This window comes from Streptomyces sp. 3-6, from assembly GCF_056323165.1.
On record NZ_JBWHZP010000012.1, the window covers coordinates 1 to 57,671 of the forward strand.

45 protein-coding genes and 3 pseudogenes (1 of these 48 running past the window's edge) are annotated in these 57,671 nt (G+C 72.9%); 16 read left to right on the top strand and 32 right to left on the bottom strand.

What is annotated here, in order from left to right:
- Positions 1 to 237: 237 nt before the first annotated feature.
- A complete protein-coding gene (locus tag AC02VZ_RS16910; protein WP_476475759.1) occupies positions 238 to 1,572 on the bottom strand; it encodes an Nramp family divalent metal transporter in 1,335 nt (444 codons plus the stop codon).
- A gap of 214 nt (positions 1,573 to 1,786) precedes the next feature.
- Between AC02VZ_RS16910 and AC02VZ_RS16915 the strand changes: the two genes are divergently transcribed.
- Entirely contained in the window at positions 1,787 to 3,130 is a 1,344-nt protein-coding gene (locus AC02VZ_RS16915) for a M14 family metallopeptidase (RefSeq protein WP_476475760.1), read from the top strand.
- 399 nt (positions 3,131 to 3,529) lie between these two features.
- The gene (locus AC02VZ_RS16920) at positions 3,530 to 5,797 is read left to right on the top strand and encodes a heavy metal translocating P-type ATPase (RefSeq protein ID WP_476475761.1); all 2,268 of its coding nucleotides are present in this window, start codon (positions 3,530 to 3,532) and stop codon (positions 5,795 to 5,797) included.
- A gap of 196 nt (positions 5,798 to 5,993) precedes the next feature.
- Here the strand turns inward: AC02VZ_RS16920 and AC02VZ_RS16925 are convergent.
- The 5 genes and pseudogenes from AC02VZ_RS16925 to AC02VZ_RS16945 all read right to left on the bottom strand — a co-directional run.
- Positions 5,994 to 6,671: pseudogene (locus AC02VZ_RS16925) on the bottom strand (hypothetical protein); the annotation flags it as partial.
- A gap of 234 nt (positions 6,672 to 6,905) precedes the next feature.
- Positions 6,906 to 7,414, bottom strand: a pseudogene (locus AC02VZ_RS16930) (GntT/GntP/DsdX family permease); the annotation flags it as partial.
- Positions 7,415 to 7,573: 159 nt separating this feature from the next.
- On the bottom strand, positions 7,574 to 7,984 hold the full coding sequence (locus AC02VZ_RS16935; protein WP_432057241.1) for a RidA family protein: 411 nt from the start codon (positions 7,982 to 7,984) through the stop codon (positions 7,574 to 7,576).
- Entirely contained in the window at positions 7,981 to 8,745 is a 765-nt protein-coding gene (locus AC02VZ_RS16940; RefSeq protein ID WP_432057242.1) for an IclR family transcriptional regulator, read from the bottom strand. Before AC02VZ_RS16940 ends, AC02VZ_RS16935 begins: the two co-directional genes overlap by 4 nt.
- Positions 8,742 to 9,875 carry a sugar kinase gene (locus tag AC02VZ_RS16945; RefSeq protein ID WP_476475762.1) on the bottom strand — a complete coding sequence of 378 codons (1,134 nt, stop codon included), beginning with the start codon at positions 9,873 to 9,875 and terminating at the stop codon, positions 8,742 to 8,744. The genes AC02VZ_RS16940 and AC02VZ_RS16945 overlap by 4 nt, the downstream gene beginning before the upstream one ends.
- A 135-nt stretch (positions 9,876 to 10,010) precedes the next feature.
- On the opposite strand from AC02VZ_RS16945, the gene AC02VZ_RS16950 reads away from it, so the two are divergent.
- Together AC02VZ_RS16950 and AC02VZ_RS16955 are read left to right on the top strand one after the other, a co-directional pair.
- A complete protein-coding gene (locus AC02VZ_RS16950; protein ID WP_432057244.1) occupies positions 10,011 to 11,288 on the top strand; it encodes an amino acid deaminase in 1,278 nt (425 codons plus the stop codon).
- Between the two features lie 13 nt (positions 11,289 to 11,301).
- Entirely contained in the window at positions 11,302 to 12,912 is a 1,611-nt protein-coding gene (locus tag AC02VZ_RS16955) for an N-acyl-D-amino-acid deacylase family protein (RefSeq protein WP_432057245.1), read from the top strand.
- A 42-nt stretch (positions 12,913 to 12,954) separates the two neighbouring features.
- Here the strand turns inward: AC02VZ_RS16955 and AC02VZ_RS16960 are convergent, their stop codons facing one another.
- Positions 12,955 to 13,893 carry a trypsin-like peptidase domain-containing protein gene (locus AC02VZ_RS16960; protein ID WP_432057246.1) on the bottom strand — a complete coding sequence of 313 codons (939 nt, stop codon included), beginning with the start codon at positions 13,891 to 13,893 and terminating at the stop codon, positions 12,955 to 12,957.
- Between the two features lie 448 nt (positions 13,894 to 14,341).
- Here AC02VZ_RS16960 and AC02VZ_RS16965 point away from each other — a divergent pair, with 448 nt between their 5' ends.
- A complete protein-coding gene (locus AC02VZ_RS16965; protein WP_476475763.1) occupies positions 14,342 to 15,553 on the top strand; it encodes a pyridoxal phosphate-dependent aminotransferase in 1,212 nt (403 codons plus the stop codon).
- Between the two features lie 108 nt (positions 15,554 to 15,661).
- The gene (locus AC02VZ_RS16970) at positions 15,662 to 16,084 is read left to right on the top strand and encodes an SCO4983 family protein (protein WP_476475764.1); all 423 of its coding nucleotides are present in this window, start codon (positions 15,662 to 15,664) and stop codon (positions 16,082 to 16,084) included.
- 239 nt (positions 16,085 to 16,323) lie between these two features.
- Here AC02VZ_RS16970 and AC02VZ_RS16975 read toward each other — a convergent pair whose 3' ends face one another.
- Positions 16,324 to 16,731, bottom strand: coding sequence for a hypothetical protein (locus AC02VZ_RS16975; protein WP_476475765.1), 408 nt, complete (start codon positions 16,729 to 16,731; stop codon positions 16,324 to 16,326).
- Between the two features lie 266 nt (positions 16,732 to 16,997).
- Here AC02VZ_RS16975 and AC02VZ_RS16980 point away from each other — a divergent pair, with 266 nt between their 5' ends.
- Both AC02VZ_RS16980 and AC02VZ_RS16985 read left to right on the top strand, forming a co-directional pair.
- Entirely contained in the window at positions 16,998 to 17,981 is a 984-nt protein-coding gene (locus AC02VZ_RS16980; RefSeq protein ID WP_476475766.1) for a DUF7224 domain-containing protein, read from the top strand.
- On the top strand, positions 17,978 to 18,565 hold the full coding sequence (locus AC02VZ_RS16985) for a hypothetical protein (protein ID WP_476475767.1): 588 nt from the start codon (positions 17,978 to 17,980) through the stop codon (positions 18,563 to 18,565). The genes AC02VZ_RS16980 and AC02VZ_RS16985 overlap by 4 nt, the downstream gene beginning before the upstream one ends.
- A 25-nt stretch (positions 18,566 to 18,590) precedes the next feature.
- Here AC02VZ_RS16985 and AC02VZ_RS16990 read toward each other — a convergent pair whose 3' ends face one another.
- The 4 genes from AC02VZ_RS16990 to AC02VZ_RS17005 all read right to left on the bottom strand — a co-directional run bounded on the left by AC02VZ_RS16990 (position 18,591) and on the right by AC02VZ_RS17005 (position 22,501).
- Positions 18,591 to 20,081: an AAA family ATPase gene (locus AC02VZ_RS16990; RefSeq protein WP_476475768.1), complete on the bottom strand. Its 1,491-nt coding sequence runs from the start codon at positions 20,079 to 20,081 to the stop codon at positions 18,591 to 18,593.
- A 121-nt stretch (positions 20,082 to 20,202) separates the two neighbouring features.
- Positions 20,203 to 21,225 (bottom strand): hypothetical protein, encoded by a 1,023-nt coding sequence (locus tag AC02VZ_RS16995; protein ID WP_476475769.1) that lies wholly within the window; start codon positions 21,223 to 21,225, stop codon positions 20,203 to 20,205.
- A 150-nt stretch (positions 21,226 to 21,375) separates the two neighbouring features.
- Positions 21,376 to 21,666: a DUF397 domain-containing protein gene (locus tag AC02VZ_RS17000; protein ID WP_476475770.1), complete on the bottom strand. Its 291-nt coding sequence runs from the start codon at positions 21,664 to 21,666 to the stop codon at positions 21,376 to 21,378.
- On the bottom strand, positions 21,647 to 22,501 hold the full coding sequence (locus AC02VZ_RS17005) for a helix-turn-helix domain-containing protein (protein ID WP_476475771.1): 855 nt from the start codon (positions 22,499 to 22,501) through the stop codon (positions 21,647 to 21,649). Before AC02VZ_RS17005 ends, AC02VZ_RS17000 begins: the two co-directional genes overlap by 20 nt.
- 146 nt (positions 22,502 to 22,647) lie before the next feature.
- On the opposite strand from AC02VZ_RS17005, the gene AC02VZ_RS17010 reads away from it, so the two are divergent.
- Entirely contained in the window at positions 22,648 to 23,208 is a 561-nt protein-coding gene (locus AC02VZ_RS17010) for an ATP-binding protein (protein WP_432057255.1), read from the top strand.
- 217 nt (positions 23,209 to 23,425) lie between these two features.
- On the opposite strand, the gene AC02VZ_RS17015 is transcribed toward AC02VZ_RS17010, so the two are convergent.
- Positions 23,426 to 25,246: a phosphoenolpyruvate carboxykinase (GTP) gene (locus AC02VZ_RS17015; RefSeq protein WP_432057256.1), complete on the bottom strand. Its 1,821-nt coding sequence runs from the start codon at positions 25,244 to 25,246 to the stop codon at positions 23,426 to 23,428.
- Positions 25,247 to 25,606: 360 nt separating this feature from the next.
- Here AC02VZ_RS17015 and trhA point away from each other — a divergent pair, with 360 nt between their 5' ends.
- From trhA to AC02VZ_RS17035, 4 genes are all read left to right on the top strand, one after another.
- Positions 25,607 to 26,308 carry a PAQR family membrane homeostasis protein TrhA gene (gene trhA, locus AC02VZ_RS17020; protein WP_432057257.1) on the top strand — a complete coding sequence of 234 codons (702 nt, stop codon included), beginning with the start codon at positions 25,607 to 25,609 and terminating at the stop codon, positions 26,306 to 26,308.
- 139 nt (positions 26,309 to 26,447) lie between these two features.
- Positions 26,448 to 28,028, top strand: a complete 1,581-nt coding sequence (locus AC02VZ_RS17025; protein ID WP_432057258.1) for an MFS transporter — start codon at positions 26,448 to 26,450, stop codon at positions 28,026 to 28,028.
- Positions 28,029 to 28,033: 5 nt separating this feature from the next.
- A complete protein-coding gene (locus tag AC02VZ_RS17030; protein WP_432057259.1) occupies positions 28,034 to 28,666 on the top strand; it encodes a TetR/AcrR family transcriptional regulator in 633 nt (210 codons plus the stop codon).
- A gap of 33 nt (positions 28,667 to 28,699) precedes the next feature.
- Positions 28,700 to 29,431, top strand: a complete 732-nt coding sequence (locus tag AC02VZ_RS17035; protein ID WP_432057260.1) for a Mut7-C RNAse domain-containing protein — start codon at positions 28,700 to 28,702, stop codon at positions 29,429 to 29,431.
- A 64-nt stretch (positions 29,432 to 29,495) separates the two neighbouring features.
- On the opposite strand, the gene AC02VZ_RS17040 is transcribed toward AC02VZ_RS17035, so the two are convergent.
- The 14 genes and pseudogenes from AC02VZ_RS17040 to AC02VZ_RS17105 form a co-directional block, all read right to left on the bottom strand.
- A complete protein-coding gene (locus tag AC02VZ_RS17040; RefSeq protein WP_476475772.1) occupies positions 29,496 to 31,937 on the bottom strand; it encodes a galactose oxidase-like domain-containing protein in 2,442 nt (813 codons plus the stop codon).
- On the bottom strand, positions 31,934 to 33,115 hold the full coding sequence (locus tag AC02VZ_RS17045; RefSeq protein WP_432058645.1) for a glycosyltransferase: 1,182 nt from the start codon (positions 33,113 to 33,115) through the stop codon (positions 31,934 to 31,936). The genes AC02VZ_RS17040 and AC02VZ_RS17045 overlap by 4 nt, the downstream gene beginning before the upstream one ends.
- Positions 33,112 to 34,758: a glycosyltransferase family 39 protein gene (locus AC02VZ_RS17050; RefSeq protein WP_476475773.1), complete on the bottom strand. Its 1,647-nt coding sequence runs from the start codon at positions 34,756 to 34,758 to the stop codon at positions 33,112 to 33,114. Before AC02VZ_RS17050 ends, AC02VZ_RS17045 begins: the two co-directional genes overlap by 4 nt.
- Positions 34,755 to 36,023 (bottom strand): glycosyltransferase, encoded by a 1,269-nt coding sequence (locus AC02VZ_RS17055; protein ID WP_476475774.1) that lies wholly within the window; start codon positions 36,021 to 36,023, stop codon positions 34,755 to 34,757. Before AC02VZ_RS17055 ends, AC02VZ_RS17050 begins: the two co-directional genes overlap by 4 nt.
- Positions 36,024 to 36,252: 229 nt before the next feature.
- Entirely contained in the window at positions 36,253 to 38,286 is a 2,034-nt protein-coding gene (locus tag AC02VZ_RS17060) for a thioredoxin domain-containing protein (RefSeq protein WP_432058648.1), read from the bottom strand.
- A gap of 141 nt (positions 38,287 to 38,427) precedes the next feature.
- Positions 38,428 to 38,745: a helix-turn-helix domain-containing protein gene (locus AC02VZ_RS17065; RefSeq protein WP_432058649.1), complete on the bottom strand. Its 318-nt coding sequence runs from the start codon at positions 38,743 to 38,745 to the stop codon at positions 38,428 to 38,430.
- Complete coding sequence (locus AC02VZ_RS17070) at positions 38,742 to 39,104, bottom strand: type II toxin-antitoxin system RelE/ParE family toxin (RefSeq protein WP_432058650.1); 363 nt, start codon at positions 39,102 to 39,104, stop codon at positions 38,742 to 38,744. The genes AC02VZ_RS17065 and AC02VZ_RS17070 overlap by 4 nt, the downstream gene beginning before the upstream one ends.
- A gap of 92 nt (positions 39,105 to 39,196) precedes the next feature.
- A pseudogene (locus AC02VZ_RS17075) lies at positions 39,197 to 39,473 on the bottom strand (transposase family protein); the annotation flags it as partial.
- Positions 39,474 to 39,506: 33 nt separating this feature from the next.
- On the bottom strand, positions 39,507 to 40,775 hold the full coding sequence (locus tag AC02VZ_RS17080; RefSeq protein WP_476475775.1) for an FAD-dependent monooxygenase: 1,269 nt from the start codon (positions 40,773 to 40,775) through the stop codon (positions 39,507 to 39,509).
- Positions 40,772 to 42,175, bottom strand: coding sequence for an MFS transporter (locus AC02VZ_RS17085; protein ID WP_476475776.1), 1,404 nt, complete (start codon positions 42,173 to 42,175; stop codon positions 40,772 to 40,774). The genes AC02VZ_RS17080 and AC02VZ_RS17085 overlap by 4 nt, the downstream gene beginning before the upstream one ends.
- A gap of 503 nt (positions 42,176 to 42,678) precedes the next feature.
- Positions 42,679 to 45,288 (bottom strand): ABC transporter permease, encoded by a 2,610-nt coding sequence (locus tag AC02VZ_RS17090; RefSeq protein ID WP_476475777.1) that lies wholly within the window; start codon positions 45,286 to 45,288, stop codon positions 42,679 to 42,681.
- On the bottom strand, positions 45,285 to 46,196 hold the full coding sequence (locus AC02VZ_RS17095) for an ABC transporter ATP-binding protein (protein WP_476475778.1): 912 nt from the start codon (positions 46,194 to 46,196) through the stop codon (positions 45,285 to 45,287). The genes AC02VZ_RS17090 and AC02VZ_RS17095 overlap by 4 nt, the downstream gene beginning before the upstream one ends.
- A 191-nt stretch (positions 46,197 to 46,387) precedes the next feature.
- Complete coding sequence (locus tag AC02VZ_RS17100) at positions 46,388 to 47,107, bottom strand: response regulator (RefSeq protein ID WP_476475779.1); 720 nt, start codon at positions 47,105 to 47,107, stop codon at positions 46,388 to 46,390.
- Positions 47,104 to 48,603, bottom strand: a complete 1,500-nt coding sequence (locus tag AC02VZ_RS17105; protein WP_476475780.1) for a histidine kinase — start codon at positions 48,601 to 48,603, stop codon at positions 47,104 to 47,106. The genes AC02VZ_RS17100 and AC02VZ_RS17105 overlap by 4 nt, the downstream gene beginning before the upstream one ends.
- Positions 48,604 to 49,321: 718 nt before the next feature.
- Here AC02VZ_RS17105 and AC02VZ_RS17110 point away from each other — a divergent pair.
- On the top strand, positions 49,322 to 52,522 hold the full coding sequence (locus AC02VZ_RS17110) for a tetratricopeptide repeat protein (RefSeq protein WP_476475781.1): 3,201 nt from the start codon (positions 49,322 to 49,324) through the stop codon (positions 52,520 to 52,522).
- A gap of 609 nt (positions 52,523 to 53,131) precedes the next feature.
- Here the strand turns inward: AC02VZ_RS17110 and AC02VZ_RS17115 are convergent.
- Complete coding sequence (locus AC02VZ_RS17115) at positions 53,132 to 53,410, bottom strand: hypothetical protein (protein ID WP_476475782.1); 279 nt, start codon at positions 53,408 to 53,410, stop codon at positions 53,132 to 53,134.
- On the bottom strand, positions 53,403 to 54,284 hold the full coding sequence (gene mca, locus AC02VZ_RS17120; protein ID WP_476475783.1) for a mycothiol conjugate amidase Mca: 882 nt from the start codon (positions 54,282 to 54,284) through the stop codon (positions 53,403 to 53,405). The genes AC02VZ_RS17115 and mca overlap by 8 nt, the downstream gene beginning before the upstream one ends.
- A gap of 148 nt (positions 54,285 to 54,432) precedes the next feature.
- Between mca and AC02VZ_RS17125 the strand changes: the two genes are divergently transcribed.
- Together AC02VZ_RS17125 and greA are read left to right on the top strand one after the other, a co-directional pair.
- Positions 54,433 to 54,831, top strand: a complete 399-nt coding sequence (locus tag AC02VZ_RS17125; protein ID WP_432058798.1) for a DUF4307 domain-containing protein — start codon at positions 54,433 to 54,435, stop codon at positions 54,829 to 54,831.
- 166 nt (positions 54,832 to 54,997) lie between these two features.
- The gene (gene greA / locus AC02VZ_RS17130) at positions 54,998 to 55,495 is read left to right on the top strand and encodes a transcription elongation factor GreA (protein WP_432058799.1); all 498 of its coding nucleotides are present in this window, start codon (positions 54,998 to 55,000) and stop codon (positions 55,493 to 55,495) included.
- A gap of 170 nt (positions 55,496 to 55,665) precedes the next feature.
- Here greA and AC02VZ_RS17135 read toward each other — a convergent pair whose 3' ends face one another.
- The 3 genes in view from AC02VZ_RS17135 to AC02VZ_RS17145 are tightly spaced (at most 57 nt apart) and all read right to left on the bottom strand, a layout consistent with a single transcriptional unit that may run on beyond the window.
- Complete coding sequence (locus tag AC02VZ_RS17135; protein WP_476475784.1) at positions 55,666 to 56,403, bottom strand: ABC transporter permease; 738 nt, start codon at positions 56,401 to 56,403, stop codon at positions 55,666 to 55,668.
- Positions 56,373 to 57,320, bottom strand: a complete 948-nt coding sequence (locus tag AC02VZ_RS17140) for a hypothetical protein (protein ID WP_476475785.1) — start codon at positions 57,318 to 57,320, stop codon at positions 56,373 to 56,375. The genes AC02VZ_RS17135 and AC02VZ_RS17140 overlap by 31 nt, the downstream gene beginning before the upstream one ends.
- A gap of 57 nt (positions 57,321 to 57,377) precedes the next feature.
- Positions 57,378 to 57,671, bottom strand: the end of a protein-coding gene (locus AC02VZ_RS17145) for a recombinase family protein (RefSeq protein ID WP_476475786.1). 468 nt of this gene lie beyond the right edge of the window; the window shows 294 of its 762 coding nt (coding positions 469-762); its start codon lies beyond the right edge, outside the window; the stop codon is at positions 57,378 to 57,380.

The window sequence follows — 57,671 nt, forward strand, 5'->3', positions numbered from 1 at the left end:
CCGGCCCGGTGACACCACCCCCCGGGTCATGGTCGACAGGGGGCAAAAGTCATGCCGGGCCAGAAGGCCGGGAGCCTCATGATCGAGGCCGTCTAGAAGGTAACGGGGCGGTCGAAGGGCCGCCGGCGCGCAGGACGCCGGCCACGGCGGCCTTCCGGGCGGATCGCACGGCTCACCGAGCGGGGCCGCTGTGCTGCGGGCGCCCGGCCGCCCCGGAGGCCGTCCCGGCACTCCGCCCTAGAAGAACTCCGCCCACGGCTGGTCCCAGATCTGCTTCACGGCGAGGACCAGGAACAGCAGTCCGGCGAGGACCAGCATGGCGTTGCTGAGCGGGCCGTTGCGCCATTCCCGGGGGGTGCGGTCGGAGTTGAGGAGCCGGACCAGGGTGAGGGCGAGGAACGGCATGAAGGCCGCGCCCAGTACGCCGTAGACGATGATCAGGCGGAAGGGCTGGCCCTGGAAGAGCAGGATCATCGGCGGGAAGGTCAGCCACAGCAGGTAGGCGCGGAACGGCCAGGACTTCTCGGGGCGCCCGGAGGCGAAGTCCTCGCCCCGGGAGGCGGCGGCCTGCTTCCGGCCGCGCGTCACGAAGTCGGCGAACATCAGGCTGACGCCGTGCCACACGCCGATCAGCGAGGTGAACGAGGTGGCGAAGAAGCCGATCAGGAAGAAGGTGGCGGTGGCGGAGCCGTAGCGGTCCTCCAGGATGTCGCCGAGCTGGATCAGCCCCTTGTCGCCGGAGGCGATGGCGAGGCCGGCGGAGTGCAGGAGTTCGGCGCCGACGACGAGCATGGCGACGACGAAGACGCCGGTGGTGAGGTAGGCGACCCGGTTGTCCAGGCGCATCACCTTCATCCACCCGCTGTCGGTCCAGCCCTTGGCGTTCACCCAGTAGCCGTACGCGGCGAGCGTGATGGTGCCGCCGACGCCGCCGATCAGGCCGAGGGTGTTGAGGACCGAGTCGGTCGCGTCGGGGAGCACCGGCAGGAGGCCGGCGAAGGCGTCGCCGAGGTGCGGGGCGACGCGGACCGCGAGGTAGACGGTCACCACGAACATGACGCCGACCAGGACGGTCATGACCTTCTCGAAGACGGCGTACCGGTTGAACCAGACGAACACCAGGCCCACCAGGGCGCAGGCGATGCCCCAGCCCTCCAGCTCCATCACGCCGGGGAAGAGGGCCTGCAGGGGCAGGGCACTGGACGACATGGCCGCGGCGCCGTAGACGAAGCCCCAGACGACGACGTAGACGCCGAAGAAGTACGTGGTCCAGCGGCCGAGTTGGGCCCAGCCGTCGAAGAGGGTGCGGCCGGTGGACAGGTGCCAGCGGCCGGCCGCCTCGGCGAGGGAGATCTTGACCAGGCAGCCGACGACGGCCGCCCACAGCAGGGTGTAGCCGAAGTTGCTGCCCGCGATGAGGGTGGCGACGAGGTCACCGGCGCCCACACCGGTCGCCGCGACGACGATGCCGGGCCCGATGTGCCGCCAACTGGATCTGCGGGACGGGGAGTCGGATGCGTGGAGCGCTCGGGTGTCCTGGGGGGTCCCGGTGTTTCCCGTGGTGTCCGCCATGGGCGCAGGAAAGCGGACGGGCCGGGGGCCGACAAGAGGGCGTGCGGGCGTCTTCACGGGATGCACCTGGTCGGCGGCTGCCTCCCCGCCGGTCGGGGCGAGGTTCTTCGCCTTTCACCCACCTTCTTGACCTGATCATGTCATGCCCCGACCATGAGCCCACCGCACCACGCACGTCGCCATGAACCACCCCCACCTCCCACGAGGAGACTTCATGCGACTTCGCCCCCGCGGCAGACGCCCCGGCGTCCTCGCCGCCCTGATCGCCCTCGCCCTCGCGGCTCCCCTGGCGCTCACGGCGCCCGAGGCCGGGGCCGACAGCGCGAAGGCCCCGCCGGCCACCCCCTCCGCCGACGACATCCGCCAGTACGAGATCCACCGGCACACCACTCCCCTGACCCGCACGGCCATCCAGCGCTCCGGCGTCAGCGTGGACGAGGCCGACGAGGAGACCGTGGTGGTCTCCGGCCGGGCCGACCAGATCCGCGCCCTGCGCCGACAGGGCTACGACGTCACGCCGTTGGGCGCCGCCCCCGACCGGTCGTCCGGCTCGGACGGCGTGCGGCTGTACGACTTCCCGTCGGCGGACTCCCGCTACCACAACTACGCGGAGATGAACGCCGAGATCGACCAGCGGCTGGCCGCGCACCCGGGCATCATGAGCAAGCGGGTGATCGGGAAGTCCTACCAGGGCCGGGACATCGTCGCGATCAAGATCAGCGACAACGTGGCCACGGACGAGAACGAACCCGAGGTGCTGTTCACCCACCACCAGCACGCGCGCGAGCACCTGACCGTCGAGATGGCCCTGTACCTGCTGCGGGAGCTCGGCGCGGGCTACGGCAGCGACTCCCGGATCACGAACCTCGTGAACAACCGCGAGATCTGGATCGTCCCGGACCTCAACCCGGACGGCGGCGAGTACGACATCGCCACCGGCTCCTACCGCTCGTGGCGCAAGAACCGGCAGCCGAACGCCGGTTCGTCGGCCGTCGGCACGGACCTGAACCGCAACTGGGACTACCGCTGGGGCTGCTGCGGCGGCTCCTCGGGCAGCAAGTCCTCGGAGACGTACCGGGGTTCGGCACCGGAGTCGGCACCCGAGGTGAAGGTCGTCGCGGACTTCGTACGCAGCCGGGTCGTGGGCGGGAAGCAGCAGATCACCGCCGGCATCGACTTCCACACGTACAGCGAGCTGGTGCTGTGGCCCTTCGGCTACACCTACTCCGACACCACCACCGGGATGACGGCGGACGACCACGCCGCGTTCCGGACCGTCGGACAGAAGATGGCCGCGAGCAACGGCTACACCGCGCAGCAGTCCAGCGACCTGTACATCACCGACGGGTCGATCGACGACTACCTGTGGGGCGCGCACAAGATCTTCGGCTACACCTTCGAGATGTACCCGCGCTCCTCGTGGAGCGGCGGCTTCTACCCGCCCGACGAGGTGATCGAGCGGGAGACCTCCCGCAACCGGGACGCGGTGCTCCAGCTGCTGGAGAACGCGGACTGCATGTACCGCTCGATCGGCAAGGAGGCGCAGTACTGCGGATAGTGGTACGCAGGCCGGCCGCCGCCTGAGACCGGGCGGGCGCAGTACCGCGGACAGCGGGACGCAGGCCCGCCGGCGCCTGAGACCGGGCGGGCCCAGTACCGCGGACAGCGGTACCCGGGCCGGCCGCCGTCCGACACCGGGCCCCTCCTCGCGCGACGAGGAGGGGCCCTTGTGCTGCCCTTCGTCGCGCGGGCATGGACCTCGTCGCGAGCGGGGGATCTCAGTCGGGTGCGGAGGGGCCTTCGTCGGGCGCGCAGGGGCCTTCGCCGTGTGTGCGCCCCGGGGCCGACGCCCCCCTTGGCCAGTACCCCCCGGGGGTATACAGTGGGGAGTAGAATACCCCCAAGGGGTACTCCCACCACAGGCACCGCCCCCGAACCGGCACCAGGAGCAGCAGCGATGGCCACCACCGTCCCGGACCAGGCCGAGGTCGAACTCGCGATCGGCGGCATGACCTGTGCCTCGTGCGCCGCCCGCGTGGAGAAGAAGCTCAACCGGATGGAGGGCGTCACCGCCACCGTCAACTACGCCACCGAGAAGGCGAAGGTCAGCTACGGCGGGGACGTCGCCGTCGCCGACCTGATCGCCACGGTGGAGGCCACCGGCTACACCGCCCACGAACCCCGCCCGGAACCGGCGCGCGGCCAGGGGGCGGGCACCGGCGACGCCGGGGCGGACGACTCCGCCCCGGACGAGCTGCGGCCGCTGCGGGAGCGGCTGATCACCGCGGTGGTGCTGAGCGTGCCGGTGATCGTCCTGGCGATGGTCCCGGCCTGGCAGTTCGAGTACTGGCAGTGGCTGTCCCTGACCCTGGCCGCCCCGGTCGTCACCTACGCCGCCTGGCCCTTCCACCGCGCCGCGTTCACCAACGCGCGGCACGGTGCGGCCACCATGGACACCCTGGTCTCGGTCGGTGTGTCGGCCGCCTTCCTGTGGTCGGTGTGGGCGCTGTTCTTCGGCACCGCCGGCACGCCCGGCATGACCCACCCCTTCGAGCTGACCATCGCCCGCGGCGACGGCTCCGCCAACATCTACCTGGAGGCCGCCGCCGGGGTGACCGCGTTCATCCTGGCCGGCCGCTACTTCGAGGCCCGCTCCAAGCGGCGGGCCGGGGCCGCCCTGCGGGCGCTGATGGAGCTCGGCGCCAAGGACGTCACCGTGCTGCGCGGCGGGCGGGAGGAAGAGATCCCGGTCGGCGAGCTGACCACCGGCGACCGCTTCCTGGTCCGGCCCGGCGAGAAGATCGCCACCGACGGCACGGTGGTCGAGGGCACCTCGGCGGTCGACGCCTCCATGCTGACCGGCGAGTCCGTCCCGGTCGAGGTCACCGTCGGGGACGCGGTCACCGGCGCCACGGTGAACGCCGGCGGGCGGCTGGTCGTCGAGGCCACCCGGGTCGGCGCCGACACCCAGCTCGCCCGGATGGCGAAGCTCGTCGAGGACGCCCAGAACGGCAAGGCCGCCGCCCAGCGGCTCGCGGACCGCATCTCGGCGGTCTTCGTCCCGGTCGTCATCGCCCTGTCCCTCGGCACGCTCGGCTTCTGGCTGGGCAACGGAGCGGGGGCGACGGCCGCGTTCACCGCCGCCGTCGCGGTCCTGATCATCGCCTGCCCCTGCGCCCTCGGCCTGGCCACCCCGACCGCGCTGATGGTCGGCACCGGGCGGGGCGCCCAGCTCGGCATCCTCATCAAGGGCCCGGAGGTGCTGGAGAGCACCCGCGCCGTCGACACCGTCGTCCTCGACAAGACCGGCACCGTCACCACCGGCCGGATGACCCTGCTGGCCGTGCACACCGCCGACGGCACCGACGAGAAGGACGTGCTGCGCCTCGCGGGCGCCCTGGAGCACGCCTCCGAGCACCCGATCGCCCGGGCCGTGTCCGCGGGCGCGGCCGAGCGGGTCGGCACCCTGCCCGCCGTGGAGGACTTCCGCAACGTTCCCGGTCTCGGGGTGCAGGGCGTCGTCGACGGGCACGCGGTCCTGGTCGGACGGGAGAAGCTGCTGCGCGAGTGGTCCCTGGAGCTGCCCGAGGCGCTGGCCCGCGCCAGGGCGGACGCCGAGGCCGCCGGGCGCACCGCCGTCACGGTCGCCTGGGACGGCGAGGCCCGCGCGGTCCTGGAGGTCGCCGACGCGGTGAAGGACACCAGCGCGGAGGCGGTCGCCCGGCTCCGGGCGCTGGGCCTGACGCCGATCCTGCTCACCGGCGACAACGAGGCCGTCGCCCGGACGGTGGCGGCCGAGGTCGGCATCGACGAGGTGATCGCGGAGGTGATGCCGGAGGACAAGGTGGCCGTCGTCCAGCGGCTCCAGGACGAGGGCCGCTCGGTGGCCATGGTCGGCGACGGCGTCAACGACGCGGCGGCGCTCGCCCGCGCCGACCTGGGCCTGGCCATGGGCACCGGCACCGACGTGGCGATCGAGGCCGGCGACCTGACCCTGGTCCGCGGCGACCTGCGGGTGGCCGCCGACGCGATCCGGCTGGCCCGCCGGACCCTGGGGACCATCCGGACCAACCTGTTCTGGGCCTTCGCCTACAACGTCGCCGCGCTGCCGCTGGCCGCGGCCGGGCTGCTCAACCCGATGATCGCCGGGGCCGCGATGGCCTTCTCCTCGGTCTTCGTCGTCGGCAACAGCCTGCGGCTGCGGGGCTTCAAGCCCCTGAGCTGACCGGAGCCCCGGGGCGAGCGACCCCGGGGCTCACGGCGCCCTACTTCTTCGACGTGTTCGGCTTCACCGGCTCCTTGGAGCCCTTGGAGCCCTTGGAGCCCTTGGAACTCCTGGAGTCCTCCGCCTTCTTGACGACCGTGGGGCCCTTGGAGCCGTCGGGCTCCTCGGCGCCGGACTCGTCCGCGCCGGACTCGTCGGAGGACTCCGAGGCATCCACGCCCGTGTCCGTCTTCGCGTCCGGGTCCGCGTCCGTCTTCGCTTCCGCGCCCGAATCCGTCTTCGCGGTGGCGTCCGTCTCCGCGTCCCCGTCCCTGCCCGCGTCCCCGTCCGGCTCCTCGCCGTCGTCGAAGTAGGCGTCGAGGACCGCGTCCAACTCGGTGTCCCACTCGGCGAACCGGCGGCGGGACGGGGCCTCGATCTCGATGGGGTACCAGCGCCGGTCCGGGGTGTGGACGGTGACGGTGTAGCGCTTGCCGAAGCGGGCGGTCGCCGTCTCCACCGCGCCGATCTCGTCCCAGCGGAACTCGCACTCCTGGTCGTCCAGCCGCAGCCGGACGCCCCGGTGGTCGGCGACGATGGTGGCGCGGCGGTCGGACGCCTCGAAGACCGGGCCGTCGGGGACGGCGTCCGCGTCCTCCTCGGCCCCGTCCGGCTCCCCCGCCTCCGTGCCCGGGACCGCATCACGCGCCTCCGGTGAGGAACTGCCGGAGTTCACCGTGCCGTTGGCCTCCTCCGGCTCACCGGGACGGTCCTTCCCGGGCCGGGTGTCCTCCTCCCGGCCGGACACGGGTGCGGTGAGCCCGGGGATGAAGGCCGGGTCGAATCCGGCGCCTTCCAGGGGCTGGCTGCTCGAACCAATGCGCTGCTGCTCCACAGCGGAGCAGTATGGTCGACAAACCTGTGCCGGGCACAGCCAGCCCCCGACTTCGTTATCGGACGCCTACACGGACGGCCGTCCGCTCACCGCGGCCCCGGCCCTCACACGACCAGGCTGAGCGCCGCCGCGACCAGGAAGCCGGCCACCGAGAGGACGCTCTCCAGGACGGTCCACGTCTTGAGCGTGTCGCGCTCGCTGATGCCGAAGTAGCTCGTCGGAGTCCTGGGGGAGCTTGGCGGCGGCGTAGACGATCGGCGCGAGGACGAAGATGCCGACGTCGAAGAAGACCGGGATGCCGAAGATGAGGCCGGTGAGGCCCATGGCGAGGGGGGCGCGCTTCTCGCCGAACAGGCCGAGCAGCCGGCCCGCCAGGACCTCGGCGCCCCCACTGACCTCGAGGATCGCGCCGAGCATGGTGCCCAGGCCGATGATGATCGCGACGTGGCCGAGGATGCCGCCCATGCCGCTTTCGATGGTGGACACCGCGTCCGAGCGCTGGACCGTGCCGAAGAGTTCGGTGACCGAGAGCCCGGCCGCCAGGCCGACGGCTATGGAGACGCCGAGCAGGGCCACGAACGGCTGGAGTCTGACCTTGATGTCAGGAAGAGCAGGAGCGCGATGCCGAGGGCGGCGACCGTGAGCAGGCCGGCGGTGCCGTCGACGAGCAGGAGCAGTCCGCCGGTGTGGGGCGGCGCTCCGTCCGCCGCGGGGGCGGCGAGCGGGAGGTACGGGTGGGACATGCGGGGGTCCTCTGGATAAGGGCATGGGGTTTTCGGGCAGGGGGGATCGCGGCACGGCGTCCGCGGGGTGTGCGGGGGCGCCGTGCCGGACGACTGCGAGGGGGTGGGGGTGGCAGACGGGGGGTGGGGGTGGCAGACGGGGGTGAGGGGGGACGCGGGTCAGCCGAGGACGGCGAGCGCGTCGATCTCGATGAGGAGGCCGGCGGGCAGACCGACGTAGACCGTCGTGCGGGCGGCCGGGGGCTGGGTGAGGCCCTGCTCCTCGAAGTAGGTGTTGTAGAGGTCGTTCATCTCGGCGAAGTGACCGACGTCGGTGAGGTAGACGCGGATCATCATCACGTCGTCCCAGGTCGCGCCGCCCTCTTCGAGGATGGCCTTGACGTTGGCGAGGGTCTGGAGGGTCTGCTCGCGCAGGGTGGGGCCGGCGGGCGTCGGAGGCTTGCCCTCCTCGGCCGGGAGGAAGCCGACCTGACCGGCGACCTGGAGGATGTTGCCCTTGCGCACCCCGTGCGAGAACTTCGCGGGCGGGGTGGTGTGCGTGGGCGGGGTGAGCGCGGTCTTCTCGGTCATGCGGGGGTGTCCTTCACTGGAGTTCGGCCGGAGTACTCGCCGCTGATGGCGTCCGCCGTGCGGCGCACCAGCGGGAGCAGGGTGAGGAGTTCGTCGGCGGTGACGACGACGTTCGGCGCGGACACCGACATCGCGGCGACCACCCGGCCGTCGGCCCCGCGGATCGGGGCGGCGACGCAGTTGATGGACTCCTCGTGGCCGCCGAGGTCGGTGGCCCAGCCCTGTTCGCGCACCGTGGCCAGCTCGCGCAGGAACGCGGCCGCGTTGGGTGTCGAACGGGGTGTGTACATGGGGTAGTCGAGCTTCTCCGCGAGGGCGCGGCGCTCGTGCTCGGGCAGGTCGGCCAGGAGCAGTTTGGCGACGGCGGCGACGGTGATGGCGACGGGCTTGCCGATCCGCGAGTACATGCGCACCGGGTAGCGGCTCTCGACCTTGTCGATGTAGAGGACCTCGTTCTCCTCGTGGACGGCGAGGTGCACGGTGTGGCCGCAGCGCTCGTTGAGCCGGGCGAGGTGGGGGTGGGCGATCTCGCGGACGTCGAGGTTCTCCATCGCCTCCTGGGCGAGGGCGAAGAGGCGGGCGCCGAGGCGGTAGCGCTGGTCGGACTGGCGGTAGACGAGCCCGTGTTCGTGCAGGGTGCGCAGCAGGCGCAGGGCCGTGGACTTGTGGACGCCGAGGCGGTCGGCGACCTGGCCGAGGTCGGCGGGTCCCTCCGCGAGCAGCGGCAGGATGCTCAGCGCGCGGTCGACGGTCTGGCTCATGGGGTGCGTACCTCCTCGTCGGCCTCTTCGTCGGCTCGGGTCCAGCCGGGGCCGAGTCGCAGTCTCCCCCACGCGGTGTCGTCCAGGGCGGCGAGGCGGTCGGCCAGGGCGCGGGCGGGCGGCGGGGCGAGGTCGCCGGGGGCGGTGAGGGCGGCGGCGGCCGTGAGGTGCCCGTGGCGGAGCCGGTCCCGTACGGGCAGGCCCCGCAGGGTGGCGGAGAGGAAGCCGGCGGCGAACGCGTCGCCGGCGCCGACGGCGGCGACGACGTCGACGTGCAGGGCGGGCACGAAGGTCACGGTGCCGTCGGCGTCCGGGCGGCCGTCGGGGTCCCGTTCCAGGGCGACGGCCCCGTCCCGGCCCTGCTTGACGACGACGAGGCGCGGTTCGGGCAGGGCCTCCCGCACCGCGCGGGCCCCGCGCAGGCCCCACGCCTCGCGTGCCTCGTCGTCGCCCACGAAGACGATGTCCGCCCCGCGCGCCAGGTCCAGCAGCACCTCGGGGCCGTGTCCGTCGCGCCACAGGCCGGGGCGGTGGTTGACGTCGAAGGAGACCAGGGGCCGTCCGGGGCGGCGCGCGGTCAGGTCCCGCATCAGGTCCCGGCAGCCGTCGGAGAGGGCGGCCGTGATGCCGGACAGGTGCAGGATCCGCCCGGCGCGCACGGCGGCCGGGTCCACGCCCTCCGGGGACATCGCGGAGGCGGCGGAGCCCGCCCGGTAGTAGGCGACCTCGTGGGCGTCGGTCGACCGGTCGCCGGCCGTGCGGAAGTAGACGCCGGTGGGGCGGTCCGGGTCGCGCCGCACGTGGGACACGTCGACGCCGTGCGCGCCGATGGCCTCGACGAGGTGGTCGCCGAAGCCGTCGGCGCCGACCCGGCCGACCCACCGCGTGGTGTGGCCGGCCGCGGCGAGGACGCAGGCCACGTTGGACTCCGCGCCGCCGATGCCCCGGTCGAAGGCGGGGACGTCGGCGAGGCGGCCGGGCCGGACGGGCCGGAACGCCACCATGGACTCGCCGAGCGCGACCACGTCGACCATGTCGACGGCGTCGACGGCGTCGGTGCCGTGCGGGGCGTCGGTGGTGCCGACGGCCTCCTGGGCGCCGGGGGCGTTGCCGGGTCCGGTGGCGGTCACGATGGCGGGGCTCCTCGGGGCGGTGGGGCGGGGCGGTGTCCGTTGACCCCGCTGGGCCGAGATGCTAGACAGCGGTGAGTGATATACGCAACGAGTGTTGCAGTCAATGCAACACACCTGATCAGGGAGGTTCCGATGGTCTCCGGCACCGGCTCCGAGGCGCTCGCCCGACTCCGGGAGGAACGCGTCGACCACCGCTTCAAGGGCCTCCCGCCGGACGCGGCCGGCCTCACCGTCGGCGAACTGGCCGCGCAGCGCCGCAACCTGTTCACCGGCGGCTTCACCACCCCCGTGCTCGCCCTGTCCGCGGAGCGGCTGGAGCACAACCTGCGCCTGATGGAGACCTACGCGGCTCGCCACGGGCTGGCCTTCGCCCCGCACGGCAAGACCTCCATGGCCCCGCAGCTGTTCCGGCGGCAGATCGACCACGGCGCCTGGGGCATCACCCTGGCCGTCCCCCACCAGGTGCGGGTGGCGCGGGCGTTCGGCGTCCGGCGGGTCTTCCTGGCCAACGAGCTGGTGGACGCCGCCGCCCTGCGGTGGATCGCCGCCGAGCAGGACGCCGACCCGGAGTTCCGCTTCCTCTGCTACGTCGACTCCGTGCGCGGCGTCGAGCTGATGGACGCGGCGCTCGCCGGGGCCGCCCGCCCGGTGGACGTGGTCGTCGAACTGGCCGCCGGGGAGGGCGCCCGGACGGGCGTGCGCACCGAGGAGGAGTGCGCCGCCGTCGCCGACGCCGTGGCCGCCGCGCGCGGGCTGCGGCTCGCCGGGGTCGCCGGGTACGAGGGCGAGGTGCCGGACGCCGACCCGGAGCGGGTACGGGCCTGGCTGCGGCGGCTGGTGGCGCTGGCCGCGGACTTCGACCGGGCGGGGCGGTTCGCCGGGCTGGACGGGATCGTGGTGAGCGCGGGCGGCAGCGCCTGGTTCGACGCGGTCGCCGACGTCTTCGCGGAGGTCCCCGAACTGTCGGCGCCCGTACTGAAGGTGCTGCGCTCGGGCGCGTACGTCTCGCACGACGACGGGCACTACCGACGGCTGACCCCGTTCAACCGGGTCCCGGAGGAGGGCGCCCTGGAACCGGCGTTCCGGCTGTGGGCGCAGGTCGTCTCGCGCCCGGCGCCGGGGCAGGCGTTCCTCAACGCGGGCAAGCGGGACGCCGCGTACGACCTGGACCTGCCGTTCGCCCAGGTGGTGCGCCGGGACGGCGCCGAACGCCCGGCCACCGGGGTCACCGTGACCGGCCTGTCCGACCAGCACGCCTGGCTGCGGACCTCCTCGGAGGCCGACCTGGGGGTGGGAGACTGGGTGGGACTCGGGTTGTCCCACCCGTGCACGTCCTTCGACAAGTGGGCGCTCATCCCCGTGGCGGAGGCCGACGGCACGGTGGTCGACTACGTCCGCACGTTCTTCTAGGAGGCCCGCGCACATGGAAGAGCTCGTCATCAGGGACGCGGAGGTGGTCGACGGCTCCGGCGACTACTCCTACCGCGCGGACGTGGTCGTCGACGGCGGCCGGATCGTCTCCATCGTCAAGGAGGCCGCGGCCGCGGGCTGTCAGCGCCCGAAGGCCCGCCGGGAGATCGACGCCGAGGGCCTGGCCCTCTCCCCCGGCTTCATCGACATGCACGCCCACAGCGATCTGGCGCTGCTGCGCGACCCGGACCACAGCGCCAAGGCCGCGCAGGGCGTCACCCTGGAGGTCCTGGGCCAGGACGGCCTGTCGTACGCGCCGGTCGACGACCGCACCCTCGGCGAGGTGCGCCGGGCGATCGCCGGCTGGAACGGCGACGGGGACGACATCGACTTCGACTGGCGTTCCGTCGGCGAGTACCTGGACCGGCTGGACCGGGGCATCGCCGTCAACGCCGCGTACCTGATCCCGCAGGGCACGGTCCGCGCGCTCGTCGTCGGCTGGGAGGACCGCGAGGCCACGCCCGCCGAGCTGGACCGGATGCGGCGCCTGGTCGCGGAGGGCCTGGAGCAGGGCGCGGTCGGCCTGTCCTCGGGGCTGACGTACACGCCGGGGATGTACGCCCGGGGCGCCGAACTCACCGAGCTGTGCCGGGTGGTGGGCGAGTACGGCGGCTACTACTGCCCGCACCACCGCTCCTACGGCGCCGGCGCGCTCGGCGCGTACGCCGAGATGGTGGAGCTGGCCCGGGAGGCGGACTGCCCGCTGCACCTGGCGCACGCCACGATGAACTTCGGGGAGAACAAGGGGCGCGCGCCTCAGTTGCTGGCCCTGCTGGACGAGGCCCTGGACGCCGGGGCGGACATCACCCTCGACACCTACCCCTACACCCCCGGCTGCACGACCCTGGTGGCGCTGCTGCCGAGCTGGGCGAGCGAGGGCGGGCCGGAGGAGACCCTGCGCCGGCTCGCGGACGAGGAGACGGCCGAGCGGATCCGCCACCACCTGGAGGTCACCGGCTCGGACGGCTGCCACGGCGTGCCCGTGGAGTGGGAGACCATCGAGATCTCCGGCGTCGGCGACCCGGCGCTGGGCGAGTACGTGGGCCGCACGGTCCTCGACTCCGCCCGGGAACACGGCGAGAGCCCCTGGTCGGTGGCGCGCGCGCTGCTGCTGAAGGACCGGCTGGCGCCGACGATCCTCCAGCACGTCGGCCACGAGGAGAACGTCCGGACGATCATGCGGCACCGGGTGCACACCGGCGGCTCGGACGGCATCCTCCAGGGCGCCAAGCCGCACCCGCGCGCCTACGGCACCTTCCCGCGCTACCTCGGCCACTACGTACGGGAGTTGGGGGTCCTCTCGCTGGAGGAGTGCGTGGCCCACCTGACCGCGCGCCCGGCCGCCCGGCTGCGGCTGCCGGACCGCGGGCTGGTCCGCGAGGGATACCGGGCCGACCTGGTGCTCTTCGACCCGGCGACGGTCGGCGCCGGCTCGACCTTCGAGGAACCCCGGACGCTGCCGACCGGCATCCCGTACGTGCTGGTGGACGGGCGGTTCGTGATCGAGGACGGCCGGCGCACCGACGTGCTGGCAGGACGGGCGGTGCGCCGGACACCCCGGTGACCGCCCGCCCCCTTGCCCGATGCGGCCTCTACGGCCGCGGTGTCACGGCTTGGGCAGCACGCAGCCGCTGGTGTTCAGCTCCAGCCTGCTGTCCGCGCCGAAGCAGCCGGGGAACCAGTAGGTCTGCTGGGCGTAGTTGATGCCCTGGCGGACGGTGACCCGGCCCTGCTCGTCGATCTCGCAGGGGTTGTTCACCGTGCAGCGCTGCCCGTCCTCGTTGCCGGTGTTGTTGACGGCGACGACCCTGCCGGTGGCGGCGTCGACGACCGGCGATCCGGAGGTGCCGCCGATGGTGTTGCAGGAGGGGGTGTAGCGGACGGAGTCCTTCCAGGTCCAGTCGCCCTCCTGCATGCGGTGGACGAAGCCGTCGATGGAGCAGTTGTAGATCCGCTTCCAGTACCCGGAGACCACGCTGATCGCGGTCCCGGCCGTCGGGCGGGTGTCGTTCAGGGTGAGCGCGTCGATGCCGTACGCGCTCCGGATCTGCCCGTAGGTGCGGTTGAGGCGGTAGACGGCCGCATCGGTGTCGGTCATCGTCGCGTACACCAGCCGCTCGGCGCGCAGGGTGGCGACCCGGGAGCCGGAGGCGTTGAGCAGGCCGAAGGTGCGGCTGGAGGGCCGGTCGACGAGGACCTGGCCGGGTGCCGGGAAACCGCTCTCCAGGCAGTGCCCGTTGGTGAGCACCAGGGCGGGGGCGTCGGCGGCGGAGTCGGGCATGCGGACGACGGAACCGGAGCAGTTGCTGAGCGCGACGGTCCCGGCGAAGTTCACGGCGGCGGCACGGGGCGCGGTGAGGCCGGACACGGCGTCCGCCACGGTGGCCGCCGCGCCGTCGACGACGTCCGGGGCGGTGGTGCGGCCGGTGTCCGCGGTCACGGTCGTGTCCGGGGCCGTGGGGGCGGGCCCGGCGGCGACCGCGGGGGTCGCGCCGACGCCGGCCAGGGCCAGGGCGCACAGCGCGACGACGAGAGGTTGTCTCATGTGGGGGTCCCCTCTGGTGACTTGGGCGCCCGGAATCCTCCGGACACCCACAGAATTGTCATGGGCATTCTCATTGCGGAGGGGCGAGGGGACAAGGGCGCGTCCCGCCGTGACCGGATCAGCGGCGCCCGGGACGGGGGCGGAGGCGGCGACCGTCACGGGCGGGAGTGGTGACGGCGCGGGGAGGGAACGGGCGCGGCCCAGAGGGCGGACCGGAGCGGGGCGGACCGGAGCGGGGCCCGCGAGGAAGCCGGAGCGGGACCCACACGAGAGGGCCGGAGCGGGGCCCGCGAGGGAGGCCCGGAGCAGGACCCGCACAGGAGGCCCGGAGCGGGCCCCACGTGCGAAGTCCGGAGCGGAACCCGGAGGACGAAACCACCCGAACCGACGCGTCTCACGTGGCGAACAACACGGCCCAAACGGCACGAGGGGGCCGTAAGCTCCCTGCATGCAGGTGATCCAGTCGACCAAGCTCGCCAACGTCTGTTACGAGATCCGGGGCCCGGTGCTCGAGGAGGCGATGCGGCTGGAAGCGGCAGGCCACCGCATCCTCAAGCTCAACACCGGCAACCCGGCAGCCTTCGGCTTCGAGTGCCCGCCCGAGATCCTGGAGGACATCCTCCGCAACGTCTCGACGGCCCACGGCTACGGCGACGCGAAGGGCCTGCTGGCCGCACGGCGCGCGGTCGTCATGCACAACCAGACCCTCGGCATCGAGACCGACGTCGAGCACGTCTTCATCGGCAACGGCGTCTCCGAGCTGATCGTGATGGCGATGCAGGGCCTGCTGGACGACGGCGACGAGGTCCTGGTACCCGCGCCCGACTACCCCCTGTGGACGGCCGCCGTCTCGCTCTCCGGCGGCACGGCGGTGCACTACCGCTGCGACGAGCAGTCCGACTGGATGCCGGACCTCGCCGACGTGGAGCGCAAGATCACCGACCGCACCAAGGCGCTGGTGATCATCAACCCGAACAACCCCACCGGCGCGGTCTACGACGAGGCCATGATCAAGGGCCTCACCGACATCGCCCGCCGCCACAACCTGCTGGTCTGCTCGGACGAGATCTACGACAAGATCCTCTACGACGAGGCCACCCACACCCCGACCGCCGCCGTCGCCCCCGACCTGCTCACCCTCACCTTCAACGGCATGTCGAAGGCGTACCGGGTGGCCGGCTACCGCGTGGGCTGGATGTCGATCTCGGGCCCCCGCGCACACGCCGACTCCTACATCGAGGGCCTGACGGTCCTGGCGAACATGCGCCTGTGCGCGAACATGCCGGGCCAGCACGGCGTGGTCGCCGCGCTCAGCGGCCGGCAGACGATCAACGACCTGGTCCTGCCCGGCGGCCGGCTGCGCGAGCAGCGGGACATCGCCTACGACCTGCTCACCCGGATCCCCGGTGTGACCTGCATCAAGCCGAAGGGCGCCCTCTACCTCTTCCCGCGGCTCGACCCCAAGGTCTTCAAGATCGAGGACGACCGGCAGATGGTCCTGGACCTGCTGCGCAGCGAGAAGATCATGGTCGTCCAGGGCACCGGCTTCAACTGGCCGGAGCCCGACCACTTCCGGGTCGTGACCCTCCCCTCTGCCACCGACCTGGAGGACGCGATGGGCCGGATCGGCCGCTTCCTGGACGGATACAGCCAGCGCTGACCCTCGCACTCACCCTGCGTGTCCGATCGCGTCCTCTTTTGTGAACGACTCAACTTTAGACTGAATCCAAGCTAGGATGGTTTCCTGTTAGCACTCAGGAGGCCATCCATGTACGAACCGATCCGTGGCAAGTCGGTCCACAGCACGATGGCCGGCGCCTCCCAGGACGTCCCCCGCCGCTCCCGCGAGGAAGAGCTGGACATCCAGCTCGCGGGTCACCTCGGTACCCTGCTCGCCGTCACCGACGAGCTGCGCGTGGTGGCCCCTTCGAGCGACCTGGACACCGCGGCCGACCGGCTGGCGGACCAGGTCACGCGCCTGCGGGGAGGACGCAAGCCGGCCCGCGCGTCGGCGACCACCCAGAGCCGCGAACCCGACGCGACGGCCCTGCACCGCCGGGCCCACGCCCTCGCGGGCCGCGCCCTGGTCGTGGCCGCCTCACGCGCCGACACGGCGGCCGCCATCCTGGCCGCCGAACGCATGGACGCCCACAGCGCCGCCCTCCAGCCGCGCGAACTCGCGTCCCGCTGAGCCCCACCCCGGGGCTCCCCAGAACGGCCCCGGTCCGCGCGCACCCGCAGCGACGCGCGGACCGGGCGCCATGCACGGCCCGCGGGGACAGGGGCGCGGACATACCCGTGGACGGACGGACTCCACACTGTCGACGCGGTCGGCGGTGATCCCCACTTTCCGGTGCGCCGCCGCATCGACGGTCGCCGCCCTCCGCAGTGCTCCATCCTTCGACGTGCAGCAGGACGAAGGGGAGCGCGTCACACGGCTCCTCGGCTGTCCGGGTCCACGGAAACCCCCGGTATATGGTCGATCATTTCGCCGCTGAGCGAGTCCACGAAGAACGATTCGACATCATCGGCAGAGTGCGAGACGTCCACCACCCAGGTGACCTTGTATGTACCGTCACGTTTTATCAGGTGTTCGCTCGCGTGGTCCGGATCGATTCCTGTCTCATTCCGCACCACCCTCAGTGCTGCGCCCTTGCTGATCCGATCAAGCGGAATGTCATAACTCTCCGAGAACTCACGGACGACGAGCTGAGATATTCTCCCGGCGCGATTCACCTGAACGTCGAGCCGGTTGGGCAGAAGCACCCCGTCTTCGCTCGTGCGCCAACTGGTGACCCACCCGAACTCCGCATCGTCTCCGACGGGGAAGGTCTTCACTGAGGCTCCCGTCATCTGGTCGGGGTAACGGGATGCCGCGTAGGTGTGCGCGATTTTCTCGGCGTCCGAGGCACCGGCCGGTGAAGGCGCCGGAGGATCAAGCGGGAAGCTATGCCTTCCGGGAGTGCTCTCGGGCTCGAGCAGTACGCTGAACTCGCTGCGGCTGGGCCAGGCGAGTTGGGCGATCCCGTTGGCGAACGCGATGACGACGGCGTTCCGGGCTGGTCGACGGGGGCGCCCCCGCCCGCTCGCCGCTCGCCGTGGCGTTGTCCCAGCTCCGGACGGTGTGGGCGGCCGGACTTCTCTGCGGACTGGTGGCGCTGGTGTGCGTCGCCGAACGGGCCGTCGGCGGACCCGGGCGGCCGGATCTCCGGGTGCCGGCGCTGCTCGGTCTCCTGGTGACGGCCTACACCCTGGCGGGCTACGCCGCGGGGCTGCTGCTGCCCCGGACGCTGGCCGCCCCCGTGGTCGCGGTGGCGGTCTTCCTGTGGCTCAGCTATCCCGTGGCCATGGAACCGCTCTGGCTGCGCCAGCTCAACGGGACGAATCTCAACGAGGGGTGGAGCTACGAGCGGACCCTCGATGCCCGTGCCCTGATCGCCCCGGGCTTGGTGGCCACCGGGATCCTCCTGGCCGCGGTGATCGTGATCGCCGCCCGCACCCGTCCCGTGAAGCTCACGGCGTTGCTGCCGGTGGCCGCGGCCCTCGCCCTCGCCGTACCCATGGTCACGCCCCTGGGACACGACCCCACCACGAGCCGGGACCCGCGTCTGCTCAGCTGTGCCGGGGAGCCGGTACGCGTGTGCCTCTGGCCGGAGCAGAGCGAGGACGGCGAGAGGTTCCGTCCGTGGGTCGCGGACGCCGCCGGCCGCCTGAAGGAGGCGGGAGTCACGTTGCCGACGACGTACACGCCCGCCTTCGCCGGGCCGACGCGGGCGGACGTGATCACGACGTTGGTGAGCGGCATGATGCCGGACCCGGCACCCGAGTGCGCCGCACGACAGCCGTGGCCCGGGGAGGAGGCGTACGCCCCGGTCGCCCTGTGGCTGGAACTGACCGCGGGAGGCGACCCCGAGGAGGTCGCGAACCGGGTCGACGACGAAGGCAGGGCGATGTCCCTCGTGCGGGACGTACGGCAACTTCCGGCAACGGCCCAGGCCCAGTGGTACCGCACGAACCGCGCCACGCTCACGCGGTGCGACCTCCGGCCGCGGTTGGCGGCCACGGCCTACCGGGGCGGTGCCCGGTGAACTGGTGGCTGCGGGTCCGCTCCGCTCCCGCCCTGCTCGGCGCACTGGCCGTCGTCGTCGGTGTGGCGTCGGCAGCGCCGGCCGCCGAAGTGCCCGTGCCCTCCCTGGCGGGCTCCCTGACGAGTGGGCTGCCCTTCCGCTACCTGGTGCCGCTCCTGCCCGTACTGCTCGTACTGCACGGTCAGGCGCGGGCCGATCGGGCGTCGGAGTCCGTGGCGGTCCGGCCCGTGCGATGGCTGGACGCCTGCCTGATGACGTCGGTGGTGGCGGTGCTGCTCCTGGCCTCGGTGTTCGTGCCCGACGGGCTCGCCGTCGCCCGGAACACCGCCGGATACCTGGGCTGCGCCCTGGTGCTGCGCCGGCTCTCCTCCCCGAGACCGGCCCTCGCGCTGACCACCGTCCTGCCCTTCGCCGTGGTGTCGCTGGGCGGGAGGGGCGGAAGCCGGTCCGCCTGGTGGGCCTGGCCCCTCCACGAGGGCACGGCTCCCTTCGCCGCGGGATGCGCGGCCGTACTCTTCGGCATCGGTCTGGCGCTGTCCTTCCGCGGGCCACTGTGGAACGGAGGGCGCGGCACGGACGAGTAGGCGGGCGATGCCGGGCCGGGGTGGGTCAGGCCCCGTGATAGAGCCGGTGCAGGTCGACCAGGACGACCTCGCCCCGCTTCTCGGCGTCGCGCAGTTCCGGGGCGAAGCCCGCGCCGCTGTAGCAGGCGGGGCGGGCTCGGCTGGTGTCCACGCCGCGCGCTTCCAGCAACTCCAGGATGCGGCGCAGGCGCTGTAGGTGGCCGAGGTGCATCACCTTGTGCCACTTCGCCTCGCCGACGGAGAGCAGGATGCCCTGATCCTGGCCCACCGCTCCGTGCACCACCACGTCGGCCTCCAGGGTGGTCCGGTTCGCGGGGTCGGCGACGGTCCCTGCCGAGACCTGGATGGGCATGTCCCCGAAGGTCGCGGCATCCGCGTGCCACTCGACCCATTCCCGGCACAACCGCTCGAAGTGGGGACCGACGACCTTGCTGAGGAACGTCGGACGGCTGTGTTCCCACATGGTGGCGGGTCCACGGCGACGGGACAGCAGCGCCGTCTCCGGGCGTACGACGGCGTGGTGGAAGGTGACGAGGGGCTCGGCGACGTGGTAGGTGGCGCGGTTGGCGCGGAACGCGTCCGGCTCGGAGGTCAGCAGACCGCAGTTCTTCAGGACGGTCAGCGGCAGGGAGATGTCCGTGGCCTTGCGGCCGACCGCGCTCGCGATGCCGCCGCTGGTGCGGTTCCCGCCCGCCACCGCTGCCAGGACCGAGTGGTAGAGCGACCGGTTCCGCAGGTCCGGCTCGGCGGCCAGGAGGTAGGGGGCCTCGCCGTGGAGCGGGCGTGCCGGGTTGAGTACGGTCCGGCAGACCCAGGCGTCGAAGTCGTCGGGCCCGTCCGGCACGTCGTCGTCGACGAACTCCCTGCGGTACGCGGGCGTTCCGCCGACGATGGCGTGCACCAGGACGGCCAACCGCGGATCCCGGATGCCCCAGAAGTCGGCGGCCTCCCGGTAGCCGAGCGAGTGCACGACCAGGTCGAGACCCGCCCTGCCGTAGAGCGGTGAGGCTCCGGAGAGCAGGCCGCCCATGAACGACATCGCGCTCCCGCAGAGCAGGATCCGTGGACGCTCCCGGCCGTGCCGCTCGGAGCGGACCCCCAGGGCGGCCTGCAACTGGGAGGGGAGGGCGGGCGCGTTCTGCACCAGGTAGGGGAACTCGTCGATCACGACGGGCACCGGCCGGTCCTTCGCGAGCCCGAAGAGCAGCGTCAGCGCCTGTTCCCAGGTCTCCGGCCGCGGGGGCACCGCCGCCCCGGTGAAGCGTGCGATCGCCTCCCCCAGCAGCCGCAGGGACTCGGCCGCCGATGCCTCGGCCGCCGCGTAATAGAAGCCGTCAGTCGCGTCCGCCAGCGCCTGGAGCAGGAAGCTCTTGCCCTGCCGCCGACGGCCCGACACCACGCCGAGCCGGGGCCCGGCACCCGCGGCGGTCGCGAAGGCGGTCAGCTCGCTCCACTCCCACTCCCGGTCGAACATGTCCGGGGGTCTCGGCAGACTGCGCGGGGCGGGTCTGGCCATCGTGCCTCCTCTCTCTTAGAGACGTATCTCTTAGAGGTACGTCTCTAAAACGAAGGGGCACATCCCTGGTTACGGGTGGCTCCCCGCGCATCCTCGATGCGGAGGCCGTGTGGGAATGCGTTCACCGCCCCGCCTGGGTGCGCACGCCGGTGACCGTGTGGTGGAAGACCGAGTGGCCGGACGCTGTCGCCTCCGCTCGCAGGAGGACGCCCGTGTCCGGGTCGACGGCGAAGGTGCAGGTCAGACTGTCGTCCGGGGCCCAGGCGCTGAACGGGAACGTACGGAGGGGGCGGATCCCGCTGCGGACGGAGGTGCCGGGGCCGGGCGTGGCGTGGGTCAGGTGGGAGACGATGCGGGCCGGTGCCAGCAGTTCGGCCAGCCGAGCGGCGAGCGGACCGGTGCCGTCCGGGGCGTAGTCGCCCGACACCTTCATGGTGTCCCGGCCGACCGTGATCGTCCAGGAACGGGCGGACGGCTCGGGCGTGAAGGACAGGTCCTCGTGCGGGTCGGCCTCCACGGCGACCTCGGCCGTCAGTCGGGCCGGCTCCACCAGGGTCCTGGCCATCCGCGCCAGGACCTGCCCCGCGATTTCCTCCGACCGCACTTCGTTGATGTGCACCTCGCGGACGCGGGCCGTGGCCAGAGGGCCCTCGTCGTCGTGAAGCACGGCGGACCGGAGCAGACCGGTCCCCGGGTCGAGTCGCACCACCAGCCTTCGGGCACCGGGCGGCAGCCAGTCGTCGGCAGGGTCGGCGAACAACGGATGCGGAGCCAGGGCGAGTTCGACCTCGTCATGGTCGCGCCGGGCACCGGTCACGGTGCCGATGCCCCGGATCAGACGGGCGGGGTCGAAGAGCACCGCCCACGGCTCGCCCGCATCCTCCTCGCGCAAGCCGCGCGTCGAGACGTCCGTGAGGCGGTACGTCTGCGCCTCGCCGGGCCGCCCGGTCGCGGGGCTGCCGGCCGCCCGAGCGCCGAACGGTCCGTCGAGGTCCGCCTCGACGGCCCGTGCCGTGGACGTGACGTCGACGACCGCGTTCAGCCTGACGTCCTCGGCGACCGCCGAGGCGAGCCGGGACAGCGCCCAGCCGGTCAACGGGTCCCGCTGTGCGGGCGGTTCGCCCAGCCAGTGGGTAGGTGCCATGAAGCCCAGGTCTCCTTGCCGCCGCACGCTCCGGTGCCGGCTGAACACACGGTACGGCCCCTCCCTGTCCACCGGCCCCGTCCGCAGCGTGCCGGGGCCGGGGCCGAGGTCAGCCGGTCGGCGTCGAGAGGCCGACGCCGACCGGCTCCGTCACGCCCGGGAGGTGGACTTGAGGGAGGTGACGAACGTCGTCCACGCCGGTGCCGTGACCGTCAGCACGGGGCCGTGCGGGACCTTGGAGTCCCGGACGGGGACGACGCCCGTGTGGGCGTCGCAGACTTCGAGGCAGTCGCCGCCGTCCCCGTTGCTGTGGCTGCTCTTGCGCCAGCGGGCGGCTCCGGGGAACGACTCGGCCACCTCGACGCAATCCCCGCCCGTGCCGTTGCTGTAGCTGCTCCTGCGCCAGACAGCGGCGCTCAAGTCAATCCCGGTGCTTGCCATTTCGGTCATCCTCAGCCGCCTTCTCCATCAGGGCGAGGGACGCCTTCGGAGACAGTGCGGCGGCCCTGAGCAGATCGTACGACCTGCGGTACTCCTCCACGAGGGCTGGATCGTCAAGGGTGTCCCCGCTGTGCTGCGACTCCAAGTAGACCAGTGGGGGTGCGTCGGGGAAGTCCATGATCTTCGCCATGCCCATCATCAGCGGATGCGGCCCGCAGTTCCACGGAAGAATCTGTGGAACGATCCGGCGACGCCGCGCCAGCTCAACAATGTGATCAAGCTGGTCGGCCCACTGGCCCGGTGGCAGTATTGGCTGTCGCAGCAGCACCTCGGACAGGATCGCCCAGTACATCGGCGTTTTGTGGTTCGCGTCGAATAGCCGGGCTCGTGTCAGCCGGGCACTCACTTTCTCGTCCACTTCGTCGTCCTGAGCCAGCGGCATGGCTGCCGTCACGAGCGCACGAGCGTACGCGTCCGTCTGCAGCAGCCCGGGCAAGAGGGTCGGACACCACTCCTCGATCGTCTTCGCGTGCTTCTCCGCGTCCAGCACCCGCTCGAAGTAGCTCGCGTGCCCCTTCCTCTTCGCCCGCCGTACGTCCTCGCACCGCCGGGTGAAGAAGCCGTCCGTGCCGAGGACGCGGTCGACGTGTTCGGCCAGTTCGGCGGGCATGCGGCGGGTGCCGCGTTCGATCTCGCTGAGGTGGCTGGGGCCGTAGAAGCTGCCCTCGACCAACTGCTGGAGGGTCAGGCCCGCTTCCTCGCGTTTCCAGCGCAACTCGCTGCCGTAGAAGGTCGGGACGCCGGTCGAGCCGTCGATGTCCTTGCGTTGCCCCATCGTTCACCGTCCTGGGTGTGCCGTTGCCGCGCGGTGCCCGGTGCTTCCCCTGTCGGGGGCGGGGAGTCCGGAGCACTGTCACGCTAGGCGGAGCGGCGGCAGAGTGTGAGCGGTTCGTCACACAGCGCACTGGAAGGTGTGAACCCATGCACGATCTCCCTCCCCTGGCCGCCGGCCGCTTCGTGGGACCGCCGCTGACGCTGGAGTCGCTCGCCACCCCGGCGGCCGTGTCGGGGCTGCGGCGGGCCCTGCGCCCGTACGCGGTCGACGTCCAGCTCTGTGTGAGCGAGCTGGTGACCAATGTGGTCCGGCATGTCGGGGAGGGGGTGCCCGTGACGGTGCGGGTGTGGCAGGACGGCGGGCGGGTCCGGGTGGGAGTGACGGATCCGGAGCCGGGGGTGCTGCCCGTGCTGTGCGGGGCGTCGGGCACCGAGGCGGAGTCGGGCCGGGGGCTGGTGCTGCTGCACGCGCTGGCCGTGCGGTGGGGGGTGGACCGGGAGCCGGGCTGCAAGACGGTGTGGTGCGAGCTGTTCTCGGAGGACGGTCAGGACGGTCAGTACGGTCAGGACGGTCAGGACGCGGAGGCCGGGGTGCCCGGGGCCGCAGGGCACCCCGCCCCGGCAACGGCGGCGGCGGCAACGGCCGAGCGCTCCGGTCGACGGGGTCCGTCGGCCGGAGCGCTCGGTCATCCATCGGCACGTTCGTGAAAGCCCGCGGGGCGGGCCGTGCCGCAGGGGCGGGGGTGGGCCCGCCGCCGCGGTCTCCGTCGGGGCTGACGGGGGGCGGCGGCGGGTCCGGTACCCCGCACGCCGTTGTGCGGGGCCCCGCCGGTCGGTTCCGCGGCCGGTCGTGGTGTGACGATCGCTGGTCAGGGCATCCTCAAACCGAGTACCGACCGGCCGCGGGGTTCAGGGGGGCGGGGGCTCAGCCCAGGCGCTGCACCAGCGCGCGGTACTGGTCCCACAGCTCCTTGGGGGTGTGGTCGCCGAAGGTGTTGAGGTGCTCGGGGACCAGGGCGGCCTCCTCGCGCCAGACCTCCTTGTCGACGGTGAGGAGGAACTCCAGGTCGCTGTCGGAGAGGTCGAGGCCGTCGGTGTCGAGGGCGTCCTTGGTCGGCAGGATGCCGATGGGGGTCTCGACGCCCTCGGCCTTGCCGTCGAGGCGGTCCACGATCCACTTCAGGACGCGGGAGTTCTCGCCGAAGCCGGGCCAGACGAACGCGCCCTCGTCGTTCTTGCGGAACCAGTTGACGTAGTAGATCTTGGGCAGCTTCGACTGGTCCTTGTCGGCGCCGACCTCGATCCAGTGGGCCATGTAGTCGCCCATGTTGTAGCCGCAGAAGGGGAGCATGGCGAAGGGGTCGCGGCGCAGCTCGCCGACCTTGCCCTCGGCGGCGGCGGTCTTCTCGCTGGCGACGTTGGCGCCGAGGAAGACGCCGTGGTTCCAGTCGAAGGACTCCGTGACCAGGGGGACGGCGCTGGCGCGACGCCCGCCGAAGAGGATCGCGGAGATCGGCACGCCCTTGGGGTCCTCCCACTCCGGCGCGATGATCGGGCACTGCGCGGCGGGGGTGGTGAAGCGGGCGTTGGGGTGGGCGGCCGGGGTGCCCGACTCGGGCGTCCAGTCGTTGCCCTTCCAGTCGGTGAGGTGGGCCGGGACCTCCTCGGTCATGCCCTCCCACCACACGTCGCCGTCGTCGGTGAGGGCGACGTTGGTGAAGACGGAGTTGCCCCAGAGGGTCTTCATGGCGTTGGCGTTGGTGTGCTCGCCGGTGCCGGGGGCGACGCCGAAGAAGCCGGCCTCGGGGTTGATGGCGTAGAGGCGGCCGTCCTCGCCGAAGCGCATCCAGGCGATGTCGTCGCCGATGGTCTCGACCGTCCAGCCGGGGATGGTCGGCTCCAGCATGGCGAGGTTGGTCTTGCCGCAGGCGCTCGGGAAGGCGGCGGCGACGTACTTGGACTCGCCGCGCGGCGGGGTCAGCTTCAGGATGAGCATGTGCTCGGCGAGCCAGCCCTCGTCGCGGGCCATGACGGAGGCGATGCGCAGCGCGTAGCACTTCTTGCCGAGCAGGGCGTTGCCGCCGTAGCCGGAGCCGTAGGACCAGATCTCGCGGTCCTCGGGGAAGTGCGAGATGTACTTGGTGCTGCTGCACGGCCAGGGGACGTCCTCCTGGCCCTCGGCGAGCGGGGCGCCGACGGAGTGCACGGCCTTGACGAAGAAGCCCTCGTCGCCGAGCTCGTCCAGGACCGGCTGCCCCATGCGGGTCATGGTGCGCATGGAGACGGCGACGTACGCGGAGTCGGTGATCTCGACGCCGATCGCCGAGAGCGGCGAGCCGAGAGGGCCCATGCAGAAGGGCACCACGTACATGGTGCGGCCCTTCATCGAGCCGCGGAACAGGCCGTTCTCCCCGGTGAAGATCTCCCGCATCTCGGCGGGGGCCTTCCAGTGGTTGGTGGGGCCGGCGTCCTCCTCCTTCTCGGAGCAGATGAACGTCCGGTCCTCGACGCGGGCGACGTCGGTGGGGTCGGAGGCCGCGTAGTAGGAGTTGGGGCGCTTGATCGGATCCAGCTTCTTGAAGGTGCCCTTGGCGACGAGTTCCTCGCACAGCCGGTCGTATTCGGCCTCCGAGCCGTCGCACCAGACGATGGCGTCGGGCTGCGTCAGGTCGGCGATCTCGTTGACCCAGGAGATCAGTCCCTGGTGGGTGGTGGGGACGCTGGGAGCCGCGATGTCGCGCGCCACGATTGCTCCTAAATGAGGGTTTTTGGTTTGGAGGCCCCGTGGGGGCTGCGGCCCGGATGCTTCACGGTGGGTGGCGCTCATCCGGTACCGACCGCACTCATATGATCATGCGATGCGAGCGCCCATCTGTCCAGAGGGGCGCACAGGTGAGCAACGTGACGATGACCACGGTTTTCCGCGGCTCTTTACGTACCCATTGAGGACACCTTGCGCATTCTTTGCGTGACGGTTCCCGGGCTGCCGCCGTGGCGATGTCCGGGGCTGTCGCCCGCCCCGGACGGCGTGAGACGATGGCCACTTCCCACCGGTCAAGGCCTCGCACTCATCCGTAACTTACGGTCCCGTAGGTACGATGGGGTCATGACAGCGTTCGTCCCCGACGCACACCGTGAGACCTCCACCGGCCGTGGACCGGTGACACTTTCCCTGCCGCACCCGGTCAAACCGAAGCTCCGCGGCTGGCTGCACCTCGGCATGTTCCCCGCCGCCCTGGTCGCCGGCCTCACGCTCACCGCGCTGGCAGACTCGACCCGGGGCCGCATCGCCTGCGGGATCTACGCCCTGACCGCCTGCCTGCTGTTCGGCGTCAGCGCGCTGTACCACCGGGGCAACTGGAGTCCGCGCATGGACGGCGTCCTGCGCCGCCTGGACCACGCCAACATCTTCCTGATCATCGCCGGCACCTACACCCCGCTCACGATCCTGCTCCTGCCGGACAGCAAGGGCCGATGGCTGCTGTGGGGCATCTGGGCGGCAGCCGCCGCGGGCATCCTCTTCCGGGTCTTCTGGGTGGGCGCGCCCCGCTGGCTCTACACCCCGTGCTACATCGCGATGGGCTGGGCGGCCGTCTTCTACCTCCCCGACTTCCTGCGCGCCGGCGGCGTCGCCGTCCTGGTCCTGGTCGTCGTCGGCGGCCTGCTCTACAGCGCGGGCGGCGTCATCTACGGCATCAAGCGCCCCAACCCGTCACCGCGCTGGTTCGGCTTCCACGAGGTCTTCCACTCCTTCACCCTGGCCGCCTTCATCGCCCACTACGTGGGCATCTCGCTGGTCGCGTACTAGCCGGCTCCCGCCGGACCGCCCGGGGGCCCGGCCCTCCGCACACTCCGCAGGCCGCGGCGTCGAGACCGACGCCGCGGCTTTCTCGTGCCCGCTCCCGAGATATTGACAGTCACCACCTTCTGACAGTTACTCTCACTTCATGGTCACTGTCACTTCGGGCGCCCCCGCCCACGGCACCGACCCCCGGCGCTGGCTGGCGCTCGGCGCACTGGTCGCGAGCATGCTCACCCTCGGTTTCGACCTGACGATCCTCAACGTGGCGCTGCCGACCATGGCCGCCGACCTGGGGGCGAGTACGGGTCAGCTCCAGTGGATCGTCGACGCCTACGTCGTCGTGTTCGCGGCGCTGATGCTGCCCGCCGGACTGCTCGGCGACCGGTACGGACGCCGCCGGATGCTGGTCACGGGCCTCGTCCTCTTCCTCGCCGGGTCCCTGTGCGGGGCCCTCACGGACGCGCCGGGGCTCGTCGTCGCCGCCCGCTCCGTGATGGGCCTCGGGGCCGCGCTGGTCATCCCGCTCGGGCTGTCCGTGCTGCCGTCGATGTTCGGCGAGGAGGAGCGGGGCAGGGCGGTGGCGGCCGTCACCGCCTCCATGGCCGCCGGAATGCCGCTCGGGCCGCTCGTCGGCGGACTGCTCCTGGACCACTACTGGTGGGGGTCGGTCTTCCTGATCAACATCCCCATGGCCGCCGTCGGCATCGCCGCCTGCCTGTTCCTGCTGCCCGAGTCGCGCGACCCCGCCTCGCCGCGCGTCGACGCGCTGTCCACCGCGTACAGCGCACTGGGCCTGGGCGCCCTGGTGTTCGGCATCATCGAGGGGCCGTCGCGCGGCTGGGGCGGCGGCTGGGTGCTCGGCGCGTTCGCGCTGGCCGCCGCGCTGCTGACCGCGCTGGTGCTGCGCGAGCGGCGGGCCGAGCGGCCGCTGCTCGACCTGGGCCTGCTGGGCCGCCGCGTGTTCCTGTTCAACGTGCTGGCCGCGACGCTGGGCACGTTCGTGTTCGCCGGGCTGCTGTTCGTCCTGCCCGCCCGGTTCCAGGAGACCGGCGGCGCCGACGCGTTCGGCACCGGGCTCCGGTTGCTGCCCATGATGGGCGGCCTGTTGGTCTCCGCCCGCGCGAGCACCCCCCTCGTGCGGCGCCTGGGCTCCCGGCCCGTGGTCACCGCGGGCCTGACCGTGCTGTGCTTCGCCGCCCTGCTCGGCGCCCGCACCGGGCCAGGGTCCGGCTACGCGTTCATCGCGCTGTGGCTGACCCTCGCGGGCCTCGGCTTCGGCCTCGCGATGGTGCCGGCGATGGACGCGGCACTCGGCGGCGTCCCCGCCGACCGGGCCGGCAGCGGCTCCGGGCTGCTGATGACGCTGCGCCAGGTGGGCGGCGCTGTCGGCATCGCCCTGCTGGGCAGTCTCGTCGCCGACGTCTACGCCCGCCGCCTGGACACCGGCGGCCTGGCCGCGCCCGCCGCCGACGCCGCCCGCGCTTCCCTCAGCGGAGCCCACGCGGTGGCCGAACGGCTCGGCATGCCCGCCCTCGCCCGCTCCGCCGACGCCGCCTACGCCGACGGCATGTCCACCGTCCTGACGGTGTGCGGGATCGCCGCCCTGCTCACGGCGCTCCTCGCGGCGGCATTCCTGCCCGGCACCCCGCCGCGCCGGGCCGGAGAGCAGTCCGCCACGGACCCGGCCCCGGGCGTGGCCGCCGCGGAGCCCGATGCCCGACAATGACCTTCATGACGGCCGCACGATCCTCCCTCACCCCCGCCGGCCCGCAGCCCACCGGGCTGCGCGAGCGGAAGAAGATCAGGACCCGGCAGGCGATCCGCGCGGCGGCCTACGCGCTCATCGAGGAGCAGGGCTACGAGGCCACCACGGTCGAGCAGATCGCCGCACGGGCCGACGTGTCGCCGTCCACCGTCTTCCGCTACTTCCCGGTCAAGGAGGACATCGTCCTCACCGACGAGTACGACGAGCCGCTGCTCGCCGAACTCACCGCGCGGCCCGCCGACGAGCCCTGGCTGGAGTCGGTCCGGTACGTGGTGCGCCGGGGCATCGAGGTCGCCATGGCCGAGGAGCCGGAGGTGACCCTCCTGCGGGCGCGGCTGATGCGCGAGGTGCCGGCCGTGCGGTCCCGGCTGCTGGAGAGCATGTCGGCCACCGGGCACCTGCTCGGCCGGGCGATCGCGCGGCGCACCGGCCTGGACCCGGACGGCCTGGAGGTGCGCGTGTACACGATGGCCCTGGTCGGCGGCCTGCTGGAAGCCTCGAAGTACTGGGCCGAGAACGCACCGCGGGAGGACTTCGGCAACCTCGCCGACCGGGCCCTCAACGTCCTCGCGCGCGGACTGCCCGCCGGGAAATCCTGAGGACGCGACCGGCGGCCGTGTCATCCTGGCCGGGTGAACGGTCCAGAGATCCGTGTCGAGTTCGCCCCGCAACTGCTCGTCTTCGTGCCGCAGGCCCGGGCCACCGGCACGCTGCACACCGGCACCGACGGCGTCTCCGGCCTCGGCCACGTGGTCGAGTCGCTCGGGGTACCGCTCACCGAGGTCGGCACGCTGCTCGTGGACGGCCGCGAGGTGCCCGTCTCGCACCTGCCCCGGGCCGGCGAGTCGGTGACCGTGCACGCCGTCGAGCACCCCCAGCGGGTGCCGGGCGCGCCGCTGCGGTTCCTCCTCGACGTGCACCTCGGCACGCTGGCCCGCCGCCTGCGGCTGCTGGGCGTGGACACCGGTTACGAGTCCACCGACATCGGGGACCCGGCGCTGGCCGCCCGCTCGGCGGCCGAGCAGCGGGTGATACTCAGCCGCGACCGGGGACTGCTGCGCCGCCGGGAGTTGTGGGCGGGCGCCTTCGTCTACAGCACCCGGCCCGAGGAGCAGCTGGAGTACGTGCTCGACCGGTTCCGGCCCGAGCTGCGGCCCTGGACGCGCTGCACCGCCTGCAACGGTCTGCTGCGCTCCGCGACCAAGGAGCAGGTCGCCGACCAGCTCAAGGGCGGTACGCACCGGACGTACGACGTGTTCGCGCAGTGCGCCCAGTGCGGGCGCGCGTACTGGAAGGGCGCGCACCACGAGCAGCTGGAGGCCATCGTGGACCGGGCGGTCGCCTTCCACGCCGAGCGCGGGTGAGGTGCGGCGGACAAGCGGCGGACAAGCGGCGGACAAGCGACGGGCAAGCGACGCCGGCGGTTCCTCAGCGGCGCTGCTTGAGGTCCCCCTTGCCGCAGGCGATGCCGTCCCGGTCGCGGTCCAGCTTCAGCGGGTCGTCCTTGCCGTTGACCCTCAGCCGGCCGTAGTCGTGCTCCTTGAGCCAGTCGCAGCGGGCGGCCGTGGTGGGCTCGACCTCCGCCGGGAAGGTGGTGGGGACGCAGACGTTGGCCGAGCCGTAGTGCCGGTCGCAGCCGGAGACGGTCGGGGCGACCGGTTCGGCGACGCGCTTCTTGCGGGGGCCGGTGACCTTGCCCTGCGGGGCGTCGGCGAAGTCGTGGACGTGCGCGTGGGCGTGGGCGTCCTGGGCGGTGAGGGCGGGCGGGCCCTGGAGGTGCACCCACTTCGCCACCGACGGGACGCCGTTCGCGTCGACGGCGAACAGCATGTACCAGCCGGGCGGGGCCAGGTTGGGGTTGCTGGTCACGTTCAGGTCGACGGTCGTGGCGTCGTCGCCGTCCACCGACAGCGGCAGGTCCACGAACCGCTGGTTGGGGTCGGAGGAGTGGGTGACGGCCGCCGGGCGGATCAGCTCGGCCTTGGCGATGGGCCGGTCGACGGTGATCCGCTGGGTGTCGCCGTAGGTCCACTCGGTGTCGATCACCGAGGTGATCACCGGGCGCTCGCCCTGGAAGAGGTAGGGCGGGCTGTAGATCGACACGTTGTGGTTCCAGGAGCCGTTGCCGGGGTTGTCGCCGGTGGTCATGACCCGGCCGTCGGGCAGCAGGAACGCCGAGGAGTGGTAGCCGCGGGCCTCGGGGTCGGCGGCCACCGGGTCGAAGGTCTCCGTCGCCGGGTCGAAGATCGACGTCTCGAAGACCGGGTCGGCCCGGTTGTGCAGGGCGCCGCCGGTCTCCAGCACCTTGCCGTCGGGCAGCAGGACCGCGGAGACGTACATCTTGCCCTGGTCACCGGTCTGCGGGACCCGGCCGTTGCCGAGGTCGACGGTGCCCTGCGGGATCGGCGGGCCGGCCACGTAGGCGGGGTCGGGCTGCTTGAGGTCGATGATGTCGGTCAGCCGGTTGGCCTCCGGGTTGGTGTCGATGTTGCCGCCGCCGAGGGTGAGGACCTTCTGGTCCTGCGCGGGGGGCAGCAGCACGCTGGCGGACTGGTCGCGCTCGTCCTTGTTCTGCAGGCCCGGGACCTGGGTGATGGTGTTGGCCTGGTAGTCGTAGATCGCGGAGCCGGTGCCCGGGATGTTGTTGCCGAAGACGTGGCTGCCGGAGTAGAACAGGCGCCCGTCCTGCATGAGGATCATCGACGGGTACAGGCCCCAGTAGGACCAGGTCTGGTTGACCTGCCAGGTCGGCAGCCAGCGCTGTTCGGCGTCCGACCACAGCTCGGCGGTGACGGAGCCGGTGGAGTCCTCGCGCAGTCCGCCGAAGCTGATCACGTCGCCGTTGCCGAGGATGGTCGCCGACGGGTACCAGTGGCCGTCGTTCATGTCGTTGGTCTTCGTGTAGGACTCGGTCTCCGGGTCGAAGATGTAGGAGTCCTTGTAGCCCTGGTAGCCGATGGTGCCGTCGTCGGACGGGTAGCCCTTGTTGCCGCTCATCACCAGGACACGGCCGTCCTGGAGCTGGACGTGACCGGCGCAGAACATGTCGTCCGGGGTGGGGATCACCGTGTAGGTGCCGTCCTCCGGGTCGTAGACGGCGGAGGTGAAGGTGCCCGCCTCGAACAGCTCCGGGTCGTTGCCGGAACCGGCGATCAGCAGCACCTTGCCGTTGTGCAGCACCACCGAGTGCATGGAGCGGACCGGGTTCTCGGTGGCCAGCACCTCCCACTCGCCGTTGGCGCAGTCGGCCGGCGAGCCGGTGCAGTCCGGCTCCGGGACGGGGTCGGCGACCTGCTCCATCGTGTAGTCGTCGGTGGTGGCCGCGCCGGTGCCGTAGACGGAGACGCCCCAGGAGATGCGGTCGGTGCCCTCGGGGACCTCGGGGGTGCGGACGGTCGCCTCGGTCCAGGTGGCGGGCTCCATGTCCAGCGTCTTCAGGTCGGTCCAGTACTGCCAGCCGGCCGTGGTGTCGTGCCGGAAGAGGGTGATGGACGCGTCCGGGGTGGTCGTCTTGTACCAGAGCCCCAGGTCGTACTGCTCGCCCGGCGTCACCACGGGCGCGCAGTCGGCGGACTCGGTGATCAGGGCCTTGCGGTCGCCGTCGGTGCGGCGGGTCAGCTCGACCTTCATCGCGCTGTCGCCGGTGCGGGCGTCGGAGGTGGTGGTGAACGTGAAGTCGTTGTCGCCCCAGCCGGACTTCTCCCAGCAGTACGGCATGTCGCCGGTGCCGGGGGTCTCGAAGCCGGGGTTCGTGATCAGGTTGGCGGCGGAGGCGGGCTGCGGCGCGGTGAGGAGCAGGCCCGTGGTGAGGGCGCCGACGGCCAGCAGGGCCGCCGGTCTGCGCCGGGAGAGGACGGTGGCGAGGTTCATGGGGTGCTTCTCCTTGGACGACGGCGGCGAGGGAGGTACACCAGCGCTTCGGTCCCCACGAAGCGCAGGACGAAGGTGATCGCGAGGGCCAGCGCGGTGGCCGGGACGGCGGTCATCCCGAACCGGCTCACCAGCAGCGCGATCAGCGGCAGGCGCACCACCAGGTCGGCGTTGGCGAGCAGCGCGAACCGCGCGGTGCGGTCCGCCCAGTGCCGGTGCCGCCGCCGCTCACGGAACAGCAGGGTCTCGATCAGCAGGAAGTTCCAGGCCACGCCGAACTGGTTGGCGGCGATCTCGGCCGGCAGGTAGTGCACGCCCGCCCCGGTCAGCGCCCACAGCGCGGCCAGGTTCGGCAGGAAGCCGGTGAGGCCGATCAGCCCGAAGACGACCATGCGGGCGGGCGGCGCCTCGGTGCGCAGCCCGGTCAGGTGCCGAAGGAAGCGCAGGCCCTCCCGGGCGGTCGACTTGGACTCGCCCGCGAACCGCTCCCGGAAGACGAACGGCACCTCGGCGACCGTGCGGGGGCGGGCCCGGACGGCGAGTTCGAGGAGGATCTTGTAGCCGAGCGGTTTGAGGTCGTCGGCGGTGACCGTGCTGCGGCGGATCGCGAAGAAGCCGCTCATCGGGTCGCTGATGCCGTGCAGGCGGCGCGGGAACAGGGCCTTGGTCAGCCAGGTCGCCCCCCGGGAGACGGCGACGCGGTAGCTGCCGGCCAGCCCGGCGCGGCTGCCGCCCTTGAGGTAGCGGGAGGCGACGACGAGTCCCGCGTTGGCCCGCTCCCCCGTCGCCACCAGCTCCGGCACCAGGGCGGGCGGGTGCTGGCAGTCGCCGTCCATGACGACCACCCAGTCCGACGTGGCGGCCCGGATGCCCTCGACGACCGCGCCGCCGAGCCCGCCGGTCGCCTCCTCGCGGTGCAGCACGGTCACCGGGAACGGGCAGTCCTGCGCGGCCCGGCGGATCGCCTCGGGGGTGTCGTCGGTGGAGTCGTCCACGAAGACGACCTCGCACGGCAGCCGGGAGGGCACCGACTCGGTGATCTGCCGCAGCAGCGCCGCCACGTTGGCGGACTCGTTGAACGTCGGGACGACGATGGTGACCGCGCCCGGCTCGGCCACCCCGACCGGGTCGAGGGCCGGGTCGCCGAGTCCGCCGGGGACCGTGTGCTCCTGGCTCATCGGCTGCCTCCGGCGGTCTCGACCCGGCGTATCTCGACGCGGTCCTCACCGGTGCCGAAGGTGGCCACCGGCACCGAGTGCTCGATGGCCGCCCGCACGGTCGGCAGGTCCTTCGCGTCGCGCCGGACCGTCGGCGAGGCGACCACGTAGTCGACGTCCCGCCAGCCGCGCGGCAGCGTCTTCGTCACCGCCGGGTCCAGGTCGGCCTTGTAGAACCAGATGACGCCGAGACCCGGCCGGTAGCCGGCGTGCACCAGGTCCAGCCACATCGCGTCGTCCACCAGCACCCGGGTGCCGCCCGGATCGTCGACCTCGGTGGCCATCCAGGCCGAGGCCGCCTCGTAGGGGGCGTTGGCGTCGGTGGTGACCGCGGTGCGGGCGCCGTCGTACCAGCGGGGGCCGACGTAGGCGCAGGCGGCGAGGGCCAGGGCGACGGCGAGCGCGTACCGCGCCCCGCGCACGGACCGGCGCTCGGTGTCGGAGCGCCCGCGGCGCAGCACGGCGTGCGCGACGCTCGCCGCGCCCCCGGCGAGCACCAGTGCGAGGAACGGCAGCGCCTGGATGACGTACATCGCGGGCAGGTAGCCGTCGGGGCGCAGGGCGAGCGCGGCCAGGATCGCCACGGTGAGCGCGGGGCCCGCGAGCGCGCGGGCGGTGACCGACCAGCGCCAGGTGGCGAGCAGCAGCAGCGCGCCGACGAGGCCGCCGAGCGGCAGGATGCGGTCGTAGTACAGCCAGGACTGCAGGACGCCCCAGGAGCCGGATCCCTCGTCGAGGATGAAGCCGGAGCCGGGCCGGGTCATCTGGTAGGCGACGCCGTCCCACAGCGAGACGTGCCCGTCGCCCGGGAACAGCTCGCCCTTGAGCAGCGCGAACAGGGGGTAGGAGAAGCCGATGAGCGCGCAGGCCGTGACGGCGCCGGTCAGCGCGAACTTGCGGGTGTCGCGGTGGCTGTGCCGCCAGGCGGTGAGGAACAGGGCGGGCAGGACGACGAGCATCGTCTCCTTGGTGAGCACGGCGGTCGCGGCGGCCATGCCCGCGCCGAAGTGGTGCCAGAGGTGACGGCTCGGGGAGGCGGCGAGGGTGAACGCCAGGAGCGTCCACATCACCGCGAGGTTGTCGAGGAAGATCTCCCGCTGGAGCACCACCGACAGCGGGGACAGTCCGAACAGGGCCATGCCGAGCCCGGCCGCCCAGCGGGGCAGGGCGAGCCGGCGGCCCAGGACGTACACCAGCACCGCGCTGATGCCGCTGATCAGCAGCATCACGGCGCGCATGGTGCCCACCGTCATCGACTCGGGGCTGAGCATGGCGGGGATCCAGGTCAGGACGGCGAGCTGGATCCAGCCGAGCGGCGGGTGGTCGTACCAGTAGGTGTAGTGGGCCAGGCCGCGGCCCTCCTGGACGGCCCACGCCTGGGCGAGGTAGGTGCCCTCGTCGTCGCTGAGGGTGGGGTAGTCGGCGATGTTCCAGCCCTGGACGAGCAGGATCGCCACCAGCAGGGCGCCGCACAGGATCAGGTCGGAGCGGGACGAGCGGAGCCGTCTCGGGGGCGGCGTGCGGCCGGCCGGCGTGTCCGGGGGCGCGGGCCGGCGCTGCGCGGGGACCGTCGTCGCGGTCGCCGCGGGAAGGGTGGAGGTCACGCGGGTACGTCCTCTCGGGTCGCGGCGGACGCGTCGAGGTGGGCGCCGACGTGGGTGGTCAGCTCCCAGTCGTTGCGTCCGCGCTGCTCGCGCCAGACGGCGCGGACCGCGGCACCGGCGAGGAGCACCTGGTAGAAGGGGCCGCCCACGATCAGCTTCAGGTAGTGGACGAACCGGACGCGCAGGCCGTACTGCTTGCCGAAGTCGTGCAGTCCGACGACCTCGAAGACGAAGGTGACCAGGGCGGTGACGGCCGGCAGGAAGGTGATGAAGGCGATGCCCACCGGTACGTCGAGGAAGATCGCGACGGCCACGTTGAGCGGGATGATCAGCCCGGTGAACGCCTGGAGGAACGGGGTCATCAGCGTGTAGCGGGCGAGCATCCGCTGCCCGAGGGTGGGCAGTTGCCTCCAGTCCTTCTTCCGGTACACCTGAAGGAAGCCCTGGTTCCAGCGGGTGCGCTGCTTCAGCAGGGACACCAGGGAGCCGGGGGTCTCCTCCCGGGTGACCATGTCGGAGTCGTAGGCGACGACGACCCGTTTGCCGATGCTGGACAGCCGCACGCCCAGGTCGCAGTCCTCGGCGAGGCAGTCCGGGTCCCAGCCGTCCGCCGCGCGCAGCACGTCGGTGCGGACGAAGACGGTGTTGCCGCCGAGGGGGATGAACCCTTTCTGCGCGTGCAGGTGCAGCCGGGAGCGGAACCAGAAGAAGTACTCCAGGCAGTTGCGCAGGCTGTACCAGCTGGAGTGGAAGTTGATCAGCTGCACCCCGCCCTGGACCACGTCCGCGCCGGTGGAGCGGAAGGCGTGGTCGACGTGGGCGAGCAGTTCGGGGTGGACCTGGTCCTCGGCGTCGAAGACCCCGACGACGTCACCCCGGCAGTACGGCAGGGCCGTGTTCATGGCCTTGGGCTTGTTCTTGCGCTCGTGGGTGTCCACGACGACCCGTACGCGCGGGTCCCGGTCCGCTGCGGCTTCGGCGACCGCGGTGGTGCCGGGGTCGTCGTGCCCGACGATGACGATGATCTCGAAGTCGGTGTGGCTCGACTCCAGCAGGCGCTGGATGGTGTGGTCGAGGACCGCCTGTTCGTGGCGGGCCGGCAGCAGCAGCGAGAACGAGAGGTGCTCCCCGCCGTCCGGACTGCTGAACCGCGTGGAGGCCAGCACCTCCGGCGTGCGCCAGGCGTGCATCTGCCACCACAGGGTGAACCCGGCCATCCAGAAGAGGGCCAGCGAGACGACAGCGATGAATAACGACGTGAGCAAGACAGATCCCCCCAGATCCCGTAACCCCCGTGCTGTGACCGCGCGTTACCTGCGCAACGGCGCACGCGTCACGTCACCGTGCAGAGATTAGGGGGGAGTTGTGAAGCGCGGGGGCTTTTCCGATAAACAGACTGTTTCCCAACTGTCCGAGATGCGACCGGAGTTGCCAGGAACAAGCCATTCCGCGACCACTGCCGGAGGGCACCCGCACCCCGGGTGCCCTCGCCCTTCAGCCGCCCAGCGCCCCCCTCAACCGATCAATTTCGGTCGTCGGAGCGTCACAGGTGAAGTTGCGGCAGACGTACGCCGTCGCCCGCCCGTCCACCAGCGGACGGTCGGCCAGCAACGGGAACTCGTCACTCTCCGCGGTCCCCACCGCGACCACCGCCCCCGGGGCCGCCCCCAGCAGCGCCGCCCGGTGCAGCGCCACGGTCCCGGGGTCGTCCGGCGCCGGACCCACCACCGCGACCTCCCGCGGGCCGTCCAGCGCCGCCTCCGCGACCGCCAGACCCCAGCCGATGAACCGCGGCACCCGCGGCCCCAGCGCCTTCACCACGCCCAGCGCGCGCTCGGCCGCCGTGCGGTGCGGCACGGAACCCGTGTGCGCGGCATACCCCAGCAGCGCACCGGCCGCCGCCGTCCAGCCCGACGGCGCGGCGTTGTCGGTCGGGTCCTGCGGGCGCCGGATCAGTTGCTCCGCGTCGGCCGCCGTGTCGAACAGCGCCCCCGACTCCTCGTCGGTGAAGCGGGCCAGTACGTGGTCCAGGAGCAGCCCCGCGAACTCCAGCCACACCCCCTCCCCCGTCACCGACGCCAGCGCCAGGAACCCCTCGGCGACGTCCGCGTAGTCCTCCAGCACCCCCGCGTTCACCCCGGCCCGCCCGTCCCGGCTGGTCCGCACGAGCGCCGCGTGCTCGTCGAGGTGCACCCGCACCAGCAGGTCCGCCGCGGCCGACGCGGCCTCGACCAGATCCGGCCGGCCGAAGTACGCCCCCGTCTCGGCCAGCGCGGCGATCGCCAGCCCGTTCCACGCGGCCACCACCTTGTCGTCCCGCCCCGGCGCCGGCCGCGACGCCCGCGCCGCGAGCAGCCGCTCCCGGATGCCCTCGATCCGCGGGGCGTCGAACACCTCGTCGCGCTGCGGGAGTTGCAGCACCGAGGCGCCCTCCTCGAAGGTGCCCTCCTCGGTCACCCCGAAGTACCGCGCGGCCACCTCCGCGTCCGCCTCGCCGAGCACCTCCCGCAACTGCGCGGGCGTCCACACGTAGTAGGCGCCCTCGACGTGCCTGCCCGTGCCGTCGTCGCTGTCGGCGTCCAGCGCGGAGGCGAACCCGCCCTGGGGGGTGCGGAGTTCGCGCACCATGAAGTCGGCGGTCTCCAGGGCCACCCGGCGTGCCTGCTCCGAGCCCGTCGACCGCCACAGATGGGCGTAGACGCGGCACAGCAGCGCGTTGTCGTAGAGCATCTTCTCGAAGTGCGGGACCGTCCAGTCCCGGTCCACCGAGTACCGCGCGAAACCGCCGCCGAGCTGGTCGTAGATCCCGCCCCGCGCCATCCGCTCGCAGGTGTCCGCCGCCATCTGCAGCGCGCCCTCGGCCCCGGTGCGCGCGTGGTGGCGCAGCAGGAACTCCAGCACCATCGACGGCGGGAACTTCGGCGCCCCGCCGAACCCGCCCCGCTTCGGGTCGTAGTCGCGGGTCAGACCCAGCAGGGCCTGCGCCAGCTCCTGCTCGCCCGGCATCTCGGCGTCCCCGAAGGCGATCTCCCGGGCGGACAGGTCCCGCGCGATCTTCCCGGCGACGTCGGCGACCTCGTCCCGCCGCTCGTCCCACGCCCGCTGCACGCCCTCCAGGACCTGCCGGAACGACGGCATGCCCTGCCGGGCCTCGGGCGGGAAGTAGGTGCCGAAGTAGAACGGCTCCCCGTCCGGCGTCAGCCACACCGACATCGGCCACCCGCCGTGGCCGGTCGCCGCCTGCACGGCCTCCATGTAGACGGCGTCGACGTCGGGGCGTTCCTCGCGGTCCACCTTCACGCTCACGAAGTGCGCGTTCAGGTAGTCGGCGGTCTCCTGGTCCTCGAAGGACTCGTGCGCCATGACGTGACACCAGTGGCAGGCGCTGTAGCCGACGCTCAGGAAGACGGGGACGTCGCGCCGCCGGGCTTCGTCGAACGCGCCCGCCTCCCAGGGCCACCAGTCGACGGGGTTGTCCGCGTGCTGGAGGAGGTACGGGGACGTGGCCTGTGCGAGTCGGTTGGGCATACCCCCATCCTCGCTCACCCGGCCCCCGGGCCCGCCCGTGCGCCACACGGGAGGGCACGAACGGCGGGGGAAGGGGCCGGCCGGACAGTTCGGTGCGATCATCGCTCCCGCATCAAGCCCCAGAGCCACCGCCTGCTCATCTCAAGCGATGGCCGCGATGTCCCCGTCGTCAAAATAAATGGCCTGATGCAGGCGCCCGCCCAGCGCAGCCGCGAACCGAGCGAGCACATCCTGACCTGAGACTTGCCCCCGCTCGATCTGCGACACACGCCCCTTGGTGACGCCCATCCGATCGGCCACCTGCTGCTGTGTGAGCCCCCGAGCCCTCCGCAGTTCCGCCAGACGACGCCCGGTCACCTCCGCAAGCAGTTCTTCCTTGCCTTCCTTCACAGCCTCCTCCCCGCCGGCACGGGCAACGTGCTCGGCACGGATGTCCTGCCATCGCGTGTAACCACTCACGATCTTTCTCCTTCTTCCTGAGCACGTTCCTTCACATAGAGTTCGTAGCGCTGTTCGGCCAGGGGAATCGCCTCTCGATACCACTCGTTCCAGCGACCCGACTTGTCTCCGGCCACCAGCAGGACGCTGGAACGCCATGGATCGAAGGCGAAGAGGATGCGCACTGTTCCAGGGCGCAACTCCTTCAGGTTCGCCATCGACGAGCCGTGAATGGTGTCCACCAGCGGGCGCCCCAATCCAGGACCTCCCTCCGCCAGCGCATCCAGCGCCTGCACCACCCGGGCATGTGTCTGATCGTCGAGGCTGCCGATCCAGTCACGCACCTCGTCGACAAGGAAGATCTCCCACTCACCATGCACACAAGAAGTATAGCGAAATCTAAACCCTGGAGAGGGGCGAGACAGGTGATCGGAGTGGTCGAGCACCGGAGCTCGCGGAGGCGCCGCCGTTATTCGAGGGTGGCCATGGCCTGCTCGACGAGTGCGCGGATCTTCGCATGGGACCGGTTCACCGCCTGCTGACCGGCGGAAAGGGTCTCCCACCGTCCCCGGCACGGGGTACGGACCGTGCCGTCGACACCCCCGGTAGCCCTTGTCTGCCCAGCCCCGGAGGCCGGCCTCGGCAAGGGAGCCGACGATGCCGTCTTCGCGGGCCGCGCGGACGTCGTGGACGGCGCCGGGCAGGGCCGGTGAGGCCCACAGCAGACGGCCGAAGCTTTCGGCGAGGACCGCGGGGCCGCCGGTGCCGGGGCCGCGGTGGGGTCACGGCGCCGGGAAGGTGGGCAGGGTGAGGGACGTGTGGGCGGGGTGGGGGGCCGGGGAGGGGAGGGAGCCCAGGGTGCGCAGGCGGGCGTTGCGCCCGGCGAGGGCCGGTGCGGTGGGCGGCAGGAGGGTGCTGCCGCCCTCGCCGACGAGGTCCTGGTTGCGGGTGACGAAGGCCCGGGTGCCGTGCTCGTAGGCGGCGAAGCCCGCGGTGTGGTCCCGGCCGGCCAGGGACGCCGCGAGCGTGTAGGCGCCGACGAGGGCGAGGCTGGTGCCCTGGCCGGTCAGGAAGGACGGCGCGTACGCGGCGTCGCCCAGCAGGGCGACCCGGCCGCTGGACCAGCGGGGCATGCGGATCTGGCCGACGGCGTCGAAGAACAGGTCGTCGGCCTCGCGGGCGGCGGCCAGGAGGTCCGGGACGTGCCACCCCGCGTCGGCGAAGACGTCGGTGAGGAGGGTCCGTTGGGCCCGCGGGTCACCGAACAGGTTCCTGGGCGGGCGGGGATGGGCGAAGGCGAGCAGGGCGTGCACCTCGTCGCCGCCGCCGACCGCGTAGAGGGCCGCGGCCCGGCCGGGGGTGTTCCACAGGACCACCTCGTCGGCGAGGGCGAGGGTGTTGGGCATCGTGAACACGGCGAAGCAGTGACCGAGGTGGCGGTGGAAGCGGTCCTCCGGGCCGAACAGGAGCTCCCGGGTGCGGGAGTGGGTGCCGTCCGCGCCGACGACCAGGCCGAAGGTGCGGCGGGCGCCGCCGTAGAAGGTCACGTCGACGTGGCCGGTCCGGTGACCGGTCCGGGCGGGGTCGAGGGTGTCACTCGGCTCGACCGGCTCGATCGCGTCGATCGAGTCGATCGAGTCGCCGAACAGGAACTCCACGTCGTCCCGGACGGCCCCGTACAGGACGTCGGTCAGGTCGCCGCGGCGCACCTCCAGGTCGCGTCCCCCGGCACCGCCCGTGACGGAGTGCGGGGGGAGGGAGGCCACCTCGGTGCCGTCGCCGTCCAGGAAGGTGAGGCGGCGCAGGCCGATGTGCGCCTCCCGCAGCCGGGGCAGCAGGCCCATCCGCTCCACGACGTCGAGTGCGGTGCCGCGCACGTCGACGGGGTAGCCGCCGCTGCGTGGTGCGGGGGCCTTCTCGACGACGGTGACGGGGTGTCCGAGGCGGTGCAGCCAGTGGGCGAGGGACAGGCCCGCGACCCCCGCGCCGGAGATCAGGACCGGCTCCGGAGACGGGGTGTGCGGACGGCCGGGCCGGGCGGTGCGGGTCATGGCGTGACTCCCTTGGTCGGGGTGCGGGTGAGGAGCAGGGCGGGCAGGGTGAGCAGGCCCGCCAGGACGAAGCCGGTGACGTAGGCCGATTCGGCCGCGACCGTGGAACCGGACGGGGTCGCGGCGGTGAGCAGGGCGCCGGCGAGCTGCGCGCCGACGACGTAGCCGAGCACCCGGCTCACCAGGATCAGGCTGGTGGCGACACCGGTCTCGCCCGCGCCGACGGCCGTGGCCGTGCTGGTCATCAGGGCGGTGACGCACAGGCCGTTGGCCAGCGCGACCAGCGTCTTGCCGGCGGCGACCTGCCAGATCTCGCTGTGCGCCGCCGCCAGGAACAGCAGGGAGAGGGTCATCGTGACGACTCCGGCGGCGACCACGGCGCGCGGGCCGAACCGGCGCTCCCCGAGACCGCCGAGCGGCCCGGCCGCGGTGGCGGCGACGGCGCCGGGGAGCAGGACGAGGCCGATGGCGGCGGCGCCCAGGCCGAATCCGTGGGCGGCGCCACGTTCGTCGAGCAGTTGGGGCACCAGGAAGACCGCCGTCGACGTGCCGAGGCAGATCACGAAGGTCAGCACGCAGGCCCTCCAGATCGCGGGACGGGCCAGCAGGCGCAGGTCGATCATGGGATCGGGCGCTCGCCGTTCCACGGCCACCCATGCGGTGCCGAGGGCACCGAGGAGGACGAGGAGCGCCCCGAGCACCACGGGGTGCGCGCCCGCCTCGGGGGCCAGGGCGAGGGCGAGGACGAGGGTGACCAGCGTCCCGCTCAGGAGCAGCAGGCCGGGCCAGTCGGTCCGGGTGCCGCGCGGCCGGCCCGGCGGGTCGGCGGGCATCAGCCGGCGCACCAGCAGGGTGGATCCGGCGACGGCGACGGTGGGCAGGGCGAACATCCAGTGCCGGGACAGCGACTCCGCCACCGGCCCGGCGGCCAGCATGCCGGCCATCCCACCGCCCACGAACAGGCCGCCGACGGTGCCGATGGCGACCTTCGCCCGGCCCGCGGGCAGGTGGGCGCGCACCACGACGAACGACAGGGGCAGCGCGCCCACCATGGCGCCTTGCAGCACCTGTCCGAGCAGCAGCAGGGGCAGGTTCGGGGCCAGCGCGGACACGGTGCCGCCGACCGTGACGACCGCCATCAGCCGCACCAGGACCGTCCTGCCGCCGTAGCGGTCGCCGAACGAGCCCGCCAGCGGGGTGACGAGCGCGCCGGTGACGAGCAGCACGATGCCGAGCAGGGCCGACCCCGAGGGATTCAGGCCGAGTTCGCGTTCCAGGAGCGGCAGCGTCGGCGCCACCACCGACTCCAGGGCGCCGGCGGACAGCGCCAGCAGGCCGAGCGCCCCGACGGCTGCCCTGCCCGTCGGGGGTGGGGCGGTGGGGGCCTGGGTCGTGGTCATGGGGGTCCTTTCCGGCGGGAGGGGTCGGGGTGGTGAGGATGGGCGTGGGTCGCGGGGCGTGGGGTCTGCGGGGCGGCGCGTCGTGTGGTGTGCGGGGCGGGTTGCGGGGCGGCCGGATGCCGGCGGGGCGCCGGGTCGTGGCCTGCTGCGGACGGATGCGGGTGCGGATGCGGATCCGGATTGCGGCTGTCGGCGGGTGCGGATGCCGGTCGCGCGGACGGCCGTGGCCCGCACGTCGACCGCGCGGGCGCGGGCGGCGGGGCGGCCCCGGACCGGCGCCGGGATGGGTCGGGTCCGGAGGGGATGGATCGGGACCGACGGGGATGGCCAGGGACCGGCGGGGCCGGTGGGACCGATGGGGCCGGTGGGACCGATGGGGCCGGTGGGACCAACGGGGCGGCGGGGCCGTTGGGCCCACCGGAGCCGCCGTCAGGGCCGCCGCCGTGGACGCCGGTCCGGGCCGCCGTCACGGGTGCCGTCCGGGGCGCGGTCACGGACGCCGGTCAGGGGCGGCGTCGCAGGACGCCCCGGGCGGGCAGCGTGACCGCGAGCAGGGCCAGGCCGCCGACGGTGATCACGAAGCCGCCGTACACCAGGGGCGGTACGTGGGGCAGCGCGCCGGTGGTTCCGCGCACCATCGGGATCAGGGTGGCCGCGGCGATCGCCGAGCCGAGGGCCACGCCGATGGCGGAGACCAGCAGGCTCTCCCAGCGGAGCATGGCCAGGACCTGGCGCGGGGTCGTGCCGACCAGGCGGAGCGTGCCCAGTTCGCGACGGCGGTCGAGGACCGTCATCACCAGGGTGTTGACGGCGGCGACCGCGGCGAAGCCGCCGAGGAGGGCCGCCATCGTGCGGTTGGTCCAGTCGCCCAGCCGTGCCTCAAGGCCGCGTTCGGCGGCGTGGCCGGACGCGTCGGTGACCGTGCCCAGCGCGGCGAGGGACTCCTTCGTGCCGCCCCGTACCAGCAGGGTGCTGTCGAAGCCGGAGGTGACGTGCTCGGCCAGGGACGCCCGGTCCATGGTCACCGTGGCCAGGCCGAGGCCCCGGCCGTAGACGGCGACGATCTCGGGGGCGGCCCGGGTGCCGTCGGGGAGGTGGAGCGGGAGCCGGTCGCCGACGCCCGCGTCGGCCGCGGTCGCCAGGGTCCGGTCGACGGCGATCCGGCCGGGGCCGATCCGGTCGAGGCTGCCGTCGCGCACGTCGAGGTCCTGCACCGCCGCGAGTTCCGCACCGGTGCCCGTGATGCCCTGGACCCGGGCCCCCTGCAGGGCCGCGAACTCCCCCGACCCCACCGGGACCAGCACCTGGGTGGTCAGCAGACCGACGGCCGCCTCCACCCCCGGCTGCCGGGCGGCACGGGCCGCCGCGTCGACCGGGAGCCCGGCCGGGTCGGTCACCACGTGGTCCGCGGTGATGCCCTCGCGCAGCTGCCGGTCGGCGACCCGGTGCTCGCTGGTGTTCATGAAGACGAGCGTCGAGGCGAAGGACAGGGCGAGCACGACCGGGGTGATCGCGGAGGCCAGACGGCGCGCGTTCGCGCGGGAGTTGGCGGCGGCGAGCCGGGCGACCGGGCCCGCGCCGCGCAGTGCGGGGCCGAGGAGTCCGACGCCCAGCCGTGCGATCAGCGGACCGAGCAGGGCGACGGCGAACATGAAGCACATGACGACGCCCAGTGCCGCGCCGGCCGCGTCGTCCCCCGCGGAACGGGCGGAGACCCCGGTGAGGAACGCGCCGCCGACGAGGGCGGCGACACCCAGAGCGGTCCGGACGGGCCCCGGGCGCAGCCGCTCCACCGAGGCCTCGGTCAGCGCCTGACCCGGCTTGATCCGCGCGGGCCTGCGGCCGGCCGCCCAGCCGGCGCCGAGCGCGGTGAGCAGTCCGAGGCCGACGGCGGCGAGCAGCGGGAAGGCGGAGACGTGCACCCGCACCGCCCCCGGGATCGCCCCGCGGTCCTGCAACTGCCCGAACCACCAGTGCGCCAGCCCGAGGCCCGGAAGGCAGCCGAGGAGCCCGGCCAGGGGGGCCACCAGGAGCGCTTCGGAGGCGACCGCGCGGCGGATCTGCCGCGGGGTGGCGCCGACCGCGCGCAGCAGCGCGAACTCGCGAGCCCGCTGCGCCACGGACAGGGCGACGGTCCCGGCCGCGGTGAAGACCGCGACGAGGGTGGCGATGCCCCCGAACGACGCGCCGATCCCGACGAGGGTCTCCTTGGCGTGACCGAGGAGCGGGTCCTCCAGCGCACCCCGGTCGTCGCCGACGTGGACCCGCGCGCCGGTGCCGTCCAGGGCCGTGTGCACGGCGGCGGCGAGGGCGCCCGCCTCGGTGCCCCGCCGGGCGAGGACGACGACGGCGTCCGCCGTGCCGGGGTGACCGGCCAGAGCGGGAGCCTGCACGTCGGCGAACCAGGCGAGGGCCGTCCCCGCGGAGCCGGTGCCGCGCGGTCCGGGGGCGTCCCCGGGCCCGGGCGCCGCGAGGCCCGCGACGCGGAAGTCCCGCCGCCCGGCCGCGGTGTCCAGCGTGAGGGTGCCGCCGGTGCCGGTCCCCAGGGCGCGGGCGGTCCGCGCGTCGAGCACGACCTCGCCCTCGCGGGGTGCGGAGCCTTCGCTGAGCGCGGTCCCGGTGAAGGCGTGGGACCCCCATCCGTGCCCGGTGAGCGCCCTGACCGAGCCGGCCGGGGCGGAACCCCCGGGACCACCACCGGCACCCCCGGAACCATCGGTCCTTCCGGCCGTGGCGGCCGTGACGGCCGTGACGGCCGGGGCGGCCGGGCGGACCGGGAAGGTGAAGTCCGCGACGACGTCCGCCGCGCCGGGTGCCCGGGCGGCCCGCTCCGCCAGCGCGACGTCGACGCGCGCCGTGTCGGGCAGCGGGACCGCCTCCTCCTCCCGGTCCTCCCCGCTGCCGGTGACGACGCGCACGTACTGGTCGGCCGCCACGACGACCGGCGCGTCGGCGTAGCGCTGCGGCGGCACGCTCGCGCGCAGGCCGGTCTCCAGCAGGACCCCGCACGCCGTGACGATGAGCGCCGACATCATCAGCGCGAGGAAGGTCCCGGCGAAGGACGCGGGCTTGAAGCGGACCGCCGCGCGGGCCAGGCCGTTGGGACGCCTCATGCCGCCACCCCCGCCGTCCTGCCGGCGCGGGCGATGAGCACCGTCATCCGCTGCGCGATCCGTTCCGCCGGGGCCCGTTCGAGATGGCCGGCGAGGGTGCCGTCGGCGAGGAACAGGACCCGGTCGGCCCAGGCGGCCGCGGCCGGGTCGTGGGTGACCATGACGACGGTGGCGCCGAGGGCGTCCACCGCGTTCCTCAGCAGCCCCAGGACCTCGGCGGCGGCCCCGGTGTCGAGGGCGCCGGTGGGTTCGTCGGCGAACACCACGTCCGGCGCGGAGACCAGGGCGCGGGCGACCGCCACCCGCTGCTGCTGGCCGCCGGACAGTTCCCCGGGCCGGCGCCCCGCCTTGTCGGCGAGCCCGACCTGCGCGAGCACCTCCGCCGCCCGCCCCTGGTTGCCGCGGCGCACCCCGGCCAGGCGCAACGGCAGCAGGACGTTCTGCTCCACCGTCAGCGACGGCAGCAGGTTGAACGCCTGGAAGACGAAACCGAGGCGGCTGCGGCGGAGTTCGGTCAGCTCGTTCTCGCTCATGCCGGTGATCTCCGTACCGCCGAGCCGTACGGAACCCACCGACGGCCGGTCGAGTCCGGCAGCGCACTGGAGGAAGGTCGACTTGCCGGACCCGGAGGGGCCCATGACGGCGGTGAAGGTGCCGCGGGCGAGAGCGAGGTCGACGCCGGCGAGGGCGTGCACGGCGCCCGCGCCCCGGCCGTACTGCCGTTGCACGCCACGGAGTTCCACGGCGGCACCGGACCCGTCGTCCGGCGCCGCGAGGCGCCCGTCCCGGGCTGGGGGGTGCCCGTCCGGGACTGTGGCTGTGCGGCGCCCGTCCGGGGCGGTGGTGCGCCCGTCCGGGGCCGGCCCGTCGCCGGGCGCCGTCCGCCGCTCGCCCCTGCGTAGTCTCATGGCTGCTCTCCCTCACTCCGGTGCGTGACCGTTCGTCGGTACGGGGCAACCGTGCGACGAGGGTCGGGCGCCGGGCGTCATACCGGGGAGCCGATGTGGGAGTGCTACCCCGGTAGGGGGTGGAGGAGGGCCGCGGGGAGACGGTGCGGCGCGGGAGGCGGTTTCGGGAGCGGTGCGCCGGGGCCGGTCGCCTACTCCCCCGGGGTCACCAGGCCCGACTCGTAGGCGAGGACGACCGCCTGTGCGCGGTCGCGCAGATTCAGCTTGGTGAGGACACGGCTCACGTGCGTCTTCACCGTCTGCTCGGCGAGGACCAGGATCTCGGCGATCTCCGTGTTGGACCGGCCGCGGGCGACCAGGGTGAGGACCTCGGTCTCGCGTTCCGTCAGCGCCTTGAGCCGCGTCTCGGGTCTGCCCCGCGCGGCAGGACGCTGCCGGGCGAAGTCCGCGATCAGCCGGCGGGTCACGGACGGGGCGAGCAGCGCGTCACCCGCGGCCACGATGCGCACCGCGGCGATGAGGTCGGCGGGCGGTGCGTCCTTCAGCAGGAAACCGCTCGCGCCCGCCCGCAGCGCTTCGTAGACGTAGTCGTCGACGTCGAACGTGGTGAGCATCAGGACCCGCGGCCGGTGCTCACCCGCGAGGCCCGGGCCGACCGGGGCCGGGGCGGTGGCTCCGCCTGCGCCCGACGGGGGCGCGAGCAGCCGGCGGGTGGCCTCCAGCCCGTCCATCTCGGGCATCCGCACGTCCATCAGCACGACGTCCGGACGGGTGCGCCGGCTGAGTTCGACGCCCCGCGCACCGTCGGAGGCCTCGCCCACCACGTCGATGTCGCTCTGGGCGGCCAGCAGGGCGGCGAACCCGGCCCGCACCATGGCCTGGTCGTCGACGATGATGACGCGCGTCGTCACGTGAAGTCCCCTCCGGTCTCTCCGGTTGCCCTGGTTGCCCCGGTCTCGCTGGTCTCTCCGGGTTCACCAGTCTCCCGGGTCTCCCCGGTCTCCCCGATTTCCCGGTTCGTTCCGGTCGCGCCGGGCGCTTCGGTTTCCCGTGGCGCTCCGGATTCTCCTGGCGCTCCGGTTTCTCCAGGCGCTTGCGTGGCTCCGGGCGCTCCGCTCACGGGCAGGCGGGCGGCGACCCGGAATCCGCCGTCCGGCAGCGGCCCCACGTCGAGGGTGCCGCCGACGAGTCGCACCCGCTCGCGCATGCCGACGAGTCCGTGTCCGGTGCCACCGCCCGCTTCGAGCGGCCGGCCGGGTGGCCGGGGCGGCGGCCCGTTGACCACCAGCACGGTGAGCAGTCGACCGTCCCGGTCGCCCTCCGGCTCCGGCTGCGGCTCCCGGCCCGGGTCCGGGTCCGGCTGCGACCGCGACTGCGACTGCGACAACGTCAGGGACACCCGGGTAGGGGCTCCCGGTGCGTGGCGTACGACGTTCGCGAGGGCCTCCTGGACGATCCGGTACGCCGAGAGCCCCACCGCGTCGGGCACGGACACCTCGCCCTCGCCCTCGCACGGGCTGTAGTCCACCGGCCCGCCCGCCCGTGCCGTCGCCTCCACCAGCTGTCCGATCTGCGTCAGGCCCGGCTGGGGCCCGAGTTCACCGCGCGCCTCCTCGCTCCGCAGGACGCCGAGAAGGCGACGCATCTCCCCCAGCGCCTCCCGCGCGGTCGACGCGATGGTCGTGAACTCCCCGCGCACGTCCGAGGGAAGGCCCGGCAGGCGGTACTCGGCGGTGTCGGCCTGCACCGTGATGACGGACATGTGGTGCGCCACCACGTCGTGCAACTCGCGGGCGACGCGGGCGCGTTCCTCCAGCAGGGTCCGCCGGGCGCGCTCCGCCTCGCTGATCGTCTCCTGCTCGGCCAGCCGGCGCTGCACCTCGTACCGCTCGCGCAGCGCACCGCCCAGCAGCAGCGCGACGCCCCCGAGAATCGTCAGCAGCAGTTCCTGGGCCCCGACGCCGTGCGGGGCGACGAAGCCGAGGCCGACGTTGGCCGCCGCCGTCGCCAGCCACACCAGCAGCAGCGTCCGGCGGCGTTCGCGCAGGCCCAGGGCGAGGCAGAGCGCGACGTACCCGACGAGCCCCGGGGGCGGGAACGGCCACAGCAGCCGTTCCTCGAAGTCGACGCCCAACAGGGCGACCGCCCCGGCCACGTCCGCGACGAAGACCACGCACCAGGCGCGCAGCGGTCGTGCGACGGCGAGCAGCAGCGGCGCGGCCTGCCCGACGGCCAGCCCGGCGGCGACGGCGCCGTTCAGTCCGTAGTCGGCGGTGAGGACCACGATGGTGGTGGGCAGCAGGGAGACGGCCAGGACGAACGCCAGCGCCCACGGCAGCGCCCGCACCCACCGCCGCGAGGACGTCGCGAGCAGCGCGCGCGGCGGTTCCTCCTTCACCGGAGTCAAGGGCCCACCCTCTCGTGCTCGTGTACGGTCGGCGACCGGCCGCCCGGCATCCGACCGTCCGGCACGTGGCAGTCCGGCAGGTGGCTGTCCCGTACGTGGCGTTCCGGCACCTGGGGTTCCGGCGGCACGTGTACCTGCGGGTGCACGGGAACCCACCGTAGTCGGCCGCGAGGGCCGGACCACCGGGCCGACTCCGTCCGGCACGACCGCCGCGGGTGCGTCGCCGTCGGGGGCCCAGGTGCTGTCGGGGGCCCAGGTGCTGCTGGGGAGCCGGCCGGGGCGGTGACGGCCGGCCGCGCGGTGGCCGCTCGCCTTGCCCCGGAACTCCGCATCCGCCCGTCTCCCTCCGTCCCGTCCCCGCTCACGCTGCGCAGGGTAGGGAAGAAAGCGCCCGTGAGGCGTCACCCCGGGGAGCCATGTCCGGGTGATACCCCGGTAGGGGGGTGGCCGGACCGGGACAGCACCGGGCCGGCACCGGCGACCGGGAGCCGCCGGGTGTCCCTCCGTCCGGCTCCGAGCCCGACCCCGACCCCGGCCCCAGCCTCCTCCGAACCGCCCCTCGTGCCCGCCCCTCCGCCCGTCCCTCCGTGCCGCCCCTCCGCCCGTCCCTCCGTCCCGTCCCTCCCGGCTGCCCCCTCCCCACGACGGCACCCGGACGACACACTGGGGATCAGTGAACGGGGCCGGAAGGGGCGTCGCCGCCGGAGGGGGACGAGGCATGCGGGACAGTCATCGGGCGGAAGCCGAGCGGTTGTTGGGCCGGGCCGTCGAGGAGGAGGTCCGCCGCACCGGGGGACGTACGGACGGGAAGGTGCTCCTGAGCCGGGCGCGCGGGGCGCTCGACGCGATGGCGGCGACCGCGGCCGAGGAGTACGAGGCGTACGTGAACGCGCTGGACGAGGCGGAGGCCGGGCGGCTCACCTTCCGCCAGCGGTACGCCCGTGAGGGCGCCGGGACGCCGTTACTCGTGGCCGGGGTGGCCGGCGTGGCGGCGGTGGTCGCCGACGTGGCGCTCGGCACCGGCGTCGGGACGGCGGTGAGCGCCGGGGTGACCGTGGGCGTGGCCGGGGCCGCCGCGACGGTGATCAAGGTGGCCGGGACGCACGTGCCGGCCGCGCACCGCCGGGCCGGTTCGGTGAGCCAGCCCGGCGGGCCCGAGCAGTTGCGGCTCCAGTGGCTGACCGCCCTGGAGGTGCGGGGCATCCGGCCCTTCCTGGACCAGCAGCGGGTGCTGGCCGCGTCGACCGGTCCGCGGAAGACGGGGCCGCGGCTGCGCGGCGCGGACAAGAGCGCGGCGGCGCGCGGGCGGACCGCACTGGAGCAGTCGTTCCGGCAACTGCCCGAGCCGGTCGGGCTGTTCGCCGGACGTCGGCAGGAGATGGGCCGGATCCGGCAGTGGGTGCAGTCCGCGCGGGCGAACACCGAGACCCGGCCCACGGTGGTGGTGCTGCACGGCGCGCCGGGCAGCGGGCGGACCACCCTCGCGGTGCGGGCCACGCACGAGCTGCGGGACCACTTCCGGGGAGCCTGCGTGGTGGACCTGCGCGCCGACAGCCCGGGCGAGCCGCCGCTGTCCACCCGGGACGCGCTGCTGCACCTGCTGAACCGGCTCGGCGCGCCCCGCGAGCAACTGCTGTTCCGCGAACGCTCCTCCGCCGACCAGCAGGTCAAGCGGCTGAGCGAGCTGTACCAGCAGCACCTGACGGGGCTGCCGGTCACGATCGTCCTCGACGACGCCTCCGACCCGATGCAGGTGCGCGCCCTCGTCCCGGAGCGGTCCGACAGCCTGATCCTGGTCACCGCCCGCGCCCCGCTCGGACTGCCCGACGACCTGCCCGCGCGGGTGCACCAGCTGGCCGTGGAGGCGCTGGACCCGGCGGGCGCGGAGGAACTGCTGTCGGCCGCCGCGCAGGACTCCTCCGGCCCGTACGACGCCGAGGCCGTGGACCGGGTGCGGGAGCTGTGCGGCGGGCTGCCGCTGGCGCTGCGGATCGCCGGTTCCTCGCTCGGCCCGAGATCACCGCGCGCCCTCGCCGCCGACCTGGGCGCCTACGGACCGGTGGAGCCGGTGGAGCGCGCGCTGTGGCTGCGCTACACCGACCAGACGGAGACCGTACGGCGACTGCTGCGCCGGCTGGCGCTGGCCGGCCGCGCCTCGCTGGGCGCCGCGGCAGCCGCCGCGCTGCTGGCCACCGACGAGACCGAGGCGACCCGGCACCTTCGGGCCCTGGCCGGAGCCGGCCTGATCAGCCCTGTCCGGGAGGGCCGGTACCGGCTGCACGACACCGTGCGCTCCTTCGCCCGGGCCCGGCTGCACGACGAGGAGGACCCCGCCGAGCGGTCGGCGGCGCAAGAACGGCTGATCGTGAACTACGCCGAGCTCGCCGACTCCGTCCTGCGGCTGGTCGACGGCAACGTGTCGACCCGGTCCGACCGCTTCGGCTCCTACGGCTTCACCTCGCTGGAGGAGGCCCTGCGCTGGCTGGACGACGAGTCCAGCTTCATCACCGCCGCGCTGCGGCACACGGAGGGCGTCGACCGGGCGGCGGTGCTGAACCTGCTCGGCGCGCTGTGCGACTACTGCCTGCTCCGCGGCGACCTGTACCGGCTGGGCGAGATCAGCGAGCTGGCGCAGGCCGTGGACGAGGGTCTGCTGGTGAGATCGGTGCAGTGGCGCACCGGCATCGCCGCCCGGCAGCTGGGCGAACTGGACAAGGCCCGCACCACCCTCACCTCCGTGGTGGACCTCTACCGGGAGGCGCACCACGACGCGGGCGCGGCCCGTGCGCTCGCCTCGCTCGGGATCACGCTGCACCACCAGGGGAACCTGACGGAGGCGGCGGCGAAGCTGCGGGAGTCCCTCGCCCTGCAGGCCGCTCCCCAGCTGGCCACGGACCGGGCGTGGACGATGCACGCGCTGGCCGCCGTCGAACGCGACCGGGCGCGCCTGTCCGAGGCGCTCGGCCTGCTCACCGAGTCCCTGGTGCTGCACCGCGCGGGCGAGTCCGTGCACGGCCAGGCGTGGGCACACTTCCAGCTGGGCCAGCTGCACCTGCTGCTGGGGGACGCGGCACGGGCCGAAGACGAGCTGCGCACCGCCCTGGAGCTGTACGGCCGCACCCGGGACGGCCGCGGGGAGGCCTGGGCGCTGACCCAGCTGGCCCGGACCCGGCTGGTGACGGGGGACGCCTCCCCGGCGGTGGAGGACCTCCGCGGGGCTGCGGCCCGGCACCGGGACAACGAGGACGCGCGCGGTGAGGCGTGGACCCTGTACTACCTCGGCCAGGCCCTGGAGGAGACCGGCGACCTGGACCGCGCGGTGCGCGAGCTGGAACGCTCCCGCACGATGTTCTCCCGGATGCGGGACGTCTACGGCCTGGCCTGCGCCCGGCACCACTCGGCCCGGGTCACCCGCGACCAGCGTGCGGCCCGGACCGGCTCGCTGCGCAACTCCGGGTTCGCCCGTCAGCTGCTGGTGGACGCCCGCGCCGACTTCCGGCGCATCGGCGTCGCGCACGGTGAGGCGTGGACGTGCCTGGAGCTGGCGGTCGTCGACGCGGGGAACGCGCGCACGCAGCAGGCGCTGGCGCTGTGCGACGAGGCGGTGCCGCTGTTCGCCTCCTACGGGGACCGGCGCGGCGAGGACTGGGCCCGCTTCCTGCGCTGCACCCTCCTCCCGTACGCGGCCCCCGGTGGCACGGAGGTCGGCACGGCGGTGGCCCAGGAGGAATTGTCCCGGCTCGCGCGGGACAGCCATCCGCTGCGCGACGAGAAGCTGGACGACTACGTGGAGGCGTTCCAGCTGCTGCTGGAACGCGGCGTCACCCTGGAGGCGGGCTGGCAGGCCTGGCGCCTGGGCATGGTGCCCGGCCGTCACGCCCGCGAGGTCATGGGCGTGCAGGTCACGGCGGAGCCGTAGCCGGGTGGCGGGCGGCCGGGCCCCTCCGGCCGACGCCCGGCCGGAAGGCGGGCAGCGGGGCCTGCCCGGCGACTCCAGGGGAGGTGAGGCGTGCGGAGCGGCACGCCGGTGCCGAACCGCAGCGCTTCAGGCGTGAGGGACGGCACGTCCGATGCCGACCGCAGCGCTTCCGGCGTGGGGAAGGGGCCGGGCCGTGGGACGGCGGCCTGTACCGCGCAGGCCGAGGCTGGCGGACGGCGACCCCCCGGCTCAGGCCGTTGCCGTCGAACCGCGACCCGCCCGGCTCAGCACAAGGTCGTGAAGGGCGACCCCGCCCGGCCCTGCGCCGGGTCGTGAAGGGAGCCGTAGGGGGCGACCCGCCCCGGCGCGGGGCCGAGGAGGCGGCAGCGCCCCGTGTCCGGGGGCCGGGAGGCCGGGAGGCCGGGAGGCCGGGAGGCCGGGAGGCCGGGAGGTGGCCCGGGCCCGGGCCGGGCCGAGGGAGGCGGCGGCGACCGACGCGTGGCCGCGGGAGACGGCGGCGACCGGTGTCGCGGGCCAGGAGGCCGTGAAGTGGCCCGGGGCCCGGCGGGCCGGACCGTGGGCTCTCCGCCGGGGCGGAGAGCCCACGGTTCAGTCCTTCTTGTCCTTGGCGGCGCCGGAGGCAGCCGTCGGTTCGGCCTCCGCGCCCGCCTTCGCGCCCGGCTCCGCGCCCGGCTCCGGGGACTCGGTGAAGTCGACCCTGTTCATGTGCCGGTTCATCGACTTCATCAGGGCCCAGACCGCCAGGGCCATCGCCGCGAAGACGATGAACCCCAGGACGCCGGGGGTGACCTTGTTCTTGTCGAATTCCTCGGCAAGGGGGACCAGGTGCGTCACTGCCAGGCTTGCACTCGCGCTCATGTCAGCCATTGTCCCGGATGCCCGCGAAGAGGTCGTCCTCGGGGAGGGAGGTGTCGACGAGGGACTTGGCGAGCTCGTACTCCTCGGTGGGCCAGACCTCCTTCTGGATCTCCATCGGAACCCGGAACCAGCCGCCGTCGGGATCGATCTGCGTGGCGTGCGCGATCAGCGCCTTGTCGCGGATCTCGAAGAAGTCGGCGCACGGGACGTGCGTGGTGATCGTGCGTTCCTTGCGCTCGGAGTCGGCCCAGCGCTTGAGCCAGTCCCCGTAGGGCGACTCCAGGCCGCGCTCCAGCAGGGCCTCGTGCAGGGCCTCGGTGCGGGGACGGTTGAAGCCCTGGTTGTAGTACAGCTTCAGCGGCTGCCAGACGGGGCCGAACTCGTCCTCGGGGTACTTCTCGGTGTCCACCGCGCCCTCGAACGCCACCATCGTGATCTTGTGCGTCATGATGTGGTCGGGGTGCGGGTAGCCGCCGTTCTCGTCGTAGGTGGTGATCACCTGCGGGCGGAAGGAGCGGATCCTGCGCACCAGCTCGCCGGCCGCCCGGTCGACGTCCTCCAGGGCGAAGCAGCCCTCCTGCAGCGGCGGCAGCGGGTCGCCCTCGGGCAGGCCGGAGTCGACGAAGCCGAGCCACTCCTGCTCGACCCCGAGGATCTCGCGGGCCTCGTCCATCTCCTTCTTGCGGACCTCGTGGATGTGCTCCTCGATGTAGGCGTCACCCTGGAGCTTCGGATTGAGGATGGAGCCGCGCTCCCCGCCCGTGCAGGTCACCACCAGCACGTCCACCCCCTCGGACACGTACTTGGCCATGGTGGCCGCGCCCTTGCTCGACTCGTCGTCGGGGTGGGCGTGCACGGCCATCAGTCGCAACTGGTCAGTCAAGACTCAAATCCTCAGTCGGTCGGCGCCCTGCGTGCGTCGGCGCGGTCTCGGGCTTCTATAGTGACCGAACCGGGGGGCGAATAATTCCGGGGCTCCGCTCCGGGCCTCCCACGGGACCCGGGTCCCCCTTCCTGCCGAGGAGACGATCATGACGACGGCGAGCACGCGACCGCCCGAGGGCCGCTACGGCCGTTCCTCGGATGAGCGTGCCGACCGGATGCTCAAGATCATCGGAGCCGTGCTGGGTGCGGCGATGCTCGGGCTGCTCGGCTGGTTCGGCTACCACTACGTGGTCCAGAACGAGATCAGCGCGGAAGTGATCAGCTTCGACGCCGGGGAGAAGTCCGTGCGCGTGCACCTGGAGGTGCACAAGGACGCGGACACCGCCGGCTACTGCACGCTGCGCTCGGTGGACTCCACCCGTGCCGAGGTCGGCCGGGCCGACTTCCGCTTCGACGGGGACCGGACCCGCATCGACGAGGTCGTCACGCTCCGCACCACCGGCAAGGCGACGTCCGCCGAGCTGATCGGCTGCCACGCCGACTGATGCCGCCGTCAAAACACAGGCGCTGACCTGCGACGACATGAGTCCGGTGGCTTATGTCCTCCCCCTTCCTGCCCTGAATTGTTAGGCTCGTGGTTTCGCCCATCCGTGGAGGAACATCTTCTGGGGAGGGCGATCCTTTGTATTCCCAGTCCTACGAGGAGCACCTGTGACCCAGACCAGCGAGAACGTCACCTGGCTGACCCAGGAGGCGTACAACAAGCTCAAGGACGAGCTTGCGTACCTTACTGGTCCCGCGCGCACGGAGATCGCCGCCAAGATCGCCGCCGCGCGTGAGGAGGGCGACCTGCGCGAGAACGGCGGGTACCACGCGGCCAAGGAGGAGCAGGGCAAGCAAGAGCTCCGCGTGCGCCAGCTCACCCAGCTCCTCGAGAACGCCCAGGTTGGCGAGCCTCCGGTGGCCGACGGTACGGTCGCTCCCGGCATGGTCGTGACCATCGCGTTCGACGGCGACGAGGACGACACCCTGACGTTCCTGCTCGCCTCGCGGGAGTACGCGAGCGCCGATGTGGAGACCTACTCCCCGCAGTCCCCGCTGGGCTCGGGCGTGATGGGCCACAAGGTGGGCGAGGACGTCCAGTACGAGCTGCCCAACGGCAAGATGGCCTCGGTCCGGATCCTCAAGGCCGAGCCCTACGACGGCTGAGCCGCCCGACGGCCGACCTACGACGGCTGAGCTGCACGAACGACCGAGCCCCACGGCGGCCGAGCCCGCCGCACCGGCCCCGCGCCGGTCTCGCAGCGGCCCCCGTGCGGTCCGACCGGCCCCCTGTCCCGCGCCTCCCGCGTGGGGCAGGGGGCTTCGTCATGCGTTCGTCATGCGGCGGCCGAGCGGTACTTGCGCACCGCCAGCGTTCTGAAGACGACGATGATCAGGACCGAGTAGATCAGCGACGCCCACACCGGGTGCTGCATGGGCCAGGCGGTCGACGGGGACACTCCGGGGTTGCCGAAGAGTTCCCGGCAGGCCTGGACGGTGGCGCTGAACGGGTTCCACTCGGCGATGTGGCGCAGCCAGGGAGTCATCTGACTCGCGTCGACGAAGGCGTTCGAGATGAACGTCACCGGGAACAGCCAGATGATCCCTCCGGAGGTCGCCGCCTCGGCGGTCCGCACGGACAGGCCGATCAGCGCGCCGATCCAGGTGAAGGCGTAGCCGAGCAGGAGCAGCAGGCCGAAGCCGGCCAGGATCTTGCCGACGTTGGTCGGCTCCGCGGAGCCGGGACGCCAGCCCACGATCAGGGCGACCACCGCGAGGACCAGCAGGGTGATGGACGTCTGCACGAGGTCGGCGACCGTGCGGCCGGTGAGCACCGCGCCGCGGGCCATGGGCAGCGAGCGGAAGCGGTCGATGAGTCCCTTCTGCATGTCGTCCGCGATGCCTGCTCCGGAGCCGGCGGTGGCGAACGTGACGGTCTGCGCGAAGATGCCGGCCATCAGGAAGTTCTTGTAGACGTTCGGGTCGGTGGTGTCGCCGATCTTCATCGAGCCGCCGAAGACGTACGTGAACAGCACGACGAACATCACCGGCTGGATGATCCCGAACAGGACCATCTCGGGGAAGCCTGTCCGGCCATGTCGTCACTCTTGCAGCTCGCCTCGTGGCCCTGTTCTCCCAGGTCAGCGGCGGTGAACTCCGGGTCGACCGCTCCGGTCACCAGCATGTGAGGCAGCCGGCAGGCCGGGGGCACAGGCGCCGCGTCGAAGCCCCTGAGCGCCTCCAGGGCGGCCTGGTACTCCCCCGAGCTGTGCCAGTGGTGCACGCGCCGGTACAGCGTCGTGTAGCCCCGTCCACCGATCCTCTCGGACCCGCTGTACTCGTTCCACGGCTTCGAGGTGCGCAGCTTCTCCAGCATCACGTCGAAGGCGCCGCGTACGTCCTTCCACTGGCGCGTGCCCGACAGGATGTCCTTGACCCGGTCCCACATCTCGTCCGTCAGGGCCGCAGGCACCGGCGTGCCCGTCTCGCGGTGCCACTCGGTGATCGGGTCGACCAGACCCTTGTGCCGGGGCACTCCCTTGTCGGTGATCTGCACGCGGATGTCGAGCAGGTCCATCAGGTCGAGCTTCTGCGTCAGGGTGAAGTCGCGCTCGGTGTTGACGTTGGCCACCGCCTTGAGCAGGTCACGGGCGCGCTCCTCCTGGGCCTCGGCCTCCTCCAGCCACTCGGTGACGCGGTCCTTCTCCTCCGCCAGCTCGGTCTCCTGCGCCTTCAGCTCGGTCTTCAGCTCCTCGACGAGCTTCGCGTCGTCCTGGTCGGCGTCGTCCTCGTCCACGGAGGCGAGAAGCAGGGCGATCTTCTTCTTGCGGTTCTTGCGCTTCTTCTCGATATGCACGTCCAGCTCGGAGATGCGGCGGCGGTAGGAGGCGGCGCGCTCGGGGACGGTGCCCAGCCAGCCCTCGACCAGTTCTTGCAGCTTGCCCTTGTTGTTCAGCAGGCCCTCGATCTCGGACCAGACAGCCGCGTCCACCTCGTCAACCGGCAGTTCCCAGCAGTCCTCGTGCCGCTCGGTGACCTCTGTGCCCTGTCACCCGGCCATGCATCGGTAGTACCGGCCGGCGGTGTTGACCGCGCGTCCCTCCGTCACGGATGCGCCGGTCCGGTGGGCGCCGCACACGGAGATCAGCCGGTTGGACAGCAGGTACTTAGATGCGGCGACGTTCCGTATACGGGAGGTGCGGTCCAGGTAGGCGAGCACGGCTTCCGCGCGGTCGTCCTCCAGGGCCTTGGGGACGTCGATGCGGAAGGTGGTGGTGATCTCCTCGCCGTCCTCGTTCTGGCCGCCGAAGTTGAACTCGACGTAGCCCTTCAGGCTGGCCCG

Coding starts and splice junctions, on each gene's coding strand:
- AC02VZ_RS16910 (WP_476475759.1), bottom strand. CDS start 1,572: ATGGCGGACACCACGGGAAACACCGGGACCCCCCAGGACACCCGAGCG.
- AC02VZ_RS16915 (WP_476475760.1), top strand. CDS start 1,787: ATGCGACTTCGCCCCCGCGGCAGACGCCCCGGCGTCCTCGCCGCCCTG.
- AC02VZ_RS16920 (WP_476475761.1), top strand. CDS start 3,530: ATGGCCACCACCGTCCCGGACCAGGCCGAGGTCGAACTCGCGATCGGC.
- AC02VZ_RS16935 (WP_432057241.1), bottom strand. CDS start 7,984: ATGACCGAGAAGACCGCGCTCACCCCGCCCACGCACACCACCCCGCCC.
- AC02VZ_RS16940 (WP_432057242.1), bottom strand. CDS start 8,745: ATGAGCCAGACCGTCGACCGCGCGCTGAGCATCCTGCCGCTGCTCGCG.
- AC02VZ_RS16950 (WP_432057244.1), top strand. CDS start 10,011: ATGGTCTCCGGCACCGGCTCCGAGGCGCTCGCCCGACTCCGGGAGGAA.
- AC02VZ_RS16955 (WP_432057245.1), top strand. CDS start 11,302: ATGGAAGAGCTCGTCATCAGGGACGCGGAGGTGGTCGACGGCTCCGGC.
- AC02VZ_RS16960 (WP_432057246.1), bottom strand. CDS start 13,893: ATGAGACAACCTCTCGTCGTCGCGCTGTGCGCCCTGGCCCTGGCCGGC.
- AC02VZ_RS16965 (WP_476475763.1), top strand. CDS start 14,342: ATGCAGGTGATCCAGTCGACCAAGCTCGCCAACGTCTGTTACGAGATC.
- AC02VZ_RS16970 (WP_476475764.1), top strand. CDS start 15,662: ATGTACGAACCGATCCGTGGCAAGTCGGTCCACAGCACGATGGCCGGC.
- AC02VZ_RS16990 (WP_476475768.1), bottom strand. CDS start 20,081: ATGGCCAGACCCGCCCCGCGCAGTCTGCCGAGACCCCCGGACATGTTC.
- AC02VZ_RS16995 (WP_476475769.1), bottom strand. CDS start 21,225: ATGGCACCTACCCACTGGCTGGGCGAACCGCCCGCACAGCGGGACCCG.
- AC02VZ_RS17000 (WP_476475770.1), bottom strand. CDS start 21,666: ATGGCAAGCACCGGGATTGACTTGAGCGCCGCTGTCTGGCGCAGGAGC.
- AC02VZ_RS17005 (WP_476475771.1), bottom strand. CDS start 22,501: ATGGGGCAACGCAAGGACATCGACGGCTCGACCGGCGTCCCGACCTTC.
- AC02VZ_RS17010 (WP_432057255.1), top strand. CDS start 22,648: ATGCACGATCTCCCTCCCCTGGCCGCCGGCCGCTTCGTGGGACCGCCG.
- trhA (WP_432057257.1), top strand. CDS start 25,607: ATGACAGCGTTCGTCCCCGACGCACACCGTGAGACCTCCACCGGCCGT.
- AC02VZ_RS17025 (WP_432057258.1), top strand. CDS start 26,448: ATGGTCACTGTCACTTCGGGCGCCCCCGCCCACGGCACCGACCCCCGG.
- AC02VZ_RS17030 (WP_432057259.1), top strand. CDS start 28,034: ATGACGGCCGCACGATCCTCCCTCACCCCCGCCGGCCCGCAGCCCACC.
- AC02VZ_RS17040 (WP_476475772.1), bottom strand. CDS start 31,937: ATGAACCTCGCCACCGTCCTCTCCCGGCGCAGACCGGCGGCCCTGCTG.
- AC02VZ_RS17045 (WP_432058645.1), bottom strand. CDS start 33,115: ATGAGCCAGGAGCACACGGTCCCCGGCGGACTCGGCGACCCGGCCCTC.
- AC02VZ_RS17060 (WP_432058648.1), bottom strand. CDS start 38,286: ATGCCCAACCGACTCGCACAGGCCACGTCCCCGTACCTCCTCCAGCAC.
- AC02VZ_RS17080 (WP_476475775.1), bottom strand. CDS start 40,775: ATGACCCGCACCGCCCGGCCCGGCCGTCCGCACACCCCGTCTCCGGAG.
- AC02VZ_RS17085 (WP_476475776.1), bottom strand. CDS start 42,175: ATGACCACGACCCAGGCCCCCACCGCCCCACCCCCGACGGGCAGGGCA.
- AC02VZ_RS17090 (WP_476475777.1), bottom strand. CDS start 45,288: ATGAGGCGTCCCAACGGCCTGGCCCGCGCGGCGGTCCGCTTCAAGCCC.
- AC02VZ_RS17095 (WP_476475778.1), bottom strand. CDS start 46,196: ATGAGACTACGCAGGGGCGAGCGGCGGACGGCGCCCGGCGACGGGCCG.
- AC02VZ_RS17110 (WP_476475781.1), top strand. CDS start 49,322: ATGCGGGACAGTCATCGGGCGGAAGCCGAGCGGTTGTTGGGCCGGGCC.
- AC02VZ_RS17115 (WP_476475782.1), bottom strand. CDS start 53,410: ATGGCTGACATGAGCGCGAGTGCAAGCCTGGCAGTGACGCACCTGGTC.
- AC02VZ_RS17125 (WP_432058798.1), top strand. CDS start 54,433: ATGACGACGGCGAGCACGCGACCGCCCGAGGGCCGCTACGGCCGTTCC.
- AC02VZ_RS17135 (WP_476475784.1), bottom strand. CDS start 56,403: ATGGTCCTGTTCGGGATCATCCAGCCGGTGATGTTCGTCGTGCTGTTC.